General features: G+C 35.7%; 50 protein-coding genes, 7 pseudogenes and 1 riboswitch (1 of these 58 only partly in view). Of the genes and pseudogenes, 8 read left to right on the forward strand and 49 right to left on the reverse strand.

The genetic code is table 11. The features are described 5' to 3' along the window. Nucleotides 1-27: 27 nt before the first annotated feature. The 3 genes from thiS to U473_RS15380 all read right to left on the reverse strand — a co-directional run bounded on the left by thiS (nt 28) and on the right by U473_RS15380 (nt 1,643). Nucleotides 28-222, reverse strand: coding sequence for a sulfur carrier protein ThiS (gene thiS, locus U473_RS05330; protein ID WP_068724110.1), 195 nt, complete (start codon nt 220-222; stop codon nt 28-30). A 115-nt stretch (nt 223-337) separates the two neighbouring features. After that, nucleotides 338-450: riboswitch (TPP riboswitch) on the reverse strand. Nucleotides 451-643: 193 nt separating this feature from the next. Beyond that, entirely contained in the window at nt 644-1,105 is a 462-nt protein-coding gene (locus tag U473_RS15375; protein ID WP_068724113.1) for a UPF0236 family transposase-like protein, read from the reverse strand. Continuing rightward, complete coding sequence (locus U473_RS15380; RefSeq protein ID WP_068724115.1) at nt 1,080-1,643, reverse strand: UPF0236 family transposase-like protein; 564 nt, start codon at nt 1,641-1,643, stop codon at nt 1,080-1,082. Before U473_RS15380 ends, U473_RS15375 begins: the two co-directional genes overlap by 26 nt. 226 nt (nt 1,644-1,869) lie before the next feature. On the opposite strand from U473_RS15380, the gene recQ reads away from it, so the two are divergent. Next, complete coding sequence (gene recQ / locus U473_RS05345) at nt 1,870-3,663, forward strand: DNA helicase RecQ (RefSeq protein ID WP_068724118.1); 1,794 nt, start codon at nt 1,870-1,872, stop codon at nt 3,661-3,663. Nucleotides 3,664-3,887: 224 nt separating this feature from the next. Here recQ and U473_RS05350 read toward each other — a convergent pair whose 3' ends face one another. The 8 genes and pseudogenes from U473_RS05350 to sqr form a co-directional block, all read right to left on the reverse strand. Next, nucleotides 3,888-4,412, reverse strand: coding sequence for a GrpB family protein (locus tag U473_RS05350; protein WP_068724120.1), 525 nt, complete (start codon nt 4,410-4,412; stop codon nt 3,888-3,890). Between the two features lie 49 nt (nt 4,413-4,461). After that, nucleotides 4,462-4,692, reverse strand: a pseudogene (locus U473_RS14185) (DNA polymerase beta superfamily protein); the annotation flags it as partial. Next, a complete protein-coding gene (locus tag U473_RS05355; RefSeq protein ID WP_068724121.1) occupies nt 4,661-5,125 on the reverse strand; it encodes a pyridoxamine 5'-phosphate oxidase family protein in 465 nt (154 codons plus the stop codon). The pseudogene U473_RS14185 and the gene U473_RS05355, both read right to left, overlap by 32 nt. 265 nt (nt 5,126-5,390) lie before the next feature. After that, nucleotides 5,391-5,918, reverse strand: coding sequence for a superoxide dismutase family protein (locus tag U473_RS05360; RefSeq protein WP_068724122.1), 528 nt, complete (start codon nt 5,916-5,918; stop codon nt 5,391-5,393). A 472-nt stretch (nt 5,919-6,390) separates the two neighbouring features. Then, complete coding sequence (locus tag U473_RS05365; protein ID WP_068724123.1) at nt 6,391-6,705, reverse strand: YbjQ family protein; 315 nt, start codon at nt 6,703-6,705, stop codon at nt 6,391-6,393. Between the two features lie 149 nt (nt 6,706-6,854). After that, a complete protein-coding gene (locus tag U473_RS05370; RefSeq protein ID WP_068724124.1) occupies nt 6,855-7,328 on the reverse strand; it encodes a DsrE/DsrF/DrsH-like family protein in 474 nt (157 codons plus the stop codon). Nucleotides 7,329-7,341: 13 nt separating this feature from the next. Then, nucleotides 7,342-7,659 (reverse strand): TusE/DsrC/DsvC family sulfur relay protein, encoded by a 318-nt coding sequence (locus tag U473_RS05375; RefSeq protein ID WP_068724125.1) that lies wholly within the window; start codon nt 7,657-7,659, stop codon nt 7,342-7,344. Between the two features lie 75 nt (nt 7,660-7,734). Continuing rightward, nucleotides 7,735-8,964: a type III sulfide quinone reductase, selenoprotein subtype gene (gene sqr, locus U473_RS05380; RefSeq protein WP_068724126.1), complete on the reverse strand. Its 1,230-nt coding sequence runs from the start codon at nt 8,962-8,964 to the stop codon at nt 7,735-7,737. Between the two features lie 400 nt (nt 8,965-9,364). On the opposite strand from sqr, the gene U473_RS05385 reads away from it, so the two are divergent. Then, on the forward strand, nt 9,365-10,915 hold the full coding sequence (locus U473_RS05385; protein ID WP_068724128.1) for an ABC-F family ATP-binding cassette domain-containing protein: 1,551 nt from the start codon (nt 9,365-9,367) through the stop codon (nt 10,913-10,915). 76 nt (nt 10,916-10,991) lie between these two features. On the opposite strand, the pseudogene U473_RS05390 reads toward U473_RS05385, so the two are convergent. The 3 genes and pseudogenes from U473_RS05390 to U473_RS05400 all read right to left on the reverse strand — a co-directional run. Further along, nucleotides 10,992-11,225: pseudogene (locus tag U473_RS05390) on the reverse strand (alanine:cation symporter family protein); the annotation flags it as partial. 142 nt (nt 11,226-11,367) lie between these two features. Further along, nucleotides 11,368-12,189, reverse strand: a complete 822-nt coding sequence (speD, locus tag U473_RS05395) for an adenosylmethionine decarboxylase (protein WP_068724130.1) — start codon at nt 12,187-12,189, stop codon at nt 11,368-11,370. A gap of 378 nt (nt 12,190-12,567) precedes the next feature. Further along, entirely contained in the window at nt 12,568-13,566 is a 999-nt protein-coding gene (locus U473_RS05400; RefSeq protein ID WP_068724132.1) for an NADPH:quinone oxidoreductase family protein, read from the reverse strand. 411 nt (nt 13,567-13,977) lie between these two features. On the opposite strand from U473_RS05400, the gene U473_RS05405 reads away from it, so the two are divergent. Next, nucleotides 13,978-14,253: a hypothetical protein gene (locus U473_RS05405; protein WP_068724134.1), complete on the forward strand. Its 276-nt coding sequence runs from the start codon at nt 13,978-13,980 to the stop codon at nt 14,251-14,253. A 4-nt stretch (nt 14,254-14,257) separates the two neighbouring features. On the opposite strand, the gene U473_RS15385 is transcribed toward U473_RS05405, so the two are convergent. The 3 genes from U473_RS15385 to U473_RS05415 form a co-directional block, all read right to left on the reverse strand. Further along, nucleotides 14,258-14,866, reverse strand: a complete 609-nt coding sequence (locus tag U473_RS15385) for an MFS transporter (RefSeq protein WP_201024207.1) — start codon at nt 14,864-14,866, stop codon at nt 14,258-14,260. Beyond that, a complete protein-coding gene (locus U473_RS15390; protein ID WP_201024145.1) occupies nt 14,824-15,483 on the reverse strand; it encodes an MFS transporter in 660 nt (219 codons plus the stop codon). The genes U473_RS15385 and U473_RS15390 overlap by 43 nt, the downstream gene beginning before the upstream one ends. 381 nt (nt 15,484-15,864) lie before the next feature. Further along, nucleotides 15,865-16,533, reverse strand: a complete 669-nt coding sequence (locus U473_RS05415) for a DUF2225 domain-containing protein (protein ID WP_068724137.1) — start codon at nt 16,531-16,533, stop codon at nt 15,865-15,867. Nucleotides 16,534-16,711: 178 nt separating this feature from the next. Here U473_RS05415 and U473_RS05420 point away from each other — a divergent pair, with 178 nt between their 5' ends. Next, nucleotides 16,712-19,006: a glycoside hydrolase family 65 protein gene (locus U473_RS05420; protein ID WP_068724139.1), complete on the forward strand. Its 2,295-nt coding sequence runs from the start codon at nt 16,712-16,714 to the stop codon at nt 19,004-19,006. 45 nt (nt 19,007-19,051) lie between these two features. On the opposite strand, the gene U473_RS14190 is transcribed toward U473_RS05420, so the two are convergent. The 6 genes from U473_RS14190 to U473_RS05445 form a co-directional block, all read right to left on the reverse strand. Next, entirely contained in the window at nt 19,052-20,995 is a 1,944-nt protein-coding gene (locus tag U473_RS14190; RefSeq protein WP_082732389.1) for an ATP-binding protein, read from the reverse strand. Between the two features lie 180 nt (nt 20,996-21,175). After that, on the reverse strand, nt 21,176-21,601 hold the full coding sequence (locus U473_RS05430; RefSeq protein ID WP_068724141.1) for a DUF2935 domain-containing protein: 426 nt from the start codon (nt 21,599-21,601) through the stop codon (nt 21,176-21,178). A 279-nt stretch (nt 21,602-21,880) separates the two neighbouring features. Next, entirely contained in the window at nt 21,881-23,053 is a 1,173-nt protein-coding gene (locus tag U473_RS05435) for an LL-diaminopimelate aminotransferase (RefSeq protein WP_068724143.1), read from the reverse strand. 230 nt (nt 23,054-23,283) lie between these two features. Next, nucleotides 23,284-24,192 carry an EamA family transporter RarD gene (gene rarD, locus U473_RS05440; protein WP_068724146.1) on the reverse strand — a complete coding sequence of 303 codons (909 nt, stop codon included), beginning with the start codon at nt 24,190-24,192 and terminating at the stop codon, nt 23,284-23,286. Nucleotides 24,193-24,296: 104 nt separating this feature from the next. After that, nucleotides 24,297-24,431: a hypothetical protein gene (locus U473_RS15395; protein ID WP_268807436.1), complete on the reverse strand. Its 135-nt coding sequence runs from the start codon at nt 24,429-24,431 to the stop codon at nt 24,297-24,299. A gap of 11 nt (nt 24,432-24,442) precedes the next feature. After that, complete coding sequence (locus U473_RS05445; RefSeq protein WP_068724148.1) at nt 24,443-24,715, reverse strand: hypothetical protein; 273 nt, start codon at nt 24,713-24,715, stop codon at nt 24,443-24,445. Nucleotides 24,716-24,878: 163 nt separating this feature from the next. Between U473_RS05445 and U473_RS05450 the strand changes: the two genes are divergently transcribed. Next, nucleotides 24,879-25,715, forward strand: a complete 837-nt coding sequence (locus U473_RS05450) for a deoxyribonuclease IV (protein ID WP_068724150.1) — start codon at nt 24,879-24,881, stop codon at nt 25,713-25,715. Between the two features lie 300 nt (nt 25,716-26,015). On the opposite strand, the gene U473_RS05455 is transcribed toward U473_RS05450, so the two are convergent. The 7 genes and pseudogenes from U473_RS05455 to U473_RS15655 form a co-directional block, all read right to left on the reverse strand. Continuing rightward, nucleotides 26,016-26,789, reverse strand: a complete 774-nt coding sequence (locus U473_RS05455) for a YdcF family protein (protein ID WP_068724153.1) — start codon at nt 26,787-26,789, stop codon at nt 26,016-26,018. 47 nt (nt 26,790-26,836) lie between these two features. After that, nucleotides 26,837-29,521 (reverse strand): formate dehydrogenase subunit alpha, encoded by a 2,685-nt coding sequence (gene fdhF / locus U473_RS15180; RefSeq protein ID WP_082732390.1) that lies wholly within the window; start codon nt 29,519-29,521, stop codon nt 26,837-26,839. 16 nt (nt 29,522-29,537) lie between these two features. After that, complete coding sequence (gene nuoF / locus U473_RS05470) at nt 29,538-31,349, reverse strand: NADH-quinone oxidoreductase subunit NuoF (protein ID WP_068724160.1); 1,812 nt, start codon at nt 31,347-31,349, stop codon at nt 29,538-29,540. Between the two features lie 14 nt (nt 31,350-31,363). Next, nucleotides 31,364-31,837, reverse strand: a complete 474-nt coding sequence (gene nuoE / locus U473_RS05475; RefSeq protein ID WP_201024146.1) for an NADH-quinone oxidoreductase subunit NuoE — start codon at nt 31,835-31,837, stop codon at nt 31,364-31,366. Nucleotides 31,838-32,053: 216 nt separating this feature from the next. Then, entirely contained in the window at nt 32,054-33,028 is a 975-nt protein-coding gene (trpS, locus tag U473_RS05480; RefSeq protein ID WP_068724163.1) for a tryptophan--tRNA ligase, read from the reverse strand. Between the two features lie 184 nt (nt 33,029-33,212). Next, a pseudogene (locus U473_RS14200) lies at nt 33,213-33,596 on the reverse strand (aromatic amino acid lyase); the annotation flags it as partial. A gap of 160 nt (nt 33,597-33,756) precedes the next feature. After that, a pseudogene (locus U473_RS15655) lies at nt 33,757-33,879 on the reverse strand (Tn3 family transposase); the annotation flags it as partial. Nucleotides 33,880-34,054: 175 nt separating this feature from the next. Here U473_RS15655 and U473_RS05490 point away from each other — a divergent pair. Continuing rightward, on the forward strand, nt 34,055-34,279 hold the full coding sequence (locus U473_RS05490; RefSeq protein ID WP_068724167.1) for a matrixin family metalloprotease: 225 nt from the start codon (nt 34,055-34,057) through the stop codon (nt 34,277-34,279). A gap of 446 nt (nt 34,280-34,725) precedes the next feature. Here U473_RS05490 and lpdA read toward each other — a convergent pair whose 3' ends face one another. The 4 genes and pseudogenes from lpdA to pdhA all read right to left on the reverse strand — a co-directional run bounded on the left by lpdA (nt 34,726) and on the right by pdhA (nt 39,574). Further along, the gene (lpdA, locus tag U473_RS05495; protein ID WP_068724170.1) at nt 34,726-36,153 is read right to left on the reverse strand and encodes a dihydrolipoyl dehydrogenase; all 1,428 of its coding nucleotides are present in this window, start codon (nt 36,151-36,153) and stop codon (nt 34,726-34,728) included. Between the two features lie 3 nt (nt 36,154-36,156). Further along, nucleotides 36,157-37,485, reverse strand: coding sequence for a 2-oxo acid dehydrogenase subunit E2 (locus U473_RS05500; RefSeq protein WP_068724173.1), 1,329 nt, complete (start codon nt 37,483-37,485; stop codon nt 36,157-36,159). A 28-nt stretch (nt 37,486-37,513) separates the two neighbouring features. Next, nucleotides 37,514-38,494 carry an alpha-ketoacid dehydrogenase subunit beta gene (locus U473_RS05505; RefSeq protein WP_068724175.1) on the reverse strand — a complete coding sequence of 327 codons (981 nt, stop codon included), beginning with the start codon at nt 38,492-38,494 and terminating at the stop codon, nt 37,514-37,516. Between the two features lies 1 nt (nt 38,495). Then, nucleotides 38,496-39,574: pseudogene (gene pdhA, locus U473_RS05510) on the reverse strand (pyruvate dehydrogenase (acetyl-transferring) E1 component subunit alpha). A 132-nt stretch (nt 39,575-39,706) separates the two neighbouring features. On the opposite strand from pdhA, the gene U473_RS05515 reads away from it, so the two are divergent. Next, entirely contained in the window at nt 39,707-40,444 is a 738-nt protein-coding gene (locus tag U473_RS05515; protein WP_068724180.1) for an alpha/beta hydrolase, read from the forward strand. On the opposite strand, the gene U473_RS05520 is transcribed toward U473_RS05515, so the two are convergent. The 5 genes from U473_RS05520 to U473_RS05535 form a co-directional block, all read right to left on the reverse strand. Then, entirely contained in the window at nt 40,434-41,240 is an 807-nt protein-coding gene (locus tag U473_RS05520; protein WP_068724182.1) for a lipoate--protein ligase family protein, read from the reverse strand. The genes U473_RS05515 and U473_RS05520 overlap by 11 nt on opposite strands. A gap of 57 nt (nt 41,241-41,297) precedes the next feature. Continuing rightward, nucleotides 41,298-41,639 (reverse strand): MBL fold metallo-hydrolase, encoded by a 342-nt coding sequence (locus tag U473_RS14985; RefSeq protein ID WP_201024147.1) that lies wholly within the window; start codon nt 41,637-41,639, stop codon nt 41,298-41,300. Next, nucleotides 41,609-42,208 carry an MBL fold metallo-hydrolase gene (locus U473_RS05525; protein ID WP_201024148.1) on the reverse strand — a complete coding sequence of 200 codons (600 nt, stop codon included), beginning with the start codon at nt 42,206-42,208 and terminating at the stop codon, nt 41,609-41,611. The genes U473_RS14985 and U473_RS05525 overlap by 31 nt, the downstream gene beginning before the upstream one ends. A gap of 94 nt (nt 42,209-42,302) precedes the next feature. Next, nucleotides 42,303-42,794, reverse strand: a complete 492-nt coding sequence (locus U473_RS05530) for a YajQ family cyclic di-GMP-binding protein (RefSeq protein WP_068724184.1) — start codon at nt 42,792-42,794, stop codon at nt 42,303-42,305. 67 nt (nt 42,795-42,861) lie between these two features. Then, the gene (locus U473_RS05535) at nt 42,862-44,025 is read right to left on the reverse strand and encodes a THUMP domain-containing class I SAM-dependent RNA methyltransferase (RefSeq protein ID WP_068724187.1); all 1,164 of its coding nucleotides are present in this window, start codon (nt 44,023-44,025) and stop codon (nt 42,862-42,864) included. A gap of 328 nt (nt 44,026-44,353) precedes the next feature. Here U473_RS05535 and cspD point away from each other — a divergent pair, with 328 nt between their 5' ends. Beyond that, the gene (gene cspD / locus U473_RS05540; protein ID WP_068724189.1) at nt 44,354-44,551 is read left to right on the forward strand and encodes a cold-shock protein CspD; all 198 of its coding nucleotides are present in this window, start codon (nt 44,354-44,356) and stop codon (nt 44,549-44,551) included. 90 nt (nt 44,552-44,641) lie between these two features. Here the strand turns inward: cspD and mutM are convergent, their stop codons facing one another. The 10 genes and pseudogenes from mutM to aceB all read right to left on the reverse strand — a co-directional run. Beyond that, nucleotides 44,642-45,451, reverse strand: a complete 810-nt coding sequence (gene mutM, locus U473_RS05545) for a bifunctional DNA-formamidopyrimidine glycosylase/DNA-(apurinic or apyrimidinic site) lyase (RefSeq protein WP_068724192.1) — start codon at nt 45,449-45,451, stop codon at nt 44,642-44,644. A gap of 36 nt (nt 45,452-45,487) precedes the next feature. Further along, nucleotides 45,488-47,281 (reverse strand): glycoside hydrolase family 13 protein, encoded by a 1,794-nt coding sequence (locus tag U473_RS05550; RefSeq protein ID WP_201024150.1) that lies wholly within the window; start codon nt 47,279-47,281, stop codon nt 45,488-45,490. 11 nt (nt 47,282-47,292) lie between these two features. Next, nucleotides 47,293-47,457, reverse strand: a complete 165-nt coding sequence (locus U473_RS14990; RefSeq protein WP_201024151.1) for a hypothetical protein — start codon at nt 47,455-47,457, stop codon at nt 47,293-47,295. Nucleotides 47,458-47,484: 27 nt separating this feature from the next. After that, nucleotides 47,485-49,913, reverse strand: a pseudogene (locus U473_RS05555) (glycogen/starch/alpha-glucan phosphorylase). An 11-nt stretch (nt 49,914-49,924) separates the two neighbouring features. Then, nucleotides 49,925-51,331, reverse strand: a complete 1,407-nt coding sequence (gene glgA / locus U473_RS05560) for a glycogen synthase GlgA (RefSeq protein WP_068724194.1) — start codon at nt 51,329-51,331, stop codon at nt 49,925-49,927. 19 nt (nt 51,332-51,350) lie between these two features. Further along, nucleotides 51,351-52,445, reverse strand: a complete 1,095-nt coding sequence (gene glgD, locus U473_RS05565) for a glucose-1-phosphate adenylyltransferase subunit GlgD (protein WP_068724196.1) — start codon at nt 52,443-52,445, stop codon at nt 51,351-51,353. 21 nt (nt 52,446-52,466) lie between these two features. Continuing rightward, nucleotides 52,467-53,633 (reverse strand): glucose-1-phosphate adenylyltransferase, encoded by a 1,167-nt coding sequence (locus U473_RS05570; protein ID WP_068724198.1) that lies wholly within the window; start codon nt 53,631-53,633, stop codon nt 52,467-52,469. Then, a pseudogene (gene glgB, locus U473_RS05575) lies at nt 53,527-55,523 on the reverse strand (1,4-alpha-glucan branching protein GlgB). Before glgB ends, U473_RS05570 begins: the two are co-directional and overlap by 107 nt. 170 nt (nt 55,524-55,693) lie before the next feature. Beyond that, entirely contained in the window at nt 55,694-56,980 is a 1,287-nt protein-coding gene (gene aceA / locus U473_RS05580) for an isocitrate lyase (protein ID WP_068724200.1), read from the reverse strand. Nucleotides 56,981-56,997: 17 nt separating this feature from the next. Beyond that, nucleotides 56,998-57,671, reverse strand: partial view of a malate synthase A gene (aceB, locus tag U473_RS05585; RefSeq protein ID WP_082732391.1) — the end only. The gene runs 904 nt beyond the window's last position; only the last 674 of its 1,578 coding nucleotides appear in the window; its start codon lies off the right edge, out of view; it ends in the stop codon at nt 56,998-57,000.

The raw sequence follows: 57,671 nt of genomic DNA on the forward strand, positions 1-57,671 counted from the left end.
TCTCCTACTTTTTTTTGGACTTTGTAATCAACCGCCACCAACAACACTAACAATTTCTACTTTATCTGTTTCTTGAAGGATTCTTATATCATAATGATCTTTGGGGATAATTTCCAAATTGATTTCTACGACTACAAGTGTTTGGTTTAGTTTAAGTTCATTTAACAACTCAGCCACCGTTTTTCCTGCAAATCCTGTGATTTCTTTACCATTAACAACCAAATTACCGCCTCCCTATGCCTAAATTTTATTAAGATGAAAAAGTGCTATTTGGGAAATAAGAACAAGGCTATAAAAAAGCCAAAAACCGCCCAATAATGAGCGGTTTAACTACGTTAAATTTAAACTTATGTTTTCCCTCCGCTGGCATTACCCAGATCAGGTTATTGGTCGATAGCGAATGATAGCTATCCTCTCAGCCTGTTTTCACAAGCTCCCATAACATATTAATTTTTTCATATATAAAAGTATCACAGTCAGATTTTATTAGCAATATTTTTTAGTTCTTCGTTTGTGTCAAGTTTTTCTCGATCAACCTTTAACACTAGCAGTTACAGCAATCTATTATTGTACACTTTCCATAGCTACCACGCTATCGCTTGGTGGTCTGGGTTAATTAGTTAGGTCTAAGGAACCTAACTAATTAACCCAGGTATTTCGAATACTCACTTTCATATGTATCCAACCATAACGTAAAATCATCTAGATTGTGTTCTTTTAAAGCCTTTCTTATTGAATCCTTGTACTCGCTCTTCCCACCACCTATTGCCCTATTTAATGCCTGTGCAATATGATAGGGGTCTAACTGGTTTAAAACAGCATAACGAGACTGTGAAAAGGCTTCTTGAAACTTCTCCGCAGTATAGCCTTGTCCTCCATCGCTATTTGAAACAATCTGTGTATTTTCTAATGAATATTGATGTGCGGTAAATGCCTGAACTTCTTTCCAAAAATCTGCAGTTAATTGAGTCGTCATAATAACTTTTGGTTCGCGCAAAGCTACCCGTTTCCCGTTCTTTTCCCATCCTTCATGTACAACGGCATGGCGAACTTCTAAACTTTTTTTCTTCTCCGTTCCTTTAATAAATACGCCATCTGCCTCCACGTATAAATAAATCTACTTTTTTACTTTCTGGCAAAGATGCAGCTTCATCTAACTCGATAACCATTTCTTTATCCGCCTGTGCTTGTGCTTTTCCTACACGTCTTACGATCCTTCCTAAGGTTTGATGACTAATGTTAACTGCTGTCCATTCCTGTAATATACGTGCGGATTCGCGATAGGTACTCTCACTTGCTAGTTCTGCTACTTTCACTTCAACTAAAGGACTATATCGCTGGTATTTCCGTATTCCTATCCACTCATCAAAAGTATAGTGAGAGTCCCCCTTTTTGTCACCCATTAATGTATGTTGGAAACGTACAGCGCCAAAGGTAAATTGAATCGTTTTCCAATCTTCCCTTTTTACGAACCAACCTTTTTCTTGTTGTTTTTCCTTAATAACTTGGTTTAGCTGAGTAAAAATCTCCCCTATCAAAGAAGCAAATACTTCATGCATATAAATTTGAATGTTTTCCTCTAACTCAATTAAATTATTTGTATTCTTTATTAACTGATATAATCTTGATATAATATTATCCATGAGAAGGCCTCTTTCTAAAATGTATTTGCGTGGAAGCATACATTTATGATAGAACGCCTTCTCTTTTTTGGCTAGTATTTCCTATTAAAATCCTCGAGAATTATTTTACACATAGTAGTTCTTCACTATTTCTTAAAATATTTTCAAACTCATATTGTTTAACGTGGAAACTAAATAATAAAATGGATGTAAAGAATTTAACTCAGAATTTTATAAGGAGCCAATTATGATCGAGAAAGCACATCAAATACTAAAAGAATACTATGGCTATGATAATTTTAGAGGGGGCCAAGAGAATATTATAACTAGTATCCTAGAAAAAAAGGACACCGTTGCCATTATGCCTACGGGAGCAGGAAAATCGCTATGCTACCAAGTCCCTGCCCTATTATTTGAAGGAGTAACTATAGTGATTTCTCCATTGATCTCATTGATGAAAGACCAAGTAGATTCCCTTGAAGATATAGGAATTCCTGCTACCTTCATAAACAGTTCATTAAGTGTTTCGGAAACGAATAGAAGAATTGATGGTGTAAACCAAGGTAAGTATAAACTATTATATATTGCCCCAGAAAGATTAGAAAATGAAGGCTTTGCTGAACTGATTAAAGGGCTTGAAATATCTCTTGTTGCAGTAGACGAAGCTCACTGTGTATCGCAATGGGGTCATGATTTTAGGCCAAGCTATCGTTATATTTTTTCTTTTATCAAGCAATTACCACAAAGACCTACGATTGCTGCTTTCACAGCTACTGCGACTGAAGAAGTAAAAAATGATATTATTCATCTATTGAGGCTGTATAAGCCAAATCTGTTTGTTACGGGTTTTAACCGTGAAAATCTATTTTTTTCCGTTGTTAAAGGGGAAAACAAAAAAGATTATATACTGGATTATGCTCGGAGTCACAAAAATCAAGTAGGGATTATTTATGCAGCTACACGTAAAGAAGTAGAAACAATCTATAAAGAATTAAAGCAAATAGGTTTAAAACCTGCAAAATATCATGCGGGATTAGGCACAGAAGAACGAAAGCGGAATCAGGATGCTTTTCTTTTTGATGATGCCAACATTATGGTCGCAACTAATGCTTTTGGTATGGGAATTGATAAATCAAATGTCCGGTATGTTATTCATTTTAATCTACCGAAAAATATGGAAGCTTACTATCAAGAAGCAGGACGTGCGGGTCGAGATGGTGAACCTAGTGAATGTATCTTATTATTTGGTCCACAGGATGTAATGATCCAAAAATTTATGATTGAGCAAACAGTAATGGCTCCAGAGAGAAAAAGGAACGAATATAATAAGCTGCAGGAAATGGTAGATTATTGTTATACACCGAATTGTCTCCGTAAATATATTTTAGAATATTTTGGTGAAGAAAATATACCTGATTCTTGTGGCTATTGTAGTACTTGTACTAATGATAGTGAGCTTGTGGATATTACTGAAGATGCATTAAAAATTTTCTCTTGTATTTTTCGCTTAAAAGAACGCTTTGGTAGTACCTTAGTGGCTCAAGTACTGAAAGGATCAAAGAATAAAAAAATAATTGAGTTGGGCTTTGATCGTTTATCCACCTATGGGATTATGAGTCAATATACAGAAAAAGAGATTAGAGATATTATAAATGTCTTAGTAGCAGATGGGTATCTAAATTTAACAAGTGGGCAATATCCTATATTAAAAATAACTGCAAAATCAGTTAATGTTCTAAAAAATGGCGAAAAGGTTTATCAAAAAGTACATAAGAAAAAGGATAATCTAATTGAGGATAATACATTATTTGATTTGCTGAGAAAGCTGAGAAAAGAGATTTCTTCTAAGGAAAACCTACCGCCTTATGTCATTTTTCCAGATAGTACGTTACTTGATATGGCTAGGTTATATCCAGTAGATGCTGAAGCATTATTAAATATTAAAGGTGTTGGCCAAAATAAACTGCAAAAATATGGTGATCTATTTTTAGCTGAGATTAGAAAGTATGTGGATGAAAATAAGATCAATATTAGTGTATAGATATCAATCATTAAGAGAACCCACTAGGCCTCAAAAAACATTTAAGGCTATGGTGGGTTCTTTTTTACCTTTCTGAACCGTCATTTGAAGAAGAATAATTTTTTAAGATCATCGAGCGATCATATGAATCCTTCTCAATTTTTCTTTCTTTTAAGATACAGATATGCTAATATTGTTTATCTTTATTTATCATTTATACCATTCAAAAATATAGAAGTTATTATTTAATCAAGATTTTTTTTGGCTGCCTTTTGATCAATCACTTTGATAAATTGATCCTTACCCTTAATATATTCCTCAATATCATAGGGATACTTTTTGGCTAGTTCTTCTTTCAAATTAGAATAGAATTCTGCTTCATCTGGATGCTTGATAAGATAATCTCTAAACCGAATGTGCCGATCAATCTCTTTATTTCCTGTTTGAAAGATGTGAACGTGATGTGTTCGATTAAATTCATCCCCCTTTATGAAAAATCTTCGATTCACAATTCCGTTTTCGCCTTTAGAAATATATCCTAATTGGTATAGCTTGTAATTGAAATGATCAACTTCATCTATTTCTTTAACTTCGATTAACATGTCTATAATCGGTTTCGCTTTTATACCAGGAATAGCTGTACTACCGATATGGTGAATATCACTAATAAGATTACCAAATACCTCTCTTAGGATGTTTGCTTCATGATCAAATTGTTGCTTCCATTCTGATTGATGACAAACAACTTCCACTTTTCTCTTAGTTTCCATTGTAAAATACCTCATTCCATTCTTCTTTCAATGAATCCCTAAACTATCACTCCATCAGAGCAGGGTTCGATTTCCGAAAAAGATTCAACCCCTTTCTTATATCCCATTCACTAATATTAAGCAGGTCATGAATTGGATATTCTAATACATCTCGTTTCTCATCTATGGACAAATACCACTAAGGTTGATGTATATAGATAAATCGAACGTCATAATCACTGTCTTTTGAAGGGAAACCCCACGCTACGTTATTTTCTGTTTTTCCCAGATAAATGATCAATCGTCAGCTTTAAGACCTTTGTCCTATCTTGATTTTTCTCTAAATATATCATACCCTTTTCCATATTTCCAGTCGCATACTTTTTTAGAAATGCAATTAAACTTTCCCTTTTCTCCTCGACTTCAACTTCTTCAATTTTCCCGAAAACAATGACACTTTGATATCTCATACTAAATTGTTCAGGCAATGGCTTGGTTTGTCCAACAACGCAAAAAGATACCTTGTTATTACGGCCAAGAATCTCAAGCTTATGCCCCTCTGTTGCACAATGAAAATAGATAGCCCCATTTATGTACACATAACTAAGAGGAACACCATAGGCATAATCATTATTAGCAGCCATAGATAATACACCATAATCCCCCGATTTCAACAATTGTAGCGTAGCTTCTTGATCCATTTTTCTCTCTTTTCTTCTGATCTCTTTGAACATGTCAGTTCCCCCATTTTTAGCATTTATGAATATCTCTTCATTGCCTTGAATATTTTCCAGTGTTAGTTCGCCATCTATTATCTCGCTCATGACAAAAACTTTAAGATTTTGAATTAGTTACGTTTTTGCATTATATTTAAAGTTCTTCTAATTTGTTAAATTCCCTTCAATATCTAAGTGGTTTTTCAATTTTTTAAACTTAAACATTAAAAAAGCGTTAATAAGATTACAAGAATCTTAATAAACGCTCTATAGCTGTTCAATTTTATACCCCAACAATTACTCCACAAGCCATTCGTTTTCCTGCATCTCCAGCTGGTTGTGTTCTATAGTCATCAGGATTAAGATGTAAAATAACTGACTTACCTATGACGTCATTCACTCTAAACTTATTGGTAAAAAAGTTCATTCTTGCATAACCGCCATTAGAGAAAATGACTGGAAAGTCTCCTGCATGATTGCCATGTGGCTGATTTGTAGGATTCCAATGGCCACCTGCTGCTTCAAATGGGGATTGTGGATCTCCTACTGTGCAGTTACCGTTCACATGAATGTGAAAACCATGAGGTCCAATTGGATCCTGGTCTCCTTTTGCAGGTTGATAGGGTGGAAGTCCACGAAGTTCCACAAAAACCTCCGTTCCATTTGCTACACTTATAAAAGCGACAAAACCAGAGATTGTAGGTGCTAAGGGTCCACCCTTGATTTGAGCATACGCACGCTTATAAACTCGTTGGTTGATATCGATAGGATAATAGGGATTGTAATAGAAGTAAGGATCAAAAACCGTCATAGTAAATACTAACCCTCCTTGTTATTTAAGATCCCTTTATCCTACGTCATGAATTGGGTATCTGTGTAAGTACAATTTGACTTAATGCTTATCTTCTGTTATTATATATAGTTGTATTTAACTCAGAAATCATTTTTTTAAAGGTGAAAAGAAAAACTGGCGTTTTACTTAATTTTTCATAGAGACTTATTCACACTGGATCGGCTAAAGAGCCGTAAGGATGTTTGAGAGGCAGGGCTAACGTCGTTTAAGTTTAGAATAAATATGTGGAATATTGCCGCGGCAAGGATATTATTTATATGAGTTATTAAATACTTCATTCACAAACGAACTAGGTGATTCATCTAGTTCGTTTTCTATTTCCTTTTTTTAACTAATGATCTAATCTTAATTTTAATGTAAAAAATAAACATACCTATTCTTTAGGTATGCTTATTCTTAATCCTAGAAATCATTTGTTCACCAAAACACATTACTTTACTTTTACCGCGGTACCTGTTGCAATACACATCATCATTCCGTCTCGTAAAGTTTCAAAATCTAAATCTACTCCAATCACTGCATTAGCGCCTAAACTTCTAGCTTTTTCTTTCATCTCTTGAATGGCAATTGATCTACCTTCTGCTAATTTACTTTCATAAGCACTACTCCGGCCACCAATAATATCTGTAATACCAGCAAGAAAATCACGAACTACATTTGCTCCCATAATGGCTTCCCCAGTTACAATATCAATATATTCTTCGATGGTTTTCCCTTCTAATGAATGGGTGGTTGTAATAATCATAACAATCATCTCCTTATTTAAAATTTTCCCCTTACTTAGAATATTCATTTTCTTTTTCTGCATACATTGTATTTGAAAAAAGAACCAGAGACAATATCTCTAGTTCTTTAGCTAAAGCTTTCATTTACTCATTTTTTATATTACTTATATTACGTAAAAATAATTTGGCCACCTGCAGATAAATTGTAGAAATCTCCTACGGTAAGGATATCCTCTAATTGGTCACAAAAATCTTCTTTCTTAAGTTTAAACATTTCAACCGTAGCAAGACATGCATACAATTTACCACCAGCATCGCTGATCATTTCAATAAATTCGGGAACAGGCGGAATATCTAATTCTTCCATCTGTTTTTTCATCATATTCGTTGCGATTGTTGACATCCCTGGAAGAGCACCAATTAAAGTGGGAATGCCTAAGGCTGGGTTTCCTACCGTTGCAACCTTGATGTTATTCATTTTCTTTTTGGTAATGGCATCTAATCCGAAGAATGTGAAAAACACATTTACTTCTATACCTGCCATTCTAGCGCCATTTGCCATAATTAGTCCAGGATAAACACCTTCTAATGAACCTTTCGAGATGACAATAGATAATTTTTTAATTTTTTCATTCTCAGCCATCCTGATCCCCCATTTATACACAGCTTGCTGGTTTGCTTAATCCAGCAACTTTAGCTGCTTTTACTAGTGGACCATCTGGATATAATTCGTACAATTCTTTTGTAGAAATACCCCCAACTTTATTTACCCTTCTAATGGTTGGAAGCTTCCCATTTTCTTGGAAGTCCTTTTGTAAAAACTCAATGACCTTCCAATGTCTTTCAGTTAATTCTTCGATACCCACTTCTTTTGCCAATTCTACAGCAATCTCTTTGTTCCACTGTGCTGGATTTGTTAAGTATCCCTCCTCGTTAACATCCACAGTAAATCCAGCAATTAATTTTTCAGCCATATTTTTTACCTCCCCTTAAAAATTATTTTTTTATTTTTAAAAAAAGCTTAAAAACATTTGTATAGACCTCACCTGTTATAGTTTCTTTCCACTCGTTTTCATATGTGGTGGTACAGTTGGGATTGGAATACCCTTTAATAACATATTCCAGTAAATAAATTTGAACGCCATTTTGCCAAGATGGTTAATTCTCGTTTCTTTTAGTAATGAAAATGGTCCAATGCCTGGCAATGGGAATGTGCCTTCTACTGGTTCAACATCATAGTTAAAATCAATTAAAAATGCTTTGTTATAACCAGATTCAATATAGCAATTGGCATGGCCATCAAACTTTGCTTCTAAAGGTTTATTATTGATAAAGCTAATGATATTTTCTGTTAAGATTTCTGCTTCAAAATGCGCTACAGAACCTGCTTTTGAAGCTGGAATATCCGTGGCATCACCAATTACAAAAATATTATCATGTGCTTTAGACTGTAATGTGTGTTTATCTGTAGGCACAAAATTTAATTCGTCACCTAAATCAGATCGTTCGATTAACTCATCACCCATATTGGTTGGGATTGTCACTAAGAGATCATAATTTACTTCTTTTCCGTCTAATGACACCAGTTTATTATTCTCTGACTCTATGTGGCTTACATTAAAATTAGGAACAAGTTTAATGTTTTTTTCTTCAAATAGTTTTCCTAAGACTGCTGATGCTCTTGGTTTTGTAAATGCACTTCCGAGAGGTGTAACATAGGTAATTTCTACATCCTTTCGAATCCCTTTTTCAGTAAAGAACCAATCAGATAGGAAGAGAAATTCTAGTGGTGCAACAGGACATTTGATTGGCATTTCGGCTAGGTGAACGACTAATTTTCCACCATTCCATTCTTTGAATTTATCCCTTAAAGCGATTGAACCATCGAAGGTATAAAAGTCGAAAATATTCTTTCTCCAGCCCTCATCAAGCCCTTCTATTTCAGAAGGAACAATCCTACAACCCGTTGCAATGATTAAAATATCATAATGTAACGTAGTATTATTTTCTAGGATAACTTGGTTTTTTTCCGCCTCAATTACTTGAATAGGAGATTGAATAAATTCAATTTGATTTGGAATAAATTGTTTTTTCTGTTTTACTACATCTTTCTCAGAATAAATTTCAAATGGAATAAAAAGGAAACCTGGTTGATAATAATGCTTTTCTTCTTGGTCAACAATTGTGATGGACCATTCATTATTGTTTAATTTCTTATTAAGATGGTTTGCCATCATGGTACCAGCTGTTCCAGCACCTAAGATTAATAGCTTCTTCATTTGTACCTCCCCTTACTATCTAAAATGAATATCTGAACTTATCATTTATTGTTCTTGTGATACACCCTCCTTAAATCAGAATTAAGTAACAAATATGTATGAAATTTTGGAAAAGGTTATTTATGAAGTGGATTAAGTATGTTGATTCTATTATTTGATAAATTAATATTATCATATAATTCTTTTTGTTTAAGATTCATTTTAAAACGTTTTGTGACAATAATTTGAATATTTTTTAATCTTTATACAATAAGAAAGGGACTTTTTTTGTTAAATATCATACGGAAATATAAACAGTTCTAGGCTTTGAAATATTCGTATGTGATGGTTTTACATCCTCTTTTTTTTGGTAAACTCATTATTAGTGGATTTTAAAAACATTAGTGGAAAGGTGCGCAAAATGAGTATTTTAACAGTCAAAAATTTAAGCCACGGATTTGGAGATCGAGCAATTTTTAATGATGTTTCCTTCCGACTTTTAAAAGGTGAACATATAGGTTTAATTGGTGCAAATGGTGAAGGTAAATCTACTTTTATGAATATCATTACAAGGAGACTAGAACCAGATGCAGGGCAAATCGAATGGGCTAAGAATGTTAGAGTTGGTTATCTTGACCAACACACTATACTTGAAAAAGGTATAACCATTCGCGATGTTCTAAAAAGTGCCTTTCAATATCTCTTTGATCTTGAAACTGATATGAACAGAATGTATGAAAAAATGGGAGAAGTAACACCAGAAAAACTAGAACAGCTTTTAGAAAATGTTGGTGTGATTCAAGATATGTTAACAAATAATGACTTTTACATTATAGATTCCAAAATTGAGGAAATTGGCCGAGGACTTGGATTGACCGATATCGGACTCGATAAGGATGTACAGGAACTTAGTGGTGGACAAAGAACAAAAGTATTACTTGCAAAATTATTACTTGAAAAGCCTGACATTCTTTTGTTGGACGAACCTACAAACTATCTTGATGAACAACATATTGAATGGTTAAAACGCTATTTGCAAGAATATGAAAATGCTTTTATCTTAATCTCACATGATATTCCGTTTCTTAATAGCGTAGTTAACTTAATTTATCATATGGAAAATCAAGAATTAAATCGTTATCCTGGTGATTATGATAATTTTCTTCAAGTTTATGAAGTGAAGAAACAGCAGCAGGAATACAAAAAACAGCAACAAGAAATTGCAGAGCTTAAAGATTTTGTTGCTAGAAACAAAGCGCGTGTTTCTACGAGAAATATGGCAATGTCAAGGCAGAAAAAGCTAGATAAGATGGATGTAATTGAGCTCGCAAAAGAGAAACCAAAGCCGGAATTTCATTTCAAGGAAGCAAGAACCTCTGGTAAATTGGTTTTTGAAACGAGGAATTTGATCATAGGATACGACGAACCACTTTCGAAGCCTTTAAATTTGCGAATGGAACGTGGACAGAAAATTGCATTGGTTGGTGCAAATGGAATTGGTAAAACCACACTGCTTAGAAGCATTCTTGGGGAAAATAAACCAATCTCAGGATCTGTTGAACTTGGTGAATATTTATCTATTGGATATTTTGAACAAGAGATAAATGAAACAAATAATAAAACGTGTATTGAAGAATTTTGGGATGAGTTTCCCTCCTATACACAGTATGAAGTACGTGCAGCTTTGGCAAAATGTGGCTTAACGACAAAGCATATTGAAAGTAAAATCGTTGTATTAAGTGGTGGAGAAAAAGCAAAAGTACGTTTATCTAAACTAATCAATAAAGAAACAAATTTATTAGTTTTAGACGAGCCTACGAACCACTTAGATATCGATGCAAAAGAAGAGCTGAAACGCGCTTTAAAGGAATATAAAGGTAGTATCCTTTTAATCAGTCATGAGCCTGAGTTTTATAAAGATATTGTAACAGATATTTGGAACGGGGAATCCTGGACAACCAAATTGGTATAGCAAAACACCCCTAGATTGTGAATAAGTAAAATGAATCCATTCCTATTTTTGGAAATGGCTTCATTGTTCTAATCAATTAAATCTTTTCTTTAACAGGTTCGTTCCAACATTCAACATTTTCCAAACCGGAAATATTTTTTTGATAAAATACAGGTTCTTTTCCTTCTTTCCTCTGCTTGAGATAATCATTTAAGGCATCAAATGCATATTTACCTAAAAGTGTAATAGCGATTAAGTTAATCAAAGCCATTAAACCCATAAATAGATCTGCCATATCCCAAACGATTTGAATTTTAGCAAAGGTACCCAATGATCAGTACAAAAAAAACAGCGATTACCTTCGCTATTTTTTTAATTGGAAAAGAAAGCTTTCTTTTCATTATATTATGATGGGACCCCATAAAAGTAATCGGAATACGCTTCGAAGGAGCTCGTCACTTTTGTGGGATATCTTATATTCGTGGAACGTTCTTACCATAAAAAATTTCGATCATTTCTTTCTTTATTCTTTTCTTAATTTTTTTCCTTTCTCCTGGTGACAACTCTTTCTTAGCTGTCCCAAATAAATAATGATCCAGATCAAATTCTTTTAGAATCATTTTTGTATGAAAAATTTTCTCCTGATAAACATTTACATCAATCATTTGATACATATCACGAGTTTTGCTTGTCATGAAGTTTTGTATGGAATTAATTTTGTGATCGATATAATATTTTTTTCCATTTACATCACGAGTAAAACCTCTTACACGATAATCAATGGTTGCAATATCTGGCTCAAAACTTGTAATCAAATAATTAAGGGCTTTAAGTGGTGAAATTTCTCCACATGTAGAGACATCAATATCTGCACGAAGTGTACTAATTCCCTTGTCTGGGTGATTTTCAGGATAGGTATGAACCGTAATATGACTTTTGTCGAGGTGGCCTACGACCGCTTCAGACGATGGACCGGGCGATTCATTTTCGGTTAGCTTTATGGGCTCATCATTAAAAACCTCATTTTCAGCAACTAACATCGTAACACTCGCTCCCTGAGGATCATAATCCTGATTAGCAATATTTAAAATATTAGCACCTATTATTTTCGATACGTCGGTTAATATTTTTACAAGTCGATCCGCATTATACTCTTCATCTATATATTGAATATATTCTTGATTTTTTGCCTGATTCAAAGCATAAGCAATATCATAAAAGTTGAAACTAAGCGTTTTTGTAAGATTGTTGAAACCATAAAGCTTTAACTTTTTGTTAATTGGTTTAATATCCATCTTTTCACCCTCAATATACAAAAATTGCTAAATCCAGTCCTAAAAATATTGTGTGATAAGAAACAAATAATATACCTTCTTTTGCGGAGATGAAATGGAATGATAAAACAAAAATACTAAAAGTAATACGTCAGGTAAATGGAAAGTAGAAGGTAAAATTTTTGTCGATTATTTTGTTCAGATTTAGCAATATTCTGTCATATCTTGCGCTTGCCCGGGAAAACTTTAGGAAACTGCGATGGTGTATTGCCCTTTACGGGAAAAATCCCGTCTCTTTTTTGAACGATTCATACAATTTCTATTATAACAATCTTTTGCGTTATGTGTATCAAAGCTGTCTACAGTATTAAATAATGAAGCAAAATGCTGATTTGAAATTTATTTAGAAATTTTCACGATGGTTCTTCCACGAACTTTTCCTTTAACAATTTTATCTAAAGTATCTGGTAATTGAACAAGCGTTATTTCGTTAACCAATTGTTCAAACAGTCCTTCAGGTTTCCATTCGTTGGACATCTTTTTCCAAACTTCAACACGTACATCCATTGGACAGTAAACAGAATCAATACCAAGTAAGTTAACACCACGTAATATAAATGGGAAAACAGTTGTAGGAATTTCAACCCCTCCAGTAAGTCCAAAAGCTGCAACCGATCCACCGTATTTTGTTGTGCTTATAACATAAGCAAGTGTTTTCCCACCAACGGCATCAATTGCTCCTGCCCAGTTTTGTTTTCCTAAAGCTTTGATTTTTTCAGGGATTAACTCATTTCGATCTATGATTTTTTTTGCTCCAATTTTTTGTAAATACTCGTGTTCTGTAGTTTTTCCGGTACTTGCTACCACTTCATATTTGAGTTTGGATAACATTGCAACTGCTATACTTCCTGCTCCACCGGTAGCGCCTGTGACAAGTATTGGACCATTTTCAGGTTGGACACCATTTTCTTGCAAACGTTTAATCGCAAGAGCAGCAGTAAAACCAGCTGTTCCATATATCATCGCTTCTCTCATACTTAGGCCTTTAGGTAAAGGGACAATCCAATCCGCAGGAACTCTTGCATATTCACTAAATCCACCAAAATGTGAAACACCTAGTTCATAGCTTGTAACGATCACCTCATCCCCCTCTTTAAAGCGGAAATCTTTTGATGAGATGACTACACCTACTAAATCTATTCCTGGAATGAAGGGATATGTTTGGACGATTTTTCCTTCTGGGATACTTGCTAACCCGTCCTTATAATTAACGCTTGAATAGTGTACTTTAATTAAAACATCACCTTCAGGAAGGTCTGTTAAAGCTAATTGCTTAACTTGTACTGAAAAAGATTCTTCTGTTTTGTCTACAACTAGAGCTTTAAATTGATTTTCCATCATAAAACCTCCGTTTTTTTGTTTTTAAAAGTGATCTATTCAGGTAAATGTTCTGGATAGATGATCATATCTTCATCTATTTATTAATTGCTCTTTATTTAGCCACTTATTTTCATCTTACAAAATCATCACTTTCTAAAAGATTTGCTTTTTATTATAACAAGAAAGAATAAAATAAGGAAAGATGGTGATATTTAGCAATCTTTTCTTTATGTTTTTACCCGTTTTTAAAATTAGTTTATTTCCACAATTACAGATGTTTTTAATTGACTATTAAGCGCAAAAGCATCCTGTTCTTCGCTCGAAATCCCTAAATCCTCCTCGTAATATATTGAAATGATTATAAAAACACAGGCATTTCTATAGCAAGAATCATGATGTGTTATAATGGTTCTATTGGAGGTGAGTAACATGGATCGGACAAAGCAAAAGGTAGTTTGTGACCTTTCATGGTGTCAATTAAATTTTTGGTTTGATGAAGATGGAGTAGGACAAGTCCTTCTCATCGATAAAAAAGATCCAAGTATGAATATAGAAACGACTGTAGTTTGGTTTGTAAGTAAATTTTTGAGATCGGCAGCATTTATCTTAACGAATATTCCAGAAATTGATGAGTTTCGTAAATGGGTTCTTCGTGGGAAGAAAGCCCTTGAAGAATATTATGATACGCTTCCTGAAGTGAAATAGAGAATTAGGCCATACGATGATCATATTTTTCAAGCCATAACATGAAGAATGAAGAAATCCCTGCTACAATCCCTACCAAGACCCAACCATTTTCAATCGTGAAAGTTTTTAGTAATGTGCCCATGCCTAAAGGCCCAAGCGTGTGTCCTAAACCCATAATCATTGGTAAAACGGCATTCATTCTTCCACGGTGGGAAGCTGGCGTATGGTTTACGATAAAAGGGGTAACACTGATCGATAAAATGATCTCCCCTAAGGTAAAAATAAAAGCTGAGACAAAGAAAAATACTAATGTATTTAACATGCTTAGCATTCCAAAGCCAAAAGCATAGAGAATCCCACCATATACAATTCGTCTAATCACTTTCATATGTTCAGATATTTTGGTGACGAATGGTGTAAAGAGCATAACGATAAGTCCATTAAATCCTGAAACGAGCCCAAAATATTGAGCACCTCTCTCTGCAAAATTCTCCATCATTTGCATAGGCATTAAAAATGACCATTGAGAATAGGCAAAATTATAACCAAATGCGAAGATGGAGAAATAGATGAGGATTGGTCTTTTGGCTAAAACAGCAAAAATAGACCCTTCTTCTCTTTTTCTAACGATCTTTTTTCATCTGTAATTTCCTCTTTCGTTTTGCCAATGGTTTCTTTAATAAAAAATAGAATGAGACTTAAAGAAATCAAAGCAGTAAAGGCATCACCAATGAATACCCATGGAAGATGGTTTTTGTATAGAATTCCACCAAGAACTGGCCCTACTGCAAATCCTATATTCCATCCCATGTAAGAAAGAGCAAAGGCCCCACTCCGATTTTCTGGGGTTGTTAAATCAGCAATTAAGGAATCGTGAGCTGGTCCAGCCGTAAACATGGCTAACCCTGCAAACATCAGAATATAGACCATTGTCATAGAAGGTTCTGTTAACCCCGCAACGATATAAAGGATGATAGCAAAACTATCAAAAAATAGGATTACTTTTTTCCTTCCAATCGTATCAGCTAATTTTCCACCTAGTAAAGATGCAGGCATAAAAAACAAACCAGACAGACTGATATAAAGTCCCGCTGTTTCTTTTGAAAGTCCAATTTTGTCAGTCAATATGATTGTTAATAATGGCATGACAAAGCTTCCAAGGGCGTTGATAATCCTTGCAACAAAAATAATATAAATTTCTTTTGGCAAACCTCTGTATGGACTTAATAAAGATTTAATACTAGCCACTTCATTTCCCTCCTTTGTCAATAAGAAACCACAAAAGCAATGATCTTGTATCATTAAAAAAAGTCATGGTCCTATATGCAAAAAGACATATAGAATTTCCATGACTTTATCGAACATCGTTTAATCCTATAATAAAAAAGGCATAAAAAAGTCACAGAATCGTTACGACCTGTGACACCCTTAATTTATCCTTAATTATTCATACGCATCTCTTAAAACAGATTCAACAGGTCGTTATATGGGATTTTAGATACTTTATCAGTTTGAAAAAAGATTACAGTTCTCATGGATAACGACCTCCTTGTAAGTAATATATAAAGCAAAACTTCAATTGCTAGTAAAATATACCATTGATTAAAGCTGTCTGTCAATCCTTGTTTTTTAATTATTCAACTCCATTTCCTTATATTCGTTCCAACGATCTCTAGCCATCTTCAATATTTTAGGGGTTACATTTTTATCCTCAAAGATCATGCTAAACCATCTTCTCATTTTTTCATAATCTCCTAAACGACCCTGTAGTTCACCAATGAGATAAATGAACGTATATTTGTCCATAGGAATTTTATCAAGATCCTCTGTTTCATAAATTTCATAGTAGGTATCAAGTGCATTTTTTAAGAAGCGAAGCTCTTCTTCTTTATTTTGTAAGTAGCGGTTTATCCAAGCTATTCTCATACATAGATTTGCTATGATAAAATTTTGTTCCTCCAAAATCGTTGCAGTGTATAAAGCAAGTTTATAACTATATATTGCATCCTGAATACTTCTCTTCTTACATAATTGTGGAACTTGGATTTTATCAATATAGTCTTGTTTTATCCGATTATTTTTTAATTCCCGTATAGGGGAAAAACTATCTGTAAATGCAAAACCACAATGAGGACAAACATTCACTTCATAAAATAAAGGATTTACTCCTTCATAATAAGGACAATAATCTGCATCTCTTTTGATTACTTTAGTTTTGCTTTGCCGCATTTTTAATGTTTTAAAATCTTCTTTACAATACAGGCATTTTATTTTTTTCTCATAAAAAACTTCATCCACAAAATCATACCCTTTCTTTTAAAACAAAACCTTTTTGAAAATTTTGCTTTCTAGCTACTTCGATAACTAGCGTGAATTTCCTGCCATTTCACAAAATCAATTTTTATTTATGCAAACGCTTGCGCTTTTCTAGTTTTAAGGATAATATGGAGTTAGATGATTAAGGAGAGGTGCTAACATGAAACAATTTCAAGCAGATGAATGGAAAGTTATTGAAGATGGGTTACATCTCAAAGAAAATCGGCTTGCAGAGAGCATGATGAGTTTAGGTAATGGCCATATGGGAATGCGTGGCAACTTTGAGGAAGATTTTTCAGGTGATTCACTTCAAGGAACTTATGTTGCAGGAGTCTATTACCCAGATAAAACCCGTGTTGGTTGGTGGAAAAATGGTTATCCAGAATATTTTGCAAAGGTATTAAATGCAACCAACTTTATCGGAATTCAAGTTGAAATCAATGGTCAAAATCTTGATCTAGCAAAAGCAAACGTTAAGGATTTTAAACGAGAGCTTAATATGAAACATGGTTATCTTCTTCGTTCTTTTACTGTTACGGATGAACAAAATCGGCAAACGCAAATCGAAGTAATTCGTTTTTTAAGTATTGATGACAAAGAAATAGCTGTCATTTCTTACAGAGTTACTCCACTTAATTATGTTGGAGAAATTAAATTTACTCCATATCTTGATGGTGATGTGCGGAATGAAGATGCCAACTATGATGAGAAATTTTGGCTTGAAGTAAGTAAAGCGGTTACACCTTTTTCAGGAGTCTTGACCTTAAAAACTAAAAAACTTGATTTTCTGGTCACAACGGCGATGAAAGTTGCTATTGATGGTGATGTGATTGGGCAAGTTGAAGTTTATGAAAAAGAGAAATACGTTAGTAATACGATTACTGTTAAAGCAAATGCGAATAAACCAGTGACTTTATTTAAATATGTTGCTGTTACTACCAATCGTGATTATCAAAATGAAGAACTTGAAAAGATTGCAAATCTACGTGTAGAAGTTGCCTATAATCAAGGGTTTAACTCTTTATTCCAAGCACAACAACAGGCTTGGGAATCCCGTTGGAAAGAGAGTGATATTGTTATTGAAGGAGATATTGCCGCTCAACAAGGAATTCGTTTTAATATTTTTCAATTGTATCAAACCTATGATGGCGAAGACCCAAGATTGAATATCGGACCAAAAGGTTTTACTGGTGAAAAGTATGGTGGAAGTACCTATTGGGATACTGAGGCATACTGTCTTCCTTTTTATTTAAGCACTTCTGATCCAAGCATTGCTAGAAATCTACTAATTTATCGTTACAATCATTTAGAAAAAGCAAAAGAAAATGCAGCAAAACTTGGATTAAAAGGTGCACTCTATCCGATGGTAACGATGAATGGTGAAGAATGTCATAATGAATGGGAAATCACCTTTGAAGAAATCCATCGAAATGGTGCTATTGCTCATGCGATTTACAACTATGTAAATTATACAGGTGATCAATCTTATCTTTCGGAATATGGATTTGAAGTATTAGCAGAAATAAGCCGTTTCTGGGCGGATCGGGTCAATTATCAGCCGCAAAAAGATGTGTATATGATCCTAGGTGTGACAGGTCCAAACGAATATGAAAACAACGTAAATAATAACTGGTATACCAATCGCATTGCTTCTTGGACTTTAGAATACACGTTAGAAGTTATGGACTACTTAAAAGCTAACTATCCATCCCGTCTAAAGGATCTAATCGAGAAACTTGCCTTACAGGATCAAGAAATTGAAAAATGGAAAGAAATCATTGCGAAGATGTATTATCCTGTAGAAGAAAACTTAGGAATTTTCTTGCAACAGGATGGTTATTTAGATAAAGTACAACTATTTGTCAAAGATTTACCGAAAGAGGAGTTACCATTAAACCAACACTGGTCTTGGGATCGTATTTTACGTTCATGCTTTATTAAACAAGCAGATGTTTTACAAGGTCTTTACTTCTTAAATGATCAATATACTTTAGAACAGAAAAAAAATAACTTTGATTTTTATGAACCGCGGACAGTTCATGAATCTTCTCTTTCTCCTTGTGTTCATTCTATTCTTGCAGCTGAAATCGGTTATGAAGATAAAGCCTATGAATTGTATTTACGGACAGCTCGTCTAGATCTAGATAATTATAATAATGATACAGATGACGGGTTGCACATTACGAGTATGGCTGGATCCTGGCTTTCTATTGTCCATGGCTTTGCAGGAATGAGAGTCCGGAGTGGAATGATTACCTTTAAACCCTTTATTCCAAAAGCTTGGGAAGCCTACTCATTTAAAATCTTATTCCGTGGCCATTTATTAAAGGTTTCTGTCAATAAAGACGAAGTCATAATTACACAGGAACAAGGTCAATCTTTTGAAGTAAAAGTATATGATCAAATGGTTACCATTCTTGAAAATAATTCTGTAAAGATTACTACTCAAGCCTAATTGATTTAGAAAAAGAAGCAACCGTCATTGGTTGCTTCTTAGATTTTAATTTTCATTAGAAAATGCCGGTAAGAAAATGTGAACGATAGTTCCAAGTCCTTGCTTACTTTTGAACTCCATTCTTCCTTGATGATTTTTAATAATACGATGACTAACCATGAGACCTAACCCAGTTCCTTTTTCTTTCGTCGTATAGAAGGGCTCACCTAGTTTAGATAACAATTGCTCTGGAATGCCTTGCCCTTCATCGATAAAAGTAACTAGGATTTCATTCGTGTTCTCTACCCTGTTTAGTTTTATCGTAATTTTTCCACCATCTGGCATTGCTTCTATGGCATTTTTCACTAAATTGATAAAAACTTGTTTTAACTGATTTTCTTCACATCGGATCATCGGTAGATCTGATTCAAAGTCGGTGACGATTTCAACATTCGCCATAATGGCTTTAGACCCAAGTAAGGTAATTACATGCTGTAATAATTCTTCCACAGATTTCTTTTGTAATTGAATTTCTTGAGGTTTTGCTAGCATCAATAGCTCACTGATAATCGTTTCAATTCGTTTTAATTCAGAGAGCATAATCTGATAGTATTCTTCTTTTTCTGTTGCACTTGACTGTAAAATCTGTGTAAATCCTTTAAGAGAAGTTAAAGGATTACGAATCTCATGTGCGATTCCTGCTGCTAATTGACTAATGGCTGATAGTTTTTCGGATTTTCTAATCATCTCTTCCGCTTTTTTTCGTTCAAAAATATCTCGAGCAACAATTTGAATGCTGGATTTACCTTCATATTGAATGGGAATAGCAAGAACTTCTACATAAATAACTCGTCCATCTAATGAAATAAATCTTCTTTCTATGTAATCAACGTAATCAACGCAAGGTTTTTCTGTCATGACCTGTTTCATTTTCTTTGCGAATATTTGATGTTCATCTGGGTGAATAAAATCGTAGATAGATCTTCCGATTATTTCTTTCTCTTTTCCTATTGCACCAAGTAATTGTCGGCCCGTGGTATTTACATAGGACCATACCCCATCAGTAGAAACAGCAATCATATCAGGGGAATGTTCTATTAAGAGCCGATATCGTTCTTTACTATTTCTAAGTTCCCTTTCTATTCTCTTTCTCTCTATCATCTCTCTTCGTAATTTTTTATACATAATGGTGATTTGGCTTTTACTTACTTCAGCTTGGGAAAATAATTGGTGCATATTTTGAATGAGCCCGATTAATACGATGAAATAGCTCAAATTTTTTAAAATATGAGAAATAGCTAAATCAATGATTTCGTCTGAAAATAGTAAAATAAGTTCAGCTTTAAAACTAAAAATAAAGGATAAAATGAGCCAATGATCAAAGTTCTTGTTCTTCCATTCTCCTTTTTGAATATAGCCAAGGATGAGAAAAAAATACAAAAATGTTGGAGAATTATTTAAGATGTCAAATGGAAGAGTGGTCTTCTCGATATTCCCTAATATGAAATGATCTTTTAGAAAAAACGAATGAGGAGAAAAAATAGAAAAAATTAAACTTGTGATAATCATAATAAAAGCGATCACATATATATAATAATTTTTAAGTTTTCCTCTGTCCCAAAGCTTGTACTCTTTTTGCCAGGAAAAATAACTGAGTAGTAAAAGGATAGGCAAAAAAATGCGTGAGGTCAAGTAACACCATGTTGTAATGGAAGGTAATTTATCAATATGTTTGATGAAAAATGTAGAAGTTAGAATTCCATGAATACCTTGTAAAAATGCAGTACCAATATATCCTGTGCTTAACAAAAGAAATGTATTATTTTTTTTGCTATAAAATCTTGTCAATGCGATAACTCCAACGAAAAAGGATAGAATTGATCCAAATGTCTCTATATGAGTGTGAAGATTTATGTTTCTTTCCATATGCAGTTTACTAATAATAAAGTAGAATATAGTTTGAAAGATATAGGTAAACAAATAAATATTTAGCCTAATTACAGTGTTCATTCTTTTATTTCCTCATCCTTTATAGCTAGTAAGTAAGACCTATGACAAAAAGACTATTTTAAGTATATCTTCGACAAGATCCTTCAAAATCCTTTTAATTTTTAATTAAAGGAAATATTTAAAATAGAATAGACCACAGCTTCTAGCTATGGTCTATATTTAAAGGTAAGAAGTATAATTTTAATAGCGATCGAATAAAGAATGTACAATCCCAATGTAATACTCTGATTCACGCCGGATATGATTTATAACCGTTATGGCGATTTGATTGTCGGCAATTGCCTTGCTATTGGTGAGTAGTTGATTCAATAACATCACAAATTGTTGACTTTGATTTTGCGAGAAATGAATAAGTTGCATGATTTCCTGATGTGTCTGTGGTGGAATATTTGGCCCTGATCTAACAACAGTTTCTACATACTTTACAACTTTCCCCTCGGTCTCTGCAAAGGACTCTTCCCACTTTCTTAAAGCTTCAATATATTGTAATTCTAAACCCGGTGCAATTTGTCGAATAACCACAGTATGTTCTGTTTCTTGTCTTTTCCAAAATTCAGCTTCATCTAATATTCTTAATGGCATCATATCTCCATAATAGAATTGCATGATCATCCTCTCCCTTTTTAAAAAATGGATTCCAATTCATTCTATTTCATGACTTTACTATTCTTACCTCTTCTCTTCAATATTTTTAAAATTGTCTCAAAAATTCCACTAGTAAGATAATACTTGTACATATAAAATATAAAGATGTCATGGATTAGGAACCATTTTTTAATCAAATTTTTTAACCAAATAAAAAAAGCATATAATATACTATGCTTTTTGAAATTAACCCCCTTCTTTAGAAGAGGGTTTTTGTTTATACGTTAACTAAAAATAGAATTAAAAAATCCCACTTGCTTCAATGCGTTGAATTGCTTCTTTTAAACGTTTTATTTCTTGTACTAAGCCAATACGAACATATCCTTCACCATGAATACCAAACGCATCACCAGGAATAACAACGACACCTGTTTTATCCAAAAGCTCTATGGCAAAGCGATATGAAGTCCATCCTTTTGGAATTGGCGCCCATACAAACATCGTTGCTTTTGGTTTATCCATTTTCCAACCTAATTGATTTAATCCATCAACTAGAACGTCTCTTCTTTCTTGGTAAACTTTGTAGGATTGATTTGGTGATTGGATGTCACGTTGTAAAGCTTTTGTAGCCAAGATCTGCACCGCTTCAAAAACACCAAAATCAATATTGGATTTAATCATCATTAAAGGATTGATGATTTCAGCATTTCCTACCACATAGCCAACTCTTACACCAGCCAAATTAAAGCTTTTAGACAAAGAATTAAACTCAATTCCTACCTCTTTTGCTCCCTCAACTTCTAAAAAACTGTGTGGTCGATATCCATCAAAAGATAATTCGGAATAAGCCATATCATGTGCGACAATGATGTCATATTGCTTAGCTAATGCAACAACTTCTTGGAAAAAATCAATAGGCGCTACAGCAGACATTGGATTACTTGGATAATTAAGGATCATAAGCTTTGCCTTTTGTAAAACTTCTTTTGGAATATTAGAGAAATCAGGAAGGAAATCATTTTCTTGGAGTAAAGGCATTGGATATAAGGTTCCTCCAGCTAAATGAACACTCCCTGAATAAATAGGATAACCAGGATCTGGGACTAACACAATATCTCCATCATCAACAAACCCTTGTGCTAAATGAGCTAGGCCATCTTGAGAGCCCATTAAAACTAAAACCTCTCCATGAGATGGGTCGATTTGAACTCCGAAGCGAAATTGATACCAATCAGCAATGGCTTGCTTGAATTGATCATTTCCTTGAAAGCTAGGATAGCCATAGACTTCAGGTTTCTTTACAGCTTCTATCAATTCTTTTATTAACTCTGGATCAGGTGGCCGATCTGGACTTCCTATTCCAAGATCAATGATATCTATTCCTTTTTTTATTAAATCTTTTATTCTATTTGCCATTTCCGTAAAAATGGCTGATGAAAGTTTTTCAATGCGTTTTGAAGGAATAATCTTCATAACATCTTTCTCTCCCCTTTTTTTACTCTCTTTAGCCTAGAGTTGTGAGTTTTTTTAATATTTTACCTGTTACTTAGTAGAAATGCACGATAAATTTTTATTTTTTAAGAGGTGGAATCTGAAAGCTCTTTCACCTTTAATTGAAGTGCAAGAAACTATTTTCCCACGATCCATATAGTTATCATATGTATAGCGCTTATAATTTTTCCATTTTGGCTTTTTATCAATATTTATGATCTACTTTTTACTAGGATCGATTGGGATGTTTTTATTAAATTTGTTTTAGACAAAGAGTAGATCAACAAAGCGGCCCAGATAAAAATAAAACCCCAAGAGTGCGCTTGAGTAAAAGTTTCTTTAAAAACAAATATTCCAAGAATCAAGGTAATGGTTGGTGAAATATATTGCAAGAAACCAAGAGTTGATAGTTCAATACGTTCAGCACTTTTTGCAAACCATAATAAAGGTGTAGCAGTGGCGACTCCAGAAGCTAACAGTAAAAAAGTTGTAGTTAATGATATGTTACCTAAGGCACCAATTCCTTCTGATTGCTTTAATATAATATAGCTAAGAGCGACTGGGAACAAAACGGTAGTTTCTACTGCAAGCCCGACTGTTGAATCGACATGCACCATTTTCTTTAACAAACCGTAAAAACCGAAGCTTAATGCCAACGTAAATGCAATCCATGGTATACGACCATATTGAATGGTTATGATGGAAACACCAATAATAGCGAATGCCAATGCGATTCCTTGCGAACGATTCAATCTTTCTCTTAACACGATAACACCTAACAAAACAGTAATTAATGGGTTGATATAATAGCCTAAGCTTGCTTCAACTACATGATCAGCATTCACTGCCCAAATATAAGTAAACCAATTGATTCCAATTAAAATTGAAGCAAGAGAAATGAAGAGAATATTTCGTTTATTAGAAAGTGTAGTCTTAATCATCTGCAGATTTCTATAAACAAGTAGTAGTCCTATTACAAAAACAAAAGACCAGACGATTCGATGTGCTAATATTTCGGAAGCAGGTACTTGCTTTAGTAATTTCCAATACAACGGTAGAATTCCCCATGCTGTATAAGCTAAGATACCATATATCATTCCAGCCTCTTTTTGATTATTCATTTATAATTTGCTCCTTTTAATTCAATTTACATATATAGATGATAACGCTACTCTATCTCCTTCAAAAATTATACCACTTTCAGGCAAATCATAAATAAATATTTTTAACCGATTGGTATATTCGGGACAATTGGATGTAATTTACCAAAAAAACCAAGGGCAATTAATATAAGGAGGAGAACAAAAACTGAAAAATGATTGTCAGGTGTTGGAATGAGATACCGATCTTTCTGGGCCATTTTTCTTCCTCCTAACGCTTAGATTTCTTTTGAAATAGAGAAATAAATTCTTGAAACGTGTGATCATCCATATTGATAATTTGACCAATATCCTCTAGAAATTCACCGTATAAAATGACAGAGAGTGTCCCTTTTCGAGTAATTTGAATACTATTTACACTTAATATTCCAGATAACAATAGAGCTGCAGTTATCATTTCTAAACGATTATACTTCCATAAGTTTTTCGTATTAAAAGGGTTTTGATGCCTAGGATTTTGTTTTTTGTTTTGTCGTCGCGCCATCCTATTCACTCTCCTTACTAAAAGGATATGCAATAAAAAGTGAATTTGTTTTGAATAAAACATCTGATTTGAATATCAGATCCTTTCTGAAGGTATAATATTTTGGTAATATCTAGATTTTATTTTATGTAGAAATTTAGAAGGAAAATAGAGGGTGAAACTATTGTATTTTGGTAGTCATGTGAGCATTCGTAAAGGATATCTAGGGGCAGCGGTTGCAGCAAAAACGATTGGAGCCAAAGCCTTTCAATATTTTCCGAAAAACCCTCGAGGTTTAACGATTAAGAAATTTGATCGAACCGATGCAGAACGCTGCGCAGCCTTCACAAAAGTGCATGGTCTAATAACGATCGCCCATACTTCCTATCCTGTAAATTTGGCAGCAGAAGGAGACAAACAGAAAAAGATTATTCAATCTATTCTCAATGATTTAGAGATTGTAGAAGCTTGTCAATCGATTGGATTAGTGGTTCATTTTGGTGTCTACAAAGGAAAAGATCTATTACAGGGATATAAAAATATCATATCATCACTAAATATGGTGTTGAATCAATGGAATGGGAAAGCCTTGATTTTATTAGAAAATCAAGCAGGACAAAGTGCAAAAATGGGAATGACGTTAGAAGAATTGGTTTACATTCGTAATTTGGCTGATTCCCCTGAAAAAATAGGGTTTTGCTTGGATACTTGTCATGCATTTGCAAGTGGTTTATGGAATGGGGAAAACTGGGATGCATTACTTGAAAAAGGAAAACATCTGGGTTACTTTGATCACTTGAAAGCCATTCACCTGAATGATTCCATGTTTCCTACCGGTTCTTATCGGGATCGCCATGCAAATATTGGCAAAGGATATGTTGGAGAAAAAGGTTTTAAGCAATTTCTGAATACTAATTTGCTAAACAACTTACCCTTTATCCTAGAAACTCCTGAGTCTTCTCAATATACTCATCAACAAGAGATTGACTATTTAAAGAAATTAGTCAGTAAAGATAAATAACAAAAGTGAAGCATGATTTCAACTACGATTCCTTTTGTGGGTCATACTTTCCTATTTAACATATTCCCTATTGCGAATAAAAAGTCGCCAATGCCAGATGAATCCTGGTAGGAGTATTAAGGTACTAATAATATAAGAATAAATCAAGGCCCGATACATGGCTTCATTGGTAATGCTTTCGCTAATGGTTGCTGGAAAGATTAAGTATGGTAAGTGACCAGTCCCATAGGCATAGCTGGCTAGTAAATATTGAAAAATAGTACCAATTACATCATTTTATCTCTTTAATTAGAACAACATTTAACGATCGAAAAGAAAAGATTTCACAACAGCGAAGTATTCGCGAATATAAAGATTGGGCAATACATAAATAGGTGTCTTAGCAGGTAGTCCAGTAGGTTCAAATCCAATTCGTCTAGCTAAAAGCTTTGCACGGAATAGATGAAAATCACTGGTCACAATCAGAATTTTAAGAGGTTCCTTTTCACCCTTTTTTAATAACATATCCTTGCTAAATCGGAAATTTTCCATTGTGCTTGTGGATTGATCTTCGGTCAGAATTCGCTCTTTGTTAATCCCTTGTTCCACCAGATACTTTTTCATTGCCTCTGCTTCTGATATTGTTTCTCCAAAACCTTTTCCTCCAGTTACAACAACGGGAAGGTCAGGATACTTGCTTAGGTAATCAATACTGGTGTTAAGGCGTTCCAACAACGTTAAAGTGAGTTGATCATCATGTAGCCCAGATCCTAGGACAATCATATAATCTGCATCTACCTTATTTGTAGGATGTGCTGACATAAAAATTAAGGTTACTATCCAAATAAAGGAGGCCAACCAAATCATGATGAAGAGGGTTACTATTTTTTCAAAACGTTTAAACATAGAATACCAAGAACTTCTCTCATGAACCGAGTACTGGATCTTTAACTTGAAATATCCCCAAGCAACTAGGAGGATTCCCGCCCCAGCAGGAAAAAGGGTTCCAAAATTAATTCCACCGCCAACCAAGAGTAAGAAGATAAAATCCAATATACCAATCAAACCAATGATGATTAAAGTTCTACCTGCCATTTCTTTTTATAACAACCTTTCTACTTTTTCTGTTTTTATTTTTTAGATTAATCTTCGTATTTGTCAATTTTTACAGCAGCCACTTTATATTCTCCAGTATGACTAATAGGATCAAATGCACCATTCGTTAAAACATTGGTAGGTACTTCCCGATGATGAAAAGACATCCAGATCATCTTTTCAGAAACCTTATCAGTTACTTCGATAGCAGTGACTAATTCTCCTCTTCTTGATACAATTTTAATTCTATCACCCGTTTTTACATCTAATTTCATAGCATCCTTCGGATGAATCATCGCTCTTTCCTCTGGATGATAGGTTTTAAGGCTAGGCGAATATTGTGATGTTACATTATAATGATGAAGCCTTCGACCTGTAGAAAGAAGAAATGGATATTCTTCATCAGTTTCCTCTGCAGGAGAAAGGTGTTCGATTCCTTTAAATGTTCCTTTTCCTTTACTAAATTGGCCTATATGTAATACGGGTGTTCCAGGATGAGCCTTCGTTGGACAAGGCCATTGTAGCCCTTTCTCTTCTAAACGAGTATAATCCATTCCCCTATAAATTGGCGTAAGAGCAGCCATCTCGACAAAAATTTGTGATGGTGAATCATAGTTCATTGGGTATCCCATCCTAGTTGAAAGCTCGGAAATGATTTGCCAGTCAGGTTTAGAATTGCCGATGGGTTCAATTGCTTTTCTTACTCTTTGTACACGTCTTTCTGAATTAGTAAATGTGCCATCTTTTTCAGCAAAACTAGAGGCAGGTAAAATTACATTAGCCAACTGAGCAGTTTCTGTCATAAACAGGTCTTGAACCACGAGGAAATCAAGGCTTTCTAGAACTTTACGAACATGATTTCCATCTGGATCTGTTAAGACTGGATCCTCGCCTATAATATACATTGCTCGAATAGACCCTAAAATCACAGCATCAAACATCTCTGGTATGGTTAATCCAACCTTACTAGAAATCTCTACTCCCCAGCTTTTAGAAAATTGTTTTCTTGCTTCCTCATTAAATACTTTCTGATAACCGGGTAATACATCAGGTAATGCTCCCATATCACAGGCTCCTTGAACATTATTCTGACCTCGTAATGGGTTTACTCCTACTCTTTCTCTTCCTAAATGACCCGTCAACATGGCTAAATTGGCTATATTCATTACATTCATGGTTCCTACAATATGTTCTGTAATACCAAGTGTATAACAAATGATTGCATCGCGATTAGAAGCATATAAGCGAGCAGCTTCTTCAATTAGTTCTATAGATATCCCAGTAATTTGAGCTACTTTTTCAGGTGTATATTCTGAAACAACTTCAATTAATTCTGCAAGATTTTCCGTACGTTGATTGACGAAGTCTTTATCCCATAGCTCTTCTTTAAGAATCGTATGCATGATACCGTTTAACAAGGCAATGTCTGTTCCAGGCTTAATGGGAAGCCATAGTTCAGCCATCTCTGCCATTTCCGTTCTTCTTGGATCGATCACAATTAGTTTGGCACCATTTCGTATCGCTTTTTTCATTTTCACACCTAAAATTGGATGTGCTTCTGTAGGATTAGAACCAATTAAAAAAATGAGATTTGTATTTTCAATATCCTCGAATGAGTTTGTCATTGCTCCACTACCAAATGAAGTGGCAAGACCTGCCACTGTTGGAGCATGTCAAGTACGGGCACAGTGATCGATGTTGTTGTTGCCAATCACTGCTCTAATCCATTTTTGCATCAGGTAGTTTTCCTCGTTCGTGCAACGAGCTGAACTTAAAGCGCCAATTGAATCGCTCCCATATTTATTTTTAATCGCACTTAATTTTTCAGCCACTAGGGATAGTGCCTCATCCCAACTCGCTTCTACAAAAACACCATCTATTTTAATTAAAGGAGATGTAAGTCTTTCTTCACTATGAATAAAATCTGTACCAAAACGCCCTTTTACACAAAGATGGCGACCATTGACAATGCTTGTGGGATTGGAAGTAACACCAATCACTTTGCCATCTTTCACATTTAAATCAAAGTTGCAGCCTACCCCACAAAAGGGGCAAGTCGTTTTTACTTTTTCAATTTCCCAACTACGCCCTTTACCAATCATGTTTTTTTCTAAAAGGGATCCTGTTGGACAAACGGCGACGCAACTTCCACAAAAGACACAATCTGATTCGGCTAACGTCGTATCCATTGCAGTGGAAATTTTCGTATCAAAACCACGATAAGCAAAATGTAAGATACTTCTACCTTGCACTTCGGAACAGACCCTTACACATTTACCGCAAACAATACATTTATTCATATCTCTTACAATGAATGGATTATCGTCCTCAATGGGGTACTGATGTTTTCTGCCTTCAAAACTACTATGTTTAACTTGGTATTCATAGGCATATTGCTGAAGCAAGCAATCCCCATTCTTTTGACAAGTCATACAATCTAGTGGATGATCAGTTAGGTATAAGTCAAGAATCATTTTTCTAGATTCTACGACAGCTTCTGAGTGAGTCTTAACGATCATCCCTTCTGTTACTATTGTGCTACAAGAGGTTGGTAGATTCCTCATCCCTTCTATTTCTACGACACACATCCGACAAGAACCAGACAAGCTTAATTCTGGATCATAACATAGGGCAGGAATATGGATCCCTACTTGTTTTGCTGCTTGCATCACAGTGGTCCCTGATGGAACGGTTACCTTTCTACCATCAATCGTTAATGTGATATGATTCATACAGTTAAGCCTCCCCCTATAATCGAATTACCGCATCAAATTTGCAGGTCTCCATACAAACTCCACATTGAATACACACATTTGGATCAATTATATGAGGTTTCTTTACCGAACCAGAAATGGCATGAACAGGGCAGTTTCGAGCACAAGCGGTACAACCAATACATTTTTCCTGATCAATCTGGTAGGTTAATAGACTCATACATACACCTGCCGGACAGCGTTTTTGCTCAATATGGGCAATATATTCGTCGCGAAAATATCTTAATGTTGACAACACAGGATTTGGAGCGGTTTGGCCTAGACCACATAAGGAAGTGGTCTTCATCACTTCTGCCAGTTTTTCTAAAGTATACAAATCTTCTATTTTTCCTTCTCCTGTAGTAATTCGGGTTAAAATTTCAAGCATTCTCGTTGTTCCTTCGCGACATGGGGTACATTTACCACATGATTCACTTTGGGTGAATGTAAGAAAATACCTTGCGACATCGACCATACAGGTTGTTTCATCCATCACTACAAGTCCACCTGATCCCATCATAGCTCCAACTTCAATTAAAGAGTCATAATCAACAGGGAGGTCTAGTTGTTCTTCCGGCAAACATCCTCCTGAGGGACCACCGATTTGAACTGCTTTAAAACGTTTATTGTTTTGAACACCCCCACCAATATCAAAGATAATTTGTCTAAGGGTAGTACCCATTGGGACTTCGGCTAATCCAGTTCTTGCTATTTTACCTGTCAGACTAAATACCTTGGTTCCTTTACTATTCTCTGTTCCTATTGAAGTGTACCAGTCTACTCCTTTACGAAAGATAAGAGCTACATTCGCATAGGTCTCCACATTGTTATTATTCGTAGGGGATAGCCATAGGCCTTTTACAGCTGGAAAAGGAGGACGAAGTCGAGGCATTCCCCTTTTTCCTTCAATTGAATTTAGTAATGCTGTTTCTTCTCCACAGACAAACGCTCCAGCCCCCATTTTGATATGAATCTGGAAGTCAAAAGAGGTATTTAATAGATGGTCCCCTAAAAATCCGTGCTGTTCAGCGTTAGAGATAGCTGTTTTTAACCGTTTTATAGCCAAAGGATATTCTGCACGGACATAGATATATCCTTCATTGGCTCCAATGGCATATCCAGCAATGATCATTCCTTCTATTACAGCATGGGGATCTCCTTCAAGGATGCTTCTGTCCATAAAGGCTCCTGGATCTCCTTCATCGGCATTACAAACAATATACTTTTGTTCTCCCTTCGCATCTTTGGTAAACTGCCATTTCAATCCAGTGGGAAATCCTCCACCACCACGTCCACGAAGACCAGATTTTTTTACCTGTTCAATTACTTCGTCTGGGTTCATTTGAAGTACTCTTTTTAGTCCTTTATAGCCACCAGTTAAGAGATACTCCTCAATAAGTTCAGGGTTCATTCTTCCACAACGAGCAGTGACCTCACGGCTTTGGTTGATATAGAACTTCGATTCTTCCATGAGTGGAATTTCATGAATGGTTGAAACTTGATCGACTTGAAATTGAAATTCTGCCCATTCTATGATGGGTTGGCCACCTATAATATGGTCATCAATGATTCGTTCTACTTTGTCAGGGGTTATATTACCATACATAATGGCAGGATGGTTCGGCAAAGCAACTTCTACATTAACCTCCCGATAACACATACCAATACAGCTTGTAAAGTCTATATCTAAATCTAAGCCCCTTCTTAGAACTTCTTTCTCGATAGCCTCTTTCACCTTCTCAGCCCCCGCTGCAATTCCACAGGTCCCCATTCCTATGGTAATCCGAGGCTTAATTGGATCTTTCAATGGTACTCTCCCCTTTATTCGTAATAATTTAGTATTTCATTGATCTTATCTCGCGTTAATCTCCCAAATGTCTCATCATTGATCATCATGACAGGAGCTAGTCCACATGCTCCCAAACATGCGACAGACTCTAATGTGAACCTTTCGTCCTGTGTTATTTCCCCTTTCTTAATGCCTAGTTCTTGTTCAAGGATTTCTAGAAGGTGTGTTCCCCTGCTAACATGACAAGCTGTTCCTGAACAAATACGAATAAGATGGCGACCATGTGGTTGTAATTTAAATTGGGCATAAAAGGTAGCTACTCCAAACACTTCGCTAAATGGGATACGAAGCGATTTTGCTATTTTTTCCATTGCCTTTTTTGGTAAATAGCCATAGAGTTCTTGTGTGGCCTGTAAAGTTGGAATTAACGCCCCTTTTTGTTTCTTATACTGTTGCAGAATTTGATCAAGTTCTCTTTCTTTTTGATCCAACATCTCCCCTAACACCTTTACTCCCTCCTATAATCTTGACTAGCAAAAATGATATAATCTAAAATTGTTAACGCTTACATTTACCTACATATTAGTTCGTTTGTTGAGAAATAATTCCTGCATTTTTCTAAAAATAAAAAAATCATGATAATGTTGAGTAAATAAAAAACAGGCTATCAGTAGTGCGATGCCTGTTTATATGTTATTTTGTTATTTGTTATTTGTTATTTGTTATTTGTCCCAGTAATAAAGGCCAACATTTTTACGAGCTAATTGAACATAATGCGAAGCAGTCTCCCTTGCTTTGTTTGCTCCTTTTTGCAAGATGTTCATCACTTCTCCTCTGTCGTTTGCATACCCCTTACGTTTTTCACGATAGGGGCGGAAATATTCCCAAATCATGCCGAATAGCTCTTTTTTTACTTCTCCATATTTTAATCCAGGGGTAAGGAAACGATCTTTTAATTCTTCTTTTTCAGCTGGATTTAGAAATAAGGAATAAATCTCATATAAGGTATTGTTTTCAATTGGCTTTGGTTCATCAACAGGAGTTGTATCTGTTACGATAGACATTACTTTTTTTCTTAATGTTTCTTCATCTGCAAAGATCTCAATCGTATTGCCGTAGGATTTGGACATTTTTTGTCCATCGATTCCTGGAACGGTAGCGATCTCTTCTTCAATATCTTCCTCTGGTAAAACAAATGTTTCTCCATAGGTGGCATTAAAGCGTTCTGCAATATCTCTAGCAATCTCAATATGTTGTTTCTGGTCTTTTCCAACAGGAACCCTTTCTCCACCATAAGCTAGAATATCTGCTGCCATTAAGACAGGGTAAGAAAACAATCCATGTGTGGCTGGAATTCCTTTTACTACTTTATCTTTATAAGCATGTGCTCTTTCTAAAAGTCCCATACTTGTTACATTTGATAACAACCATGTAAGCTCCGTGACTTCTGGTACATCGGACTGTACCCAAAAAGTTGACTTTTCTGGATCCATTCCTAAAGCTAAAAAATCACAAGCGGCATTAAAAGTTCCCTCTTGTAACTTCTTAGCATCAAAGACGGAAGTTAACGCATGATAATTTACAATAAAAGCATATAATTCATTGTTTTCCTGATAGTCAACCATTCGTTTCATCATGCCAAAATAATTTCCTAGATGAAGTTTACCTGATGGTTGAATTCCCGATAAAATTCGCATCTAATCGTCACTCCTCAACAATCCTATCTTTTCCACTTTATAGCTTATTATTATATCGCAATTTTTGTTTTTTAAAAACCTAAATTGTCGGAGATTCGTTTTCCTTTTATAAAGTTTAGGATGACATGTGCTCCAATTCGACTTGTAACAGGACAGTAAGGTGCATAGGCTTGATCTAATACATCCGTCTAGAGAAATATAGATGATGTCGACTCGTGGCTAGATGGTTCTCTCCTCTTACTTCTACAGCTTGCAAAGCACAAATTGCCTCAATTGCTAGAACCCGTCTCGTATTGGTAATGATCAGATAGGCGTGTCGTGCGCTAATAGTTCCCATACTTACATGGTCTTCTTGGTTGGCTGAAGAAGGAATAGAATCAAGGCTTGCTGGATGGGCCAAGGTTTTATTCTCTGAAACAAGGGAAGCTGCCACATACTGCATAATCATGGCTCCAGATTGTAAGCCTGGTTCAGGACTTAAGAAAGGGGGTCAATGATCATTTAGCTGTGGATTAACTAATCTTTCTATACGACGTTTAGAGATATTGGCTAATTCTGCGATGGCAATCGGTTGCCGCATTGATTTCAATTTCTAATTTTTCTTTCACATTTAGTATATCATCAAAGTTTTCTTTAATTATTTTAGTGTTAATTTTTTCCTCGAATCATACCTTTTAAATTTTGGAAATCATTAGGAGAAGAAATGGTAAATATTTTTGTATCACTTATATCTCTTAGACTTGGTGCAAAGCGAAACCTAACAAATGACTTAACCCAAAAACTTGATCCGTATATCCTGCTGTATCAGTGTAATGTTCTTCAATTGAAAGATTAGATTCATGATGTAATAACTTATTTGAGTCTGCATGTAAGATTAAAAAATATTATATTTAAAATTACAGGAGTTATAGCAGTTGCAGCAGCATTATCATTATCTTTTAATACTAATCTGGAATAATTAGACCTGACAGTGCTTGGGTAATAGAAGATGTATATTTAAATGATTTTAATGAAGTTAGTACAACCATGGCTGTGACTAGTTCAGCTGGCACTATGAAATTTAATGATTATCATTACTTTGATATGACAACTGATGAAAAAACAAAAACTACTACACATGAATTTAGTCACGCTTTAGGTTTAGACCATACTAGTGGTACAGATGATATTATGCAACAAGGAAAACTTTCTATTACAAGTTTGTCTTCTACTGATAAGAGTTCATATGATGAAGCGTACGATACATATTAAAAAAAGGATGTGTAATTATTTATGAAAAAAATCTTAATAGTTTTAATGCTTTTAACTACGTTGATTTTAGGTGCATGTTCTAATAAAAATGTAAGTATGAGTGATTTACCCATAAAAATAAGCGTAAACCTTGGGGTGTTTACTGTGCGATGCAAGACAAAAGCACGAGGGTCACAAGGCCCACCACGCGCCCGCCATATCGTACCGAAGTGTACATAATGTTTGTGACGATCTCTATTTGAACAAGCAACCTAAAAAAAGTCGGTTCCTTAAAGTAAGGAAATCGACTTTTTTAGGTTGAAATTCGCTTAGCATACAAAATTTTCGAATGACGACGGTACCCCTATATCATGAATTAGATCACGATATAGTCCCTATTTGCTTGGTTATTATGAACTTTTAAAACCATCATAAAACCATCACTCACTTTATGATTTTAGATAAAATTATTTTATTTGTCTGTTGATTTGATGTATCGCTTGTCCTAAAGCGCCTTCTGCTGCTTCCATCACCATTTCTCCTAAGGTTGGGTGAGCATGAATTGTTAAGGCAATATCCTCCAAAGTTGCTCCCATCTCAATGGCTAATCCGATCTCAGCTATCAGGTTTGATGCCTCTGGTCCAACGACTTGTCCTCCTAACAACAAACCAGTTTCCTGATTGGCAACCAATTTTACAAAACCTGCATCTCCGGCATTCATTGATAAAGATCTACCATTTGCAGCATATGGGAATTTGCCAGTGATCACTTTTAATCCTTGCTCTTTTGCTTCTGTTTCATTTAGGCCTACACTTGCAATTTCTGGATCAGAGAAAACGACGGCAGGAATGGCTTTATAATCAATGGCACTTGGGTGACCTGCAATAGTTTCAGCTGCAACTTTCCCTTCGTAAGAAGCTTTATGTGCCAGTGCTGGTCCAGGTACAATGTCTCCAATCGCGTACACATTTGGTACGCTTGTTTTGCATTGATGGTCGATTTCAATTAGACCCTTATCGGTCATTTTCATATTGATCGCATCAAGTCCAATCTCATCTGTATTTGGACGACGGCCGACAGTTACTAACACATAATCTGCAGTGATTTGTTTTTCTTCATTGTTTCTCGTCGTAAATGTGACCGTGATGTCATGATCTGTCTGCTTTGCCTCTTTTGCCATCGCATTGGTGTAGACCTCAACTCCAAGCTTTTTAAGGTTGCGAGTAACAAGTCGAGACATTTCGGCTTCAAATCCGGGTAAAATTGAATCTAATCCCTCGATGACTGTGACCTTGGTTCCTAATTTTGCATAAGTTTGCCCTAACTCAATCCCTATATAACCGCCACCGATCACCATCATAGTTTTTGGTATCTCTTTTAGGGAAAGTGCTTCAGTTGAGGAGATAATTCTGCCACCATAAGGAAACGGTTTTAATTCAATTGGTCTTGAACCGGTAGCGATGATACAATGATTAAAACGATACCTACTACCTTCATAGCCACTGACGACACGGATTTCTTTTTCATTAACAAAAATCGCTTCACCTTTAACCCTTTCAACTTTGTTCCCTTTAAATAAAGAGCTTACCCCATCAGTCAGCTTTTTAACAACGCTTTCTTTCCATTCCTGAACTTTCCCATAGTCTATACTTATTCCTTCAGCCTGAATACCTATATTTGAGGCATGAGTCATTATTTCGTAATGATGAGCCGCAGAAATTAAAGCCTTTGATGGAATACATCCTCTATTTAAGCAAACGCCACCTACTTCATCTTTTTCTACAACGACAACTTTTTTTCCCAATTGAGCAGCTCGTATTGCAGCAACATATCCACCAGGCCCTGCGCCAATGACAACTACATCAACATCTTGTGTAAATTCACCAACAACCAAGTTTTACACCTCCATCACTAATAACTGTGGATCTTCTAAAAGATCTTTGACATAGTTTAGGGCATATTGTGCCGTTGCCCCATCAATAATTCGATGATCAAAGCTTAAAGATAATGCCATCACATCTGCAGGCATCACTTCACCATGTTTGACTACTGGTTTCTTTGAAATGCGACCCGTTCCTAAGATTGCAACTTCCGGATAGTTGATAACTGGAGTAAAGAACATTCCACCAGCAGATCCAATGTTTGTTATGCTAATAGAACTACCTTTCATTTCGTTTGCTGCCAATTTTCCTTCTCTTCCTCTTGTTGCTAAATCCTTAATTTCAGCAGCAATGGTAAAAATACTCTTACGATCGGCATCTTTTACTACAGGTACGATTAAACCGTTCTCCGTATCAGTTGCAATTCCTATATGGTAATAGTTTTTATATACAATCTCTTCTTTCTCATCATCAACAGATGCCCTCAAAATTGGGTATTGGCGAACTGCGGCAACTAAAGCCTTTACAATGAATGGCAAATAAGTGACCTTAACTCCTTTTTTCTCCGCCAATGGTTTGATTTTCTCTCTAAATGCAACTAATTCTGTTACATCTACTTCATCCATTACGGTGACATGTGGCGCGGTATATACCGACTTCACCATAGCATTTGCGATGACTTTACGAATACCTTTTAATGGCACTCTTTCTTCTAAACCCTCAACTTGTACCGCTTGAGAAACAGCTGTTGACGTTTTTGTTGGTTCAGCTGCTTTTGCAACAAATTGTTCAGTGGTTTGTACTGCTGTTTTACCAGCTATAAAATTCAAAATATCTTCGCTTGTTACTTGCCCATTACGCCCTGTGCCAGGAACTTGAGCAATGGAAATCCCTTTTTCCCTAGCAAATTTACGGACACTTGGTGTAGCTAATACTTTGCGATCATCAATTGATGGTGAAACAGCATTAGGTGTAGGAGTGTCTTGTTCCATTTTTTCCTTTTTAGGGACTCGTGGTTCATCGGCTATTTCTTTCTTAACATCATTATCAATGACTTCTTGATCTACAGCTTTTTTGTCTGCTGTTTCTGCAACGTTTCCTTGACCTTCTACTTTAAAAGTGATTAAGACATCGCCTACTACTGCTATTGCGCCTTCTTCCATCTTTAGCTCTAATACTTTTCCTTTGACAGGTGAAGGAATTTCAACAACAGCTTTATCATTTTGTACTTCCAATATGACTTGATCTTCTTCTACGATATCTCCTGGCTTTACATGCCATTTCATGATCTCCCCCTCATGGATACCTTCACCGATATCGGGGAGCTTAAATTCAAATACACCCATTTTTTTTAACCTCCTTTTTTCTTTCCAATTAAAAATCAAGTACTTGTTCAATACCTTCGATGACCCGTGTTGGGTCTGGCAACCATTCATCTTCAATCATGCCAAACGGATATACGGTATCAGGTGAAGTCACACGAAGAACTGGAGCTTCTAAATACAGAATCCCTTTTTCAGTAATTTGAGCAATGATTTCTGCTGCTGCTCCTGATGTTCTTTGGGCTTCCTGTACAACAATTGCGCGATTTGTTTTTTCTACCGATTTTAAAACGGTCTCTGTATCGATTGGATTGATGGTACGAAGATCTATTACCTCAACCTTTACTCCACGTTTCTTCTCAATTTCCTCTGCCGCTTTTAATGAGGTGTGAACCATCGCTCCATATGTAATAATCGTTATATCTGTACCCTCACGAACGATATTGGCCTTGCCAATTGGAACGGTATATTCGCCTTCAGGTACTTCTTGACGGAAAGAACGATATAGTTTCATATGCTCCATAAAAAAGACAGGATCATTATCACGAATGGCTGAAATCAATAAGCCTTTGGCATCATAGGGGTTGGATGGAATAACTACCTTCAATCCAGGAGTTTGCATTAAATACCCCTCTAAACTGTCTGCATGTAATTCTGGTGTTTTTACTCCACCACCAAAAGGAGCTCTGAAGGTTATGGGGCTATGGAATCTACCATTGGTACGGTATCGAATGCGTGGAGCTTGTGCACAAATGGAGTCCATCGCTTCAAAAATAAAACCAATAAACTGAATTTCGGCAATTGGGCGATATCCCATTAATCCTAAACCGATTGCTAACCCTGCAATTCCTGATTCTGATAAGGGGGTGTCAAAAACACGGTCTTCTCCAAATTCATCTTGCAATCCAGCTGTTGCCCGGAAAACACCTCCGTATTTTCCTACATCTTCCCCAAATAATAAGACGTTGGTATCTCTTGCTAATTCAACACGCATTGCATCAGTTATCGCTTGAATCATTGTCATTTGTGGCATTTTATTTTCCCTCCCTAGCAAATAAAGCTTTTTGTTCTTCTAAGTAAGGTGGTGTTACTTCAAACATGCTATCTAATAAACCAGAAATGGTCATTTTTTCATAAGCATCTGCTTTTTTCAATGATTGGTTAATTTCTTCTTTTGTTTCTTCAATCAATTTGTCTTCCTCTTCCTCTGTCCAGATTCCTTTGTTTTTAAGGAAACGTCTATATCGGATGAGTGGGTCTTTTTCTTCCCATTCTTTTTCTTCTTCTTTAGAACGATACCTTGTTGGATCGTCACCAGACATGGTGTGAGGACCAAAACGATAGGTTGAAACCTCAATAAGTGCTGGGCCCTCATCATTTTTAGCATCGTTTGCTGCCTCTGATACTACTTTATATACGGCTAAAACATCCATCCCATCCACTTGAGTAGCAGGGATTCCAACCGCAACTGCTTTTTGAGCTAAAGTTGCTGCAGCAGTTTGTTTTTCCCTAGGTACAGAGATGGCATAGTGGTTGTTTTGAATAATAAAGATGGCTGGTAAATTGAAAGCTCCAGCAAAGTTCATTCCCTCGTAAAAATCTCCTTGAGATGTACCGCCATCTCCAATAAACGTCATTGCTACTTTTTTTTCTTTCTCTTTTTAATACCCATGGCAACACCTGCCGTCTGAACGTACTGTGCACCAATAATTATTTGTGGGACAAAAGCTTGAACGTTTTCGGGGATTTCTCCACCATGTTGATGGCCACGAGACCAAAGAATAGCTTGGTATAGCGGCAATCCATGCATAATCATTTGTGGTATATCTCGATAGGTTGGTAAAATAAAATCTTCTTTGTCTATAGCGGATTCGCATCCGACCATGCTTGCTTCTTGACCAGCAACAGGCGCATAAAAACCAAGTCTTCCTTGCCTATTTAAACTGATTGCACGTTGATCCCAAATACGGGTAAAAACCATTTTTTTCATTAAATCTCTTAATTGTTCATCACTTAGCTTTGGCATGGCTTCTTCATTAACCACATTTCCAGAGACATCAAGGATTGAAAAGGGTTCAATTCCTTCAATTTGACCTGATATAATTCTTCTCATGAAGCTCACCTCTTTTTTAAAAAATAAATCCCTATCATTTAAAATCTTCCCATTTGACGAATTTTTATCATGATTCTTGATGTAATTGTTTTTTCAAAAACAGACAAACTCATACTAAAGGAGAGATCATCAATGAACGATCAACGATATTACAAACGAATAATTATTAAGGAAAAAGTAGAATCAAAGTATTTAGGAGAAAGTAGAACCGCAATCATTTATCTTCCACCAGGTTATAACGAACTTTTGACTTACCCTGTCGTTTATTGTCAGGATGGTGAACAATTTTTCAACTTTGGTCGGATTGCGACTCAAGCTACTCGCCTGATATTAGATGAAAATATTGAACCGATGATTATTATTGGAGTAGAAATGAAAAAAAACGTAAGAACTTCAGAATATCATCCTGAAGGCTCACGTTTTCCAAATTATACTCGTTTTTTTGTGGAGGAATTTGTTCCTTTTGTAGAAAATCGTTTTCCCATTAGACAAGAGGCAGATCAAAGAACTTTGGCTGGCGATTCTTTAGGTGGAACGGTTTCACTCCAACTTGCTTTAGACCACCCAAATCGATTTCGCAACATCCTTTCATTGTCAGGGGCCTTTTTTGAACCAAGTTTTGTCCGCATTCAGGCGGAACAAGATCTATCATGGCTTACGATGTATATGGTGGCTGGACTCGATGAAACGGCTGTACAAACTGATGCTGGAACCTTTAACTTTTTGGAAATCAATCGAAAGACAAAAAAGCTTCTTGAGGAAAAAAAAGCTAACATTCATTATATTGAAAGACCTGGAACCCATATTTGGGGATTTTGGCAAAGAGAAATCCCAGATGCATTACGTTTCTTTTTTGGTTCTATTGTGTAATATCGTATTTTGTTTTTAATTCAATCATCATTTGATTGATTTCATTTTCATATAAAGTATCAAAGGATTGGGCGTTTTCATAGATAAGTTTATCACCATATTTATTCTTTAGTGCGATTTTCAAGTGAAAAAGAAACTCTTCTATGGATGAAACATTGGCTAACTCTTTTAAAGTACCTATTTTTTCTAGCTGAATCGAGGGTACATTGAATTCCTCTATTCTCCCTCCTGAAGCGATCTCATAAAATTGTTGAACGAGTTTAGCCTTTTCCGCCCCAATTCCTAAAACATTGATGAAGGCATGGGCAATAAAAGCCTTCAATTGGCGTCGTTGAGCAATTCCACAGAACTTTCTATGATTGATACTTAAGTCGTAGTCTCCTGGACAGTAGGAACCTTTTATCTCACCCTTTTCAATTCTTACAGGGTAGGATTGAAGGGTATCCTTAATCAGTTGAAAGATGATTTCAAAATCTTGCTGAAAACGGTATATTTGGCCTTTGATTGGCTGGATCAACGATATGTTTATAACACCATTGTCTAAAGGCACAGCTGCACCACCTGAGTGGCGAACCATCACTTCATACCCTTGATCATGAAGCCATAATTTTGCTTTACCTGCATGAGGTAATCGACTATCTCGTAATCCCATTACAAATGCTTTGGGATGTTGCCAAATATGGATTATTGGTTCATGTCCATCCCCGACTTTTTGGCATAACTCTTCTTCAAACGCAAAAGGATAGAGAATAGAAGGTATTCTTTCGTTTTTTATACGATCTATCACAATCGGCATCTTTAGCTCTCGTCTCCTACTGTTGCTTTTCTAAAGCAACTTCATTTTTTAATTCCTTTATGAAGTGAAAAATAAACTTTTGGTTAAAAGGTCTTCACCCAACTTTGTATTAGGGAAAATCGTTTGAGTATCCTCTAAAAAATCTTCAGGATTTGTCAAGGATGGGCTAAAATGAGTTAACCAAAGTTCTTTCACTTGTCCATTCTTAGCCAATGTGGCGGCTTCAGAAAAAAGCATATGTTTATGTTCTTCTGCTTTATGAAGATATGCATCCGATCCATACATTCCTTCAGCGATCAACAAGTCTGCATCACGAACAAATTCTATTAAGTCATCAGTTGGTCTTGTGTCTGTACAATAAGCGACTTTTAAACCTTTTCTTGGTTCATCAAGTACCATATCTGGTGTAAAATGTTTCCCCTCAAAATAGACCTCCTCTTCCTTCTGTAGTTTTTTCCAGAATTCAAGAGGAACATCATTTTTTTGGCCTTTTCCGGATTAAATTTTCTCCCACGCTTTACCTCTAAGGTGTAGGCTAGGCATGGGATGGTATGCTCAACTGGAAGTGCATGAATGATTAGATGATTGATTTTTACTGTCTGTATTTTATCTAGCGGAAGTTCAATCAGATGAAGTTCATAAGGAAGATTCGGGGCGATCACGATTAGACCCCTAATTACTTCATTCAACCCTGTTGGTCCTATCAATGTAAGTGGTTCTGTTCTGCCAGAATTTCCAATAGTCAGAAGTAGTCCTGGCAAACCTACTACGTGGTCTGCATGGTAATGAGTAAAACATATGGCTTCAATTGCTTTCAGTCCCCATCCTAACCTTTTTAAAGGAATTTGTGTTCCTTCACCACAATCAATAAGTATCAATTTTCCTAGATAGGAGGCAATCATAGAGGTTAACCATCGGTTTGGAATCGGCATGGTTCCTCCATTGCCTAATAGGCAGATATCTAGCATACTAATCTCCTCTACAAATGGATTTCATTCATTCTTAGTTTTTCTCTTTTTTGAAGAAAAAACCTACCGTTTTGCAGGTAGGTTATACTTTAGGCTATCTGTAGTTTGTAAATTGTAGCTCTAAGCCATAGTCTTTTCCTTTTAATAGTTGTATGACAGATTGTAAATCATCTCTACTTTTGCCAGATACGCGAATTTGTTCACTCGTGATCTGCGCTTGGACTTTGATCTTAGAGTCTTTGATATCTTTTATGATTTTTTTTGCAACATCGGTTTCTATACCTTGTTTTATTTTGATCATTTGGCGAACCGTTCCACCAGATGCCTGCTCTATCTTACCATAATCTAAGTTTTTAATCGATACTTTTCGATTGATTAACTTGGTTTGAAGAACATCGATTACACTTTTTAACTTATATTCATCATCTGAGACCATTTTGATTTCTTCCCCTTGAAGGCTTACTTCAGATTTGCTATTTTTGAAATCGTAACGTTGAATGATTTCTCTCACTGTTTGATTGATTGCATTATCTACCTCTTGCATATTGACCTCGGAAACAATGTCAAATGAATTATCTTTTGCCATAAATCATCATCCTTTCTACTTGTAACTTTTATCACTTATGTACTCTTACATTATACAATAATCACGATTATACGTGGTTTGATTCCCCATCAGAATTTTTTTTCTTTCGTGGACGTGGGCCAAAGTACTGATAATAGTCAACTTTTAAATTCCCATTGTATAGTTTTCTTTTTTTCGTTGCGGGCTTTCCGAACAACGTTTCAAACTTTTCATAGGAAGTCAAGATATAATAGGACCATGTATCCAGTTTAGTAAAAACTCTCCCCATGTCTATGTATAATTGCTCAACTTCTCGCCGATCACTTAAACGCTCCCCATAAGGAGGATTGCAGATAATGGCTCCATATTTTTGCTCACTCATTATTTGTCTTACATCCATGCGCTGAAAATGAATCTGTTCATCTACTCCTGCTTCATATGCATTTCTTTTAGCCACTTTCAAAATTTCCCCATCTATATCGCTACCGAGAATCTCTAAAGGGCGATCATATTGTGCCAAATCATGGGTTTCTGCCCTAGCTTGCCGCCAGATGTCTCGGGGAATAATAGGCCAGCTTTCTGAAACAAATTCACGATTCATACCTGGGGCAATATTCTGACCAATTAAAGCTGCTTCAATAGGAATGGTACCTGACCCGCAAAAGGGGTCAATTAAGGGTAAATCAGGATTCCATTTTGTAATTTGGATCAATGCGGCAGCCATGGTTTCTTTCAATGGTGCTGCTCCAATCCAATCTCGATATCCTCTTTTATGCAATCCAGGACCAGACGTATCGATCGTTAGGGTTGCAATATCCTTTAATAAGGCAACTTCCACCTTAAATATAGGCCCATTTTCCTCAAACCACTCCACTTTATATGTTTTTTTCAGGCTTTCAACGATTGCTTTTTTAGTGATGGCTTGTACATCTGGCACACTAAAGAGTTTGGATTTTACAGATTTTCCTTCAACAGGAAATTGTCCGTTTTTCGGAATCCAATCCGCCCAAGGAAGAGACTTTGTTTTCTCAAACAATTCTTCAAATGTCGTTACTTTAAATTCACCGATCTTTAATCGGATACGATCGGAGGTACGCAACCAAAGATTAGTCTTAGCTATTGCTGATAAATCGGTGGTAAATTCAACCTTGCCATTATCTACTTTGACTTCATATCCTAACTTTTTGACTTCGTCTGCTACAACAGCTTCAAGTCCAAAGGTGGAGGTAGCAATTAAGTTCACTTTCTGCATCGTAAAAAAACTCCTTTCACTATTGGAAAGTTTACCCTTTTTTCTGATTGAAATCCAGTGTTTAATTATTTATAGATTCATAAAAAATTTTTCTAAAAATATTTTACAACAGGAACTTTTTAGTATATAATCTAAATTGACCATTGAACTTAAAAGAATAGTTTAGGATTGAGTAATAAATCGTAACTTCATTAGAAGCGGAGCGAATTTTTTTACGATTCCTACGCTTTTATGAATTACGATTTTTTGTTTTTCCAAAATATTTTTTGAGAACGTGGTTAAATTAATTTTATACAATGTGTATAAGGAAGACTTAGGAGGTTTCACAATGCAAGGTAAAGTAAAATGGTTTAATTCAGAAAAAGGTTTTGGATTCATCGAAGTTGATGGCGGAGACGATGTATTCGTTCACTTCTCAGCAATTCAAGGTGACGGTTTCAAAACATTAGAAGAAGGACAAAAAGTTACATTTGATATCGTTGAAGGTAACCGTGGTCCTCAAGCTGCTAACGTTATTAAGCTATAATTCTTATAGAATATAGAAAATATCAGAAGCGAAAGTCTCTCTTACAACAGAGAGACTTTTTTTGACCAAATATAACCTTTGTGTGTTAAATTAGTGCTGGCAAACGTTACAAAAGAATGTTTTTCTTGAAGAGACTTCTTCTCTAAGGATTGGATTCCCACAGCGAACACACGGCTCTTCTTCCCGATCGTATACTTTACATCTTGGATCAAATTGTCCTGTGATTTGATCGCCAACGTAAAGGGGATTTTCCATATACCCTCCATAAGCGATCGCTTCTTGTAATACTTCACGTATTCCTTTGAATAGCTTTGATCTTTCATCTATTGAAAGGTCTTGTATCTGTCTCATAGGCTTGATTTCTGCTGAAAAGCAAATTTCATCAGAATAGCAATTTCCGATACCAGAGATAAAGTGTTGATCCACTAATGAAGTTTTTAAGATACCTCTCTTTTTTTCAATATGTTGAAGAAACTTAGCCTCTGTAAAATCAGAGGCTAAAGGTTCAGGTCCTAATTTTTGTAAGACTTGATTAGCCTCCTCAAAATTTAATAGGTGTAAATACCCTAATCTTAGGCCAATAAAATAAAGATGATGATCTCCAAAGGAAAGACGTACCTGAATAGTTCTTTTCGGTTTTTCTGCTTCTGTTCCATAAAACATCCATCCTCCTAACATAAGGTGTAATAGAAGAACTTTGTTATCGTTTAAATGGAATAGGAGATGTTTAGCACTCCGTTCAATTCTAATCACCTGTTTCCCTTTTACCTCTTCTATAAACTTCACAACGGGTATATTAATGGAGTTGGCCCGATTCACTTCGACATTGGTAATTGGTTTTCCGATGATTTTTTCTGTAAGCAATCTTTTATAGGTTTCCATTTCTGGTAGTTCTGGCATACTCATCCCTCATTCATTCAATGTTATTTCTTAATATTATTTACTTTGAATGAGTACTTTACCCTTTAATGGTTGTAAAGAGAGATGTATGATGCCATCATCAATCTTAATCTCTTGCCCTTGCAATAGGTCATAGAGAGAACAGGCCAACCAAGAGTTTTGCTCAGAACAAGTAGAAGGATCAACGAAAGAAGCCAAATTGATTTTGATATCTCTGATTTCGAAAAGGTTTTGGTTAAAGATAACTATCGCTAACTGATGCCCATTCCCCTTCCCCTCACCAAATACATCTTTACCATTTTCAAAGAATCGAAGATAACCGAAAACGTCAGGATTTTGGTAGATCGGTGTCCATTGACCTGTCTTAAATACGTCATATTGATGACGATATTGGATAATAGTTTGATACCATCTAAGTAGTCCAACGTTTTCTTTTCCCCACGGGTAGGTGGCTCGATTTATTGGCTCTTCTCTTCCCTCTAAGCCTACCTCGTCTCCATATAGAATAGTTGGCACACCAGGAAAGGTTATTTGCCATAAGGAGATAAGCTTTAATCGTTTAATCGCTAATTCTTTTTTTTCAGAAATAGAAAGATTTGCTGGTAAGTGATCTTGCAGCAGAGTGAGGATTCGTGGGGTATCATGACTGCCAATGATATTCATTAAACTATAGAAATGGTGTATGGGATAGTTTTCATATAAGCTCATTAAAGCTTGTTTCGTCTGTTGTGAATCTTTTAAGCCTAATATAAATTGAATCATGATGTTTCTTAGAGGATAATTGGTAACAGAATCTAATTCCTCTCCATAAAGGTATTGACGTCTTTTTTCATAACTAATTTTATTTGCTGCATCTTCCCACACTTCGCCAATTAACACAGAGTCAGGGTCAATTTCTTTCATTGTTTGATAAAAATGTTGAATAAATTCATCTGGAAGTTCATCGGCAACATCTAAACGCCACCCTTTTATTCCCATACGTTGCCAGTATTTTAAAACACTATTTTGATCATCAATGATGAAATTTAAATAGGAAGGGTCTAATTCATTCACATTGGGAAGAACTTCAATACCCCACCATCTTTCATAAGAATGAGGATACTCTTTAAAACGATACCATGAGTAGTAGGGAGAATCTTTGGATTGATAGGCTCCCAAAGAAGGATAATTCCCTTTTTTATTAAAATAGAGGCTGTCACTTCCTGTATGACTAAATACCCCATCTAAAATGATTGAGATGCCCATTTGTTTAGCTTCTTCACATAGTTGCTGAAAGTCTTCTAAATCTCCATACATTGGATCGATCTTATGGTAATCTCCAGTATCGTATTTGTGGTTACTTGGGGATTCAAAAATTGGATTGAAATAGATAACATTGATACCTAATTGATTTAAGTAAGGTAGTTTTTTCTTGACCCCTAACAAGTTTCCGCCAAAAAAATCCCACCTCACTACTTTCCCTTTTTCATCCTTGATATAGATCGGGGTATTTTCCCAATGAGAATGAATCAAGCTATTCTTTTTAGGGTTTAGAATTTTCCCTTCTGGATGGCCATTACAAAAACGATCGACAAATATTTGGTAGATGATCGCTTCTTTAAACCATTGTGGTGGAACAAACTTTTGGGAATAGACCGTGATCTGATACGCTGGCGGAATCTCTTGAGTGATTTCCCCAATTCCCCCGTAATGGTTTTTATTATTTCCATAATAAAAAGTTTTCCCTTCTACTAAAACGCGAAAATGGTACCAAAGAAGTCCAGGTTGTTCTGGTGTTTTTATTTTTCCTTGATACCATCGATTGTTTGCATTCGTCTGAATAAGGTTCATCAATTGTACCTTCATTTTTTTTCTGATTCTTGCCAAACGTAAAGGATTACTTCATCAGGTTTTACAGAACTATTGATCCTCAAATGCAAAATAATTTCTTTGTTACAAGCTACAGCACCAAATGGTTTCCGATAAGATGGATGATAAGAATGATGATAGATCCATTCTTCTGCCAAGGTTTCACCCCCAGTCTTCCTATCTAGCTATGGTCGAATCATGACCCGATGGATTCCCCAAATTCCTGAGGAGTATTCAGAAATGGTTCGATCAGATGCGAATTTACCTGAATGAGCGATATTGATGATACTTTTTTCATCCAACTGCTTCTACTTTTATATGCCTGATCTATCTTTTTTTGTATTTCGGCATAGGAAGAAAAATCTTTTAAGACAAAAAATTCATCATGATCAAGTAGGCTGTAATAAATGGGTTTAAAGTCTACATCTCCTTTTGCAAAAAATCCATTGATCATTTGCTCAAAAATGGTACGAATCCGCTGATCCTGATTATATAAATCACGGGCCTGATAGTCTCTAAATTGATAATGACGTAAGACATCATTTGGCTTCAACCCAAACATAAAAATATTCTCATCACCTACTTCTTCCTTCATCTCTATGTTGGCTCCGTCATAGGTGCCAAGAGTAATGGCCCCATTCATCATAAACTTCATATTCCCTGTTCCTGAAGCTTCTTTACTCGCTGTTGAAATTTGTTCACTGATATCTGCAGCAGGAATCACTTTTTCTGCTAAAGATACACCATAGTTTTCAAGAAAAACCACCTTGATTTTATCGTTCACCCTTCGATCTTGATTCACCACATCTGCCACACTATTGATCAATTTAATTACGTTTTTAGCTAAATGATAGCTTGGAGCTGCTTTTCCTCCAAAGATAAATGTCCTAGGGTGTATAGAAAGGTTAGGATTTTCTTGTAAGCGATTGTATAGGTCAATGACATGAAAGATATTAAGGAGTTGGCGTTTATACGCATGCATTCGTTTGATCTGCACATCAAAGATAGAGGTAGGATCGACAACTAATCCAGATTTTTCTTTAATCCAATTGGCTAGGTGTTGTTTGTTCCTTTGTTTGATAGAAAAAACTTGTTCTTGAAAAGACTCATCTAATACGAAACGAAGAAGATAAATTAAATCAGTAGGATGTTCAATCCAACTACGTCCTATTCGTTTCGTAATGGATTCTGCTAAGAAGGGATTAGCGATTAGTAGCCATCGACGATGGGAAATCCCGTTTGTCTTATTATTAAATTTGTAAGGTGTATGATGATAAAATTTGTCCATTACTTGTTTTTTTAATATCTCTGTATGAACCTTCGAAACCCCATTTACGCTATAGCTGCCTACAATTGCGAGATGGCCCATCTTTACAAAACCGTCAGCAAGGATCGCCATTTGATGAATTCTTTCCCAATCTTCGGGATACTTGTTCCATAGCTCACGACAATAGCGCTGGTTGATTTCTTCAATAATCATATAGATTCTTGGTAACAAAGTTTTAAAAAGCTCAATCGGCCATTTTTCTAATGCTTCAGAAAGGGTTGTATGATTGGTATAAGAGATCGTATTTGTGGTGATATGCCATGCTTCATCCCAATCTAGTCCTTCACCATCCATCAGAATTCTCATCAATTCTGGAATGGCAAGAACTGGATGCGTGTCATTAATATGGATGGCAATCTTATTGGGTAGATCTACTAAATGATGATGCTTATTTTTAAATCTACGAATAATACTTTGTATTCCAGCGGAGACCAAAAAATATTGTTGTTTTAAACGAAGAATTTTCCCTTCAACAAAGGTATCATCAGGATAAAGGTATTCAGAGATCGCTTCTGTTGATCGCTTGTAATCAATCATTTTATGATAGTCTTTGTGATTGAGTAAGTGAAAATCAAAATCTTTAATTGCTGATTCAGCACTCCATAATCGTAATGTGTTCACTGTATTATTATTATAGCCAACAATAGGAATGTCATATGGAACTGCTAGGACAGGTTCATATTGTTGATGGTGAAAAATAAGTCTTCCGTCTTTTTCTTCAGCCCAAACCTTTCCTCCAAACCGGACTTCTACTGCTCTGTCAAACTTGCGTATTTCCCAAACATTTCCTTCCCGTAACCAAAAATCAGGTAATTCTACTTGATACCCATCTACGATTTTTTGTTCAAATAGGCCATATTGATAACGGATTCCACAACCATGACCAGGTAATTGTAGTGATGCTAAGGAGTCTAAGAAATCAGCGGCTAGTCTTCCTAGTCCTCCATTTCCTAATCCTGGCTCAGGTTCTTCTTTTTTTAAAGTTTCTAGGTCAATGTCTAATTCCTCAAGTCCTTGTTTACAAACTTCACGAATTCCTAAATGTATTAAATTGCTCTTTAGAAGTTTCCCGATTAAGAATTCCATAGAAAAATAGTAAACTTGTTTATCACATTTTTCCCTATATTGTGTATTTGTTGCGATCAAGTTTTTACTAATATATTCTCGAACCATACTACCTAATGTTTTATATTTATCCGAATCAGTTGCATCTTCTAAGGTTTTGCCATGCATGTTTTCTAATCTTTCCAGAAATGCATGCTTAAAGACCTCTTTATTTGTAAACATTTTTTCAACCCCTATCTCTGAAGCACAAGTTGATATAAACTTACATATTCTTCTGCCGACTTCTTCCAAGTGAAATCAGAAGCCTTTATGTTCTCTTTAATCTTATTCCAAAGTGGTGGTTGATGATAAATAGAAAGAGCTCGTTTAATGGTATAAAGCATATCGTGAGCATTATAATGGGTAAAGCTAAAACCGTTTCCCTCCCCATTATATTCATTAAAGGATTGAACAGTATCTTTAAGTCCACCAGTTTCCCTTACAATGGGTATCGCACCATAATGAAGAGCAATGAGTTGGCTTAAGCCACAAGGTTCGAATAATGAAGGCATTAAAAATAAATCGGATGCGGCATAAATCATATGAGAAAAGGGTTCATCAAAGGTAATATGGACAGAAAGTTTTTTAGGGTAACGGTTGGAAGCTTCGAGAAAGATTTGCTCGTATTTCTGCTCCCCTGTGCCTAATACGACAAACTGGAGATTCTGTTGAAGTATTTCATCCAAAACATGGACGACTAGGTCTATCCCTTTTTGAGAGACAAGTCTAGAAATGAGTGAAATCATTGGAATATGGGGATCTGTAGGTAAACGTAACATCTCTTGTAATTTGACTTTGTTTTCTTGTTTGCTTTGTTGTCGAGGGAAACGCTCTACATCTATTCCATTGATGATGCCATATAGATCCTGGTTTCTATTTCGCAAAAGTCCATCTAGCCCCTCGCCAAAAAAAGGATATTGAATTTCTTTTGCATAGGTTTCACTAACGGTAGTAATCAAATTGGCATAATTAAGGCCAGCCTTCATAAAGTTTACTCTTCCGTAATATTCAATTCCATCAACGCTAAATTCAGGGTCTGATGGATCAATATCCAATAAATCTTTTAAGATATCCTGTTGAAAAATTCCTTGATATTTTAAATTGTGGATGGTAAATATCGTACGAATCTTCATGTAATCATCATGGTTTACATAGTGAGTTTTTAAAAATAAAGGAATTAACGCAGTTTGCCAATCGTTGAGATGTAAAATCTCAGGTTGAAATTGAAGGTATGGTAAAGATTCTAAAACAGCTTGACTAAAAAAAGTAAATCGTTCTGCTTCATCAAAGGAATCACCATATCCATATATGCTCTCACGGTAAAAATAATTCTGGTTATCAATAAAATAAAAAGGAACGCCATCCTCTTCAAGATGTTCAATTCCACAATAAAGATTTCGCCATCCTAATTGAAGATTAAAATGAGTAAGATGGACCATTTTTTCTCTGTAATGATTAGGAATTGCCTTATATTTTGGTAGGATTACCCTTGCATCTATTCCTAGTTTTCTTAGTTCTTTAGGGAGGGAGCCGATTACATCTGCCAAACCACCTGTTTTAATAAAGGGAACACATTCGGAAGCGATAAATAATACCTTCATCTTTATCAACCTTTCTTCTTTAAACCGTCATCCTTTTTCCAACCACGATTGGAGATTCCACGTTTCCTTTTAAATGTTGCCCCATTGTTACCCTTACTTCTTTGTCCAAAATAACATTTTCTAACCTAGCATTTTCGCCAATTTCACACTTTTGTAGAATAATACTATTTTTGATCTGAGCGCCTTTATGAACTTTTACACCTCTAAACAAAATGCTATTTTCAATTGTTCCTTCAATGACACAACCATTGGCGACGATCGTATTAGTTACGTTAGACTCTCTAAGGTATTTGGTTGGAGGTTCATTTTTTACTTTTGTACTAATTTGATGTGGTTCAAAGAACAGACTTTTCCATAACTGTGGATTTAATAGATCCATATTACGTTGATGGTAGGTCTGAATTGAATCAATATTTGCTAAATATCCTTGATAAGGATAACCATATACCTGTAATTGAGATAAATTTCGGCCAATTCCATCAATTATTAGATGGTAAAGCCCTTTCTCTATGTTAGATTTAATAAGGTCTAAAAGAAGGGATTTTTCTAGGATTATTACTTCCATAAATACTTTATTAGAGGGTTCAAAGGAAAGTAGGCGGTTCTGTTCATTGACTTGAATCCTTCTGCAATTCTTAAATTCGTCGATCTCATTTTCTATTTCTTTATACAGAATCGTTATATCTGCTCCTACTTTTTGATGAAATTCAAATGCAGAACGATAATCCATATTAAAAATAAGATGGCCATTGGAAAGCAAGACGTAGTCTTGCTTTCCACGGTAAAAGTAATCAAAGTGTTCGTAAAAATATTGTAAATCTCCCTTCAACTGATCTGATGATTGATTAAAGGGTGGAAGCAGATATAAGCCACCCCGATTTCGATCTAAATCCCAGTCCTTTCCTTTTCCTAAATGGTCTATGAGTGCGCGATACTTGCCCTTTGTAAATACAGCTACATCATTTATTCCCGAATTAACCATATTAGATAAAGGAAAATCAATGAGACGATAGCGCCCACCAAAAGGCACTGCAGATAAATGGCGATGTAAGGTAAGTTCTTTTAACCCTTCTTTTTCGTTAACTAAGTTAATAACTCCCATGACATTTTCCATTCTTATTTCTCCTTCTTTCACTTAATAGTTGGAACTTACCAGTTTTTCTTTTATTTTATTATGAATAATCGTTTGTTCCTCAATTAAGGTAATGTCGCCGCTTATATTTCCAATGTTGGAGCCTGCTTTAATGATCGTTCCTTCACCAATAATTGACTTTTGAATCACTACATTGTCCTCAATGATCACATTTGGCATGATCACTGAGTCTTTGATGATACTTCCTTTCCCCACCTGAACACCATGAAAAAGTACAGAATGTTCGATCTGACCATAAATTGAACAACCTTCATTGATTAGGGAACAATGGACTTGAGCGTTTGGAGCAATATATTGAGGGGGTTGGTAAGAATTGACTGAATAAATTCGCCATTGGTAATCGTTTAAATCTAGTTCGGGTTGATCCTTAATCAAATCCATATTAGCCTTCCACAAACTCTCGATGGTTCCAACATCCCGCCAATACCCTTTATAAGGATATGCAAACATCTTCCGACCTTCTTTAAGCATCATTGGAATCACATCTTTACCAAAATCATGAGTAGAATCATGGATCTGTTCATCTTTTAATAAAGCTTCTTTCAATACATTCCAATTGAAAATATAAATGCCCATAGAGGCTAAATTATTTTTGGGAACTTGTGGTTTTTCTTCAAATTCTGTAATCCTTAGTTGCCTATCTGTATTCATAATGCCAAATCGACTTGCTTCGTCCCAAGGTACTTCGATTACGGCAATCGTTGCATCTGCACCTTTTTCAATATGATTCTTTAATATATGTTGGTAATTCATTTTGTAGATATGGTCACCGGAAAGAATGAGAACATATTCAGGTTGAAATTGATCAATATAGGCTATATTTTGATAGATAGAATTAGCTGTTCCTTTATACCACTTAGCTCCATTCTTTTCCATATAAGGTGGAAGGACTGTAACCCCGCCATCTCTCCGATCCAGATCCCATGAACTTCCGATTCCAATATAGGAATGTAATACAAGGGGTTCATATTGAGTAAGCACACCAACTGTATCGATTCCAGAGTTTGCACAATTACTTAAAGCAAAATCAATGATGCGATATTTACCTCCAAACAAAACGGCAGGTTTGGCCAGATTTTTTGTTAATAGTCCTAATCTTTTTCCTTCGCCTCCGGCAAGAAGCATTGCAATACACTCTTTTTTTCGCATCATTCATTCCCCTTTTCCCTTCCAAATTTATTCGTTTAAACATCACTGTTGCCAGTGGTGGAATTTTTATCACTAAGTGATAAGGTTGGTTATGCCACTTTTCTTTTACTGCCTGTATAGGTTTAAAATTACCCTTACCAGAGCCACCATATTTATCATCATCACTATTCCATACCTCAACATACTCACCGAGATGTGGAACTCCAATTCGGTAATGATCATAATAGGATGGTGTAAAATTACAAACAATGATCAATTCAATTTGAGCTTGATCTTTACGCATAAAGGTAATGATACTTTGATTGGTATCATGGGGATCAATCCACTCAAAACCCATTGCATGATGATCAAGCTGCCAAAGGATTGGTTCTTCTTTGTAAAAATGGTTTAAATCTTTTACATATTGCTGTAATTTACGATGTAGATCGTTGTCAACTAGATTCCAATCCACTTCAGCTTCATCTTTCCACTCATCAAACTGACCTAGTTCTCCCCCCATAAAGAGAAGCTTTTTCCCAGGATGAGCGATCATATAGCCATAAAACAATCTTAATCCTGCAAATTTCTGCCAATAATCGCCAAATATTTTATTCAGCATAGATCTTTTCCCATGTACCACTTCGTCGTGTGATAAAGGAAGAACAAAATTTTCTGAAAAGGTATAAAAAAATGAGAAGGTTAATAAATGATGATGGTACTTACGATAAATAGGATCTAGTTCCATATACTTTAGCATGTCATTCATCCAACCCATATTCCATTTAAAGTTAAACCCTAATCCACCAAGATAGGTTGGTGAGGTCACTAATGGCCAGGAAGTCGATTCTTCAGCAATCATCAATGCATTTGGATAATAACGAAACACAACTTCATTCAGCTTTTTTAAAAAAGCTATAGCTTCCAGATTTTCTCTTCCACCATATTGGTTTGGTTCCCATTCCCCATCTCTTTTACCAAAATCCAAATAGAGCATACTAGCTACAGCATCAACTCTTAGTCCATCAATATGAAAGATGTCCAGCAAAAATATTGCATTTGAGATCAGAAAGCTTTGTACTTCAGGTTTTCCAAGGTCAAAGCCTAAAGTCCCCCAATCCGTTTTTTCTGCTCTATTAGGATTTTCATACTCATATAAGGGGGTTCCATCAAATCTCATAAGTCCATGTTCATCTTTGCAAAAATGACCTGGCACCCAATCAAGGATCACCCCAATTCCTTTTTGATGACACTGATCTACAAAATACATAAAATCATGAGGTGTACCAAATCGACTCGTGATAGAGTAATAACCGGTTCCTTGATAGCCCCATGAGCGATCAAATGGGTGCTCATTCAGTGGTAAAATTTCAATATGGGTATAGCCCATATCAACTACATAAGATATCAATTCATTTGCTAATTCTCGATAGGTATAAAAACTGCCATCCTTTTTTTTTTCCAAGATCCAAAGTGTACCTCATAAATATTAAGGGGATTGTTGTACACACTTTTTATTTGAGTTTGCCAATCTTGATCATGCCATTTATAGCCATGCAAATCATAAATAATAGATGCAGTATTGGGTCGTAATTCTGAATAAAAAGCATAGGGATCTGCTTTAAGAAGGGTTTTCCCTTGATCCGTTTTAATCTCGTATTTGTATAATGTACCTTCCCCTAGCTCTGGAATAAACAATTCCCAGATACCTGTGTCTTTCACCCTCTTCATTCGATGAGCGTTCCCATTCCATTGGTTAAAATCCCCAACTACACTTACAGCTCTTGCATGTGGTGCCCAAACAGAGAATCTAACGTTTATTCTTCCTTCTTGTTCTTTTCGGTGAGCTCCTAATAACTGATAACTGTGAAATAGGTTCCCTTCATGAAAAAGATAGAGATCGTGTTCGGTCATTTATTTCAACCCTTTCAGCTCATTTCCATAGTAACGAGGTGCAGTGCTAGATTTATGTTTACAGAATTTATGAATATGATAATAAGACAATAAATAGAACCTATTAGATTTTTAAACACAAAAAAACCTCTACTGGAAATATCCGTAGAGGTATATGGGGCTGGGGTTTGTTATATTGAAAGCGTAAATTGCGCTTCTTCTGTTGAACCTTTTAAAGCAGCTGTTGATGCCTTTCCGCTAGTAATAGTCATTGTTACTTCATCAAAGTAACCTGCCCCAACTTCCCTTTGATGACGAGTTGCGGTGTATCCATGTCGTTCGCTCTCGAATTCTTTTTGTTGAAAATCTGAGTAGGCAGCCATTCCTCGTTCTCTATAATCTCGTGCTAATTCAAACATACTATGATTTAAAGAGTGGAAACCTGCGAGTGTCACAAATTGAAATTTATAACCCATTTTCCCAAGCTCATCTTGGAACTCGGCAATCGTCTTTTCATCTAATTTCATTTTCCAATTAAATGAAGGGGAACAATTATAAGCTAATAGCTTATTTGGATATTTTTCGTGGATCGCCTCAGCAAAACGCCTTGCCTCTTCAACATTTGGTTCAGCTGTTTCTACCCATACTAAATCAGCATAAGGAGCAAAAGCTAATCCTCTAGCAATTGCCATCTCCAGTCCACCAGTAATTCGGTAAAAACCTTCTTCTGTTCTTTCCCCTGTAATAAAATGCTGATCCTGATCATCGATGTCACTAGTAATGAGTTGTGCTCCATTTGCATCTGTCCTTGCTATAATCACCGTGGGTACCCCCATGATATCGGCAGCTAATCTCGCTGATATTAAATTACGAATAGCCGTTTGCGTAGGAACAAGGACTTTGCCACCCATGTGACCGCATTTCTTCTCAGATGATAATTGATCTTCAAGGTGAACACCTGCAGCACCTGCTTCTATCATCGCCTTTGTTAATTCAAAGACATTTAAATGGCCACCAAAGCCTGACTCTGCATCTGCAACGATCGGAGCATACCAATCAATCCCATCTTTTCCCTCCGAATGATAAATTTGATCTGCTCTTTGAAAAGCTTGATTGATTCGCTTTACAACATGGGGTACACTATTCGCAGGATATAAACTTTGGTCAGGATACATCTGTCCGCTTAGATTGGCATCTGCTGCCACTTGCCATCCACTTAAATAAATCGCTTGTAAACCCGCTTTAACCTGTTGTACTGCCTGATTTCCCGTTAAAGCTCCTAAAGCTTTAATATGATCTTTAGCATGTAGTAAATTCCATAACCGTTCCGCACCTCGTTTTGCTAAAGTATATTCAATCTGCACTGATCCTCTTAACCGAATTACATCTTTCGCTGTATAAGTTCTTGTTATTCCTTGCCATCTAGGATCTTCTTGCCAACTTTTTTGTAATTGATTGATTTCCTCCAGATTTCTCATTGTTTCCATCCTCTTTTCTATAAGTAATGATAACCAGGTATTGTTAAAAATTCTACAAATTCATGACTTAGTGATAAATGTTTAAACAAATCACTTGCTAACTGATATTTCCCTATTTCATATTGATCATGACCAACCATGATCTTAATTTTTTCTAATTCTTCTTCAAGGAATTGATCGAACAACTGCACGTTCACTTTTCTTCCATCATGCAAGATTCCATTCGGATTGTGAAGCCATTGCCAAACCTGTGCTCGGGAAATTTCTGCTGTTGCAGCATCTTCCATCAAATGATAAATTGGGACAGCCCCTTTTCCGCGTAACCAAGATTCAAGGTATTGGACACCGACACTAATATTGGTTCGTAGTCCCTGTTCAGTAATATGGCCTTCTGGCACTTGAAGAAGATCTTCAGCTGTGATTTGGATATCCTCTAATTTCTTTTCAATTTGATTAGGTTGAGGCATGAAGTGATTAAACACCTCTAGTGCAACTGGAACTAATCCTGGATGGGCTACCCATGTTCCATCATGACCATCTCTTGCCTCTCGTTCTTTATCTATACGAACTTTCGCAAATGCATCTTCATTGATTTGAGAGTTATCTTTCACTGGAATATTGGCTGCCATTCCCCCAATGGCATGAGCATTACGGCGGTGGCTAGTTTTAATAGCTAGTAATGAATAGGAAC

The organism is Tepidibacillus decaturensis (assembly GCF_001561915.1).
Classification (GTDB): Bacteria; Bacillota; Bacilli; order Tepidibacillales; family Tepidibacillaceae; genus Tepidibacillus_B; species Tepidibacillus_B infernus.

Coding starts and splice junctions, on each gene's coding strand:
- glgD (WP_068724196.1), bottom strand. CDS start 52,445: ATGGAAAATGTCATGGGAGTTATTAACTTAGTTAACGAAAAAGAAGGG.
- U473_RS05370 (WP_068724124.1), bottom strand. CDS start 7,328: ATGGCTGAGAATGAAAAAATTAAAAAATTATCTATTGTCATCTCGAAA.
- U473_RS05530 (WP_068724184.1), bottom strand. CDS start 42,794: ATGGCAAAAGATAATTCATTTGACATTGTTTCCGAGGTCAATATGCAA.
- mutM (WP_068724192.1), bottom strand. CDS start 45,451: ATGCCAGAACTACCAGAAATGGAAACCTATAAAAGATTGCTTACAGAA.
- U473_RS05385 (WP_068724128.1), top strand. CDS start 9,365: ATGAGTATTTTAACAGTCAAAAATTTAAGCCACGGATTTGGAGATCGA.
- recQ (WP_068724118.1), top strand. CDS start 1,870: ATGATCGAGAAAGCACATCAAATACTAAAAGAATACTATGGCTATGAT.
- U473_RS05405 (WP_068724134.1), top strand. CDS start 13,978: ATGGATCGGACAAAGCAAAAGGTAGTTTGTGACCTTTCATGGTGTCAA.
- U473_RS05445 (WP_068724148.1), bottom strand. CDS start 24,715: ATGGCGCGACGACAAAACAAAAAACAAAATCCTAGGCATCAAAACCCT.
- U473_RS05350 (WP_068724120.1), bottom strand. CDS start 4,412: ATGGAAACTAAGAGAAAAGTGGAAGTTGTTTGTCATCAATCAGAATGG.
- U473_RS05360 (WP_068724122.1), bottom strand. CDS start 5,918: ATGACGGTTTTTGATCCTTACTTCTATTACAATCCCTATTATCCTATC.
- cspD (WP_068724189.1), top strand. CDS start 44,354: ATGCAAGGTAAAGTAAAATGGTTTAATTCAGAAAAAGGTTTTGGATTC.
- U473_RS05505 (WP_068724175.1), bottom strand. CDS start 38,494: ATGCCACAAATGACAATGATTCAAGCGATAACTGATGCAATGCGTGTT.
- U473_RS14985 (WP_201024147.1), bottom strand. CDS start 41,639: ATGGTACTTGATGAACCAAGAAAAGGTTTAAAAGTCGCTTATTGTACA.
- U473_RS05400 (WP_068724132.1), bottom strand. CDS start 13,566: ATGGAAAATCAATTTAAAGCTCTAGTTGTAGACAAAACAGAAGAATCT.
- U473_RS05420 (WP_068724139.1), top strand. CDS start 16,712: ATGAAACAATTTCAAGCAGATGAATGGAAAGTTATTGAAGATGGGTTA.
- U473_RS05525 (WP_201024148.1), bottom strand. CDS start 42,208: ATGCTAGATATCTGCCTATTAGGCAATGGAGGAACCATGCCGATTCCA.
- U473_RS15380 (WP_068724115.1), bottom strand. CDS start 1,643: ATGGATAATATTATATCAAGATTATATCAGTTAATAAAGAATACAAAT.
- U473_RS05515 (WP_068724180.1), top strand. CDS start 39,707: ATGAACGATCAACGATATTACAAACGAATAATTATTAAGGAAAAAGTA.
- U473_RS05490 (WP_068724167.1), top strand. CDS start 34,055: ATGGCTGTGACTAGTTCAGCTGGCACTATGAAATTTAATGATTATCAT.
- U473_RS05430 (WP_068724141.1), bottom strand. CDS start 21,601: ATGCAATTCTATTATGGAGATATGATGCCATTAAGAATATTAGATGAA.
- U473_RS05520 (WP_068724182.1), bottom strand. CDS start 41,240: ATGCCGATTGTGATAGATCGTATAAAAAACGAAAGAATACCTTCTATT.
- U473_RS05435 (WP_068724143.1), bottom strand. CDS start 23,053: ATGAAGATTATTCCTTCAAAACGCATTGAAAAACTTTCATCAGCCATT.
- U473_RS05570 (WP_068724198.1), bottom strand. CDS start 53,633: ATGCGAAAAAAAGAGTGTATTGCAATGCTTCTTGCCGGAGGCGAAGGA.
- speD (WP_068724130.1), bottom strand. CDS start 12,189: ATGGATATTAAACCAATTAACAAAAAGTTAAAGCTTTATGGTTTCAAC.
- U473_RS15395 (WP_268807436.1), bottom strand. CDS start 24,431: ATGGCCCAGAAAGATCGGTATCTCATTCCAACACCTGACAATCATTTT.
- trpS (WP_068724163.1), bottom strand. CDS start 33,028: ATGCGAATTTTATCGGGAATTCAACCATCAGGTAAACTTCATCTAGGA.
- U473_RS05375 (WP_068724125.1), bottom strand. CDS start 7,659: ATGGCTGAAAAATTAATTGCTGGATTTACTGTGGATGTTAACGAGGAG.
- glgA (WP_068724194.1), bottom strand. CDS start 51,331: ATGAAGGTATTATTTATCGCTTCCGAATGTGTTCCCTTTATTAAAACA.
- U473_RS05355 (WP_068724121.1), bottom strand. CDS start 5,125: ATGTTCAAAGAGATCAGAAGAAAAGAGAGAAAAATGGATCAAGAAGCT.
- U473_RS05550 (WP_201024150.1), bottom strand. CDS start 47,281: ATGAACCTTATTCAGACGAATGCAAACAATCGATGGTATCAAGGAAAA.
- U473_RS14190 (WP_082732389.1), bottom strand. CDS start 20,995: ATGAACACTGTAATTAGGCTAAATATTTATTTGTTTACCTATATCTTT.
- U473_RS05365 (WP_068724123.1), bottom strand. CDS start 6,705: ATGATTATTACAACCACCCATTCATTAGAAGGGAAAACCATCGAAGAA.
- U473_RS05500 (WP_068724173.1), bottom strand. CDS start 37,485: ATGGGTGTATTTGAATTTAAGCTCCCCGATATCGGTGAAGGTATCCAT.
- aceA (WP_068724200.1), bottom strand. CDS start 56,980: ATGAGAAATCTGGAGGAAATCAATCAATTACAAAAAAGTTGGCAAGAA.
- U473_RS05455 (WP_068724153.1), bottom strand. CDS start 26,789: ATGGCAGGTAGAACTTTAATCATCATTGGTTTGATTGGTATATTGGAT.
- sqr (WP_068724126.1), bottom strand. CDS start 8,964: ATGAAGAAGCTATTAATCTTAGGTGCTGGAACAGCTGGTACCATGATG.
- U473_RS05535 (WP_068724187.1), bottom strand. CDS start 44,025: ATGCAGAAAGTGAACTTAATTGCTACCTCCACCTTTGGACTTGAAGCT.
- rarD (WP_068724146.1), bottom strand. CDS start 24,192: ATGAATAATCAAAAAGAGGCTGGAATGATATATGGTATCTTAGCTTAT.